The 55,151-nt window shown below is 67.5% G+C and carries 52 protein-coding genes (2 of these 52 cut by a window edge); 23 read left to right on the top strand and 29 right to left on the bottom strand.

Features of this window, described 5'->3' with window-relative positions:
• Positions 1–490, bottom strand: partial view of an ABC transporter permease gene (locus tag ACZ5V4_RS10695; protein ID WP_464314845.1) — the 5' portion only. It extends 314 nt beyond the left edge of the window; 490 of the gene's 804 nt are visible here — the first part of the coding sequence; the start codon lies at positions 488–490; its stop codon lies off the left edge, out of view.
• 531 nt (positions 491–1,021) lie between these two features.
• On the opposite strand from ACZ5V4_RS10695, the gene ACZ5V4_RS10690 reads away from it, so the two are divergent.
• Entirely contained in the window at positions 1,022–1,510 is a 489-nt protein-coding gene (locus ACZ5V4_RS10690; protein ID WP_464314844.1) for a hypothetical protein, read from the top strand.
• A 99-nt stretch (positions 1,511–1,609) separates the two neighbouring features.
• Here the strand turns inward: ACZ5V4_RS10690 and ACZ5V4_RS10685 are convergent, their stop codons facing one another.
• From ACZ5V4_RS10685 to ileS, 3 genes are all read right to left on the bottom strand, one after another.
• Positions 1,610–2,149 (bottom strand): hypothetical protein, encoded by a 540-nt coding sequence (locus ACZ5V4_RS10685; RefSeq protein ID WP_464314843.1) that lies wholly within the window; start codon positions 2,147–2,149, stop codon positions 1,610–1,612.
• Between the two features lie 249 nt (positions 2,150–2,398).
• Positions 2,399–2,929 (bottom strand): glycoside hydrolase family 73 protein, encoded by a 531-nt coding sequence (locus ACZ5V4_RS10680; protein ID WP_464314842.1) that lies wholly within the window; start codon positions 2,927–2,929, stop codon positions 2,399–2,401.
• A 236-nt stretch (positions 2,930–3,165) separates the two neighbouring features.
• The gene (ileS, locus tag ACZ5V4_RS10675; RefSeq protein ID WP_464314841.1) at positions 3,166–6,321 is read right to left on the bottom strand and encodes an isoleucine--tRNA ligase; all 3,156 of its coding nucleotides are present in this window, start codon (positions 6,319–6,321) and stop codon (positions 3,166–3,168) included.
• 193 nt (positions 6,322–6,514) lie between these two features.
• On the opposite strand from ileS, the gene ACZ5V4_RS10670 reads away from it, so the two are divergent.
• Both ACZ5V4_RS10670 and ACZ5V4_RS10665 read left to right on the top strand, forming a co-directional pair.
• Positions 6,515–6,895 carry a flagellar protein FlaG gene (locus ACZ5V4_RS10670; RefSeq protein WP_464314840.1) on the top strand — a complete coding sequence of 127 codons (381 nt, stop codon included), beginning with the start codon at positions 6,515–6,517 and terminating at the stop codon, positions 6,893–6,895.
• A gap of 92 nt (positions 6,896–6,987) precedes the next feature.
• Positions 6,988–7,638: a hypothetical protein gene (locus ACZ5V4_RS10665; RefSeq protein ID WP_464314839.1), complete on the top strand. Its 651-nt coding sequence runs from the start codon at positions 6,988–6,990 to the stop codon at positions 7,636–7,638.
• 103 nt (positions 7,639–7,741) lie between these two features.
• Here ACZ5V4_RS10665 and ACZ5V4_RS10660 read toward each other — a convergent pair whose 3' ends face one another.
• Positions 7,742–8,584, bottom strand: a complete 843-nt coding sequence (locus ACZ5V4_RS10660) for a zinc dependent phospholipase C family protein (RefSeq protein ID WP_464314838.1) — start codon at positions 8,582–8,584, stop codon at positions 7,742–7,744.
• A gap of 80 nt (positions 8,585–8,664) precedes the next feature.
• Positions 8,665–10,389, bottom strand: coding sequence for an AMP-binding protein (locus ACZ5V4_RS10655; protein ID WP_464314837.1), 1,725 nt, complete (start codon positions 10,387–10,389; stop codon positions 8,665–8,667).
• Between the two features lie 118 nt (positions 10,390–10,507).
• Here ACZ5V4_RS10655 and ACZ5V4_RS10650 point away from each other — a divergent pair, with 118 nt between their 5' ends.
• Complete coding sequence (locus tag ACZ5V4_RS10650) at positions 10,508–13,195, top strand: bifunctional acetate--CoA ligase family protein/GNAT family N-acetyltransferase (protein WP_464314836.1); 2,688 nt, start codon at positions 10,508–10,510, stop codon at positions 13,193–13,195.
• A 116-nt stretch (positions 13,196–13,311) separates the two neighbouring features.
• Here the strand turns inward: ACZ5V4_RS10650 and ACZ5V4_RS10645 are convergent, their stop codons facing one another.
• Both ACZ5V4_RS10645 and ACZ5V4_RS10640 read right to left on the bottom strand, forming a co-directional pair.
• Complete coding sequence (locus ACZ5V4_RS10645; RefSeq protein WP_464314835.1) at positions 13,312–13,761, bottom strand: RpiB/LacA/LacB family sugar-phosphate isomerase; 450 nt, start codon at positions 13,759–13,761, stop codon at positions 13,312–13,314.
• Positions 13,762–13,904: 143 nt separating this feature from the next.
• Complete coding sequence (locus tag ACZ5V4_RS10640; protein ID WP_464314834.1) at positions 13,905–14,372, bottom strand: N-acetyltransferase family protein; 468 nt, start codon at positions 14,370–14,372, stop codon at positions 13,905–13,907.
• 267 nt (positions 14,373–14,639) lie between these two features.
• Between ACZ5V4_RS10640 and ACZ5V4_RS10635 the strand changes: the two genes are divergently transcribed.
• Positions 14,640–16,382 (top strand): cation:proton antiporter, encoded by a 1,743-nt coding sequence (locus ACZ5V4_RS10635; RefSeq protein ID WP_464314833.1) that lies wholly within the window; start codon positions 14,640–14,642, stop codon positions 16,380–16,382.
• A 5-nt stretch (positions 16,383–16,387) separates the two neighbouring features.
• Here the strand turns inward: ACZ5V4_RS10635 and ACZ5V4_RS10630 are convergent, their stop codons facing one another.
• Genes ACZ5V4_RS10630 through ACZ5V4_RS10615 form a run of 4 tightly spaced genes read right to left on the bottom strand, consistent with a single transcriptional unit; the run spans position 16,388 to position 20,594 of the window.
• Positions 16,388–17,551 (bottom strand): ABC transporter permease, encoded by a 1,164-nt coding sequence (locus ACZ5V4_RS10630; RefSeq protein WP_464314832.1) that lies wholly within the window; start codon positions 17,549–17,551, stop codon positions 16,388–16,390.
• A gap of 4 nt (positions 17,552–17,555) precedes the next feature.
• Complete coding sequence (locus tag ACZ5V4_RS10625) at positions 17,556–18,716, bottom strand: ABC transporter permease (RefSeq protein ID WP_464314831.1); 1,161 nt, start codon at positions 18,714–18,716, stop codon at positions 17,556–17,558.
• The gene (locus tag ACZ5V4_RS10620; RefSeq protein ID WP_464314830.1) at positions 18,691–19,392 is read right to left on the bottom strand and encodes an ABC transporter ATP-binding protein; all 702 of its coding nucleotides are present in this window, start codon (positions 19,390–19,392) and stop codon (positions 18,691–18,693) included. Before ACZ5V4_RS10620 ends, ACZ5V4_RS10625 begins: the two co-directional genes overlap by 26 nt.
• Positions 19,389–20,594: an efflux RND transporter periplasmic adaptor subunit gene (locus tag ACZ5V4_RS10615; RefSeq protein ID WP_464314829.1), complete on the bottom strand. Its 1,206-nt coding sequence runs from the start codon at positions 20,592–20,594 to the stop codon at positions 19,389–19,391. Before ACZ5V4_RS10615 ends, ACZ5V4_RS10620 begins: the two co-directional genes overlap by 4 nt.
• A 101-nt stretch (positions 20,595–20,695) precedes the next feature.
• On the opposite strand from ACZ5V4_RS10615, the gene ACZ5V4_RS10610 reads away from it, so the two are divergent.
• The 7 genes from ACZ5V4_RS10610 (at position 20,696) to ACZ5V4_RS10580 (ending at position 26,234) form a co-directional block, all read left to right on the top strand.
• On the top strand, positions 20,696–21,514 hold the full coding sequence (locus ACZ5V4_RS10610; protein WP_464314828.1) for a tetratricopeptide repeat protein: 819 nt from the start codon (positions 20,696–20,698) through the stop codon (positions 21,512–21,514).
• Positions 21,511–22,335 carry a hypothetical protein gene (locus ACZ5V4_RS10605; protein WP_464314827.1) on the top strand — a complete coding sequence of 275 codons (825 nt, stop codon included), beginning with the start codon at positions 21,511–21,513 and terminating at the stop codon, positions 22,333–22,335. The genes ACZ5V4_RS10610 and ACZ5V4_RS10605 overlap by 4 nt, the downstream gene beginning before the upstream one ends.
• A gap of 13 nt (positions 22,336–22,348) precedes the next feature.
• Entirely contained in the window at positions 22,349–22,759 is a 411-nt protein-coding gene (locus tag ACZ5V4_RS10600) for a hypothetical protein (protein ID WP_464314826.1), read from the top strand.
• Positions 22,760–22,866: 107 nt separating this feature from the next.
• Complete coding sequence (locus tag ACZ5V4_RS10595; protein ID WP_464314825.1) at positions 22,867–23,595, top strand: amino acid ABC transporter ATP-binding protein; 729 nt, start codon at positions 22,867–22,869, stop codon at positions 23,593–23,595.
• 128 nt (positions 23,596–23,723) lie between these two features.
• The gene (locus ACZ5V4_RS10590) at positions 23,724–24,536 is read left to right on the top strand and encodes an ABC transporter substrate-binding protein (RefSeq protein ID WP_464314824.1); all 813 of its coding nucleotides are present in this window, start codon (positions 23,724–23,726) and stop codon (positions 24,534–24,536) included.
• A 296-nt stretch (positions 24,537–24,832) separates the two neighbouring features.
• Positions 24,833–25,531: an amino acid ABC transporter permease gene (locus ACZ5V4_RS10585; protein WP_464314823.1), complete on the top strand. Its 699-nt coding sequence runs from the start codon at positions 24,833–24,835 to the stop codon at positions 25,529–25,531.
• A 7-nt stretch (positions 25,532–25,538) separates the two neighbouring features.
• A complete protein-coding gene (locus ACZ5V4_RS10580) occupies positions 25,539–26,234 on the top strand; it encodes an amino acid ABC transporter permease (RefSeq protein ID WP_464314822.1) in 696 nt (231 codons plus the stop codon).
• 125 nt (positions 26,235–26,359) lie between these two features.
• Here the strand turns inward: ACZ5V4_RS10580 and ACZ5V4_RS10575 are convergent, their stop codons facing one another.
• The gene (locus ACZ5V4_RS10575; RefSeq protein WP_464314821.1) at positions 26,360–26,608 is read right to left on the bottom strand and encodes a hypothetical protein; all 249 of its coding nucleotides are present in this window, start codon (positions 26,606–26,608) and stop codon (positions 26,360–26,362) included.
• A gap of 174 nt (positions 26,609–26,782) precedes the next feature.
• Here ACZ5V4_RS10575 and ACZ5V4_RS10570 point away from each other — a divergent pair, with 174 nt between their 5' ends.
• From ACZ5V4_RS10570 to cobA, 3 genes are read left to right on the top strand one after another with little or no spacing between them, the layout of a single operon-like run.
• Positions 26,783–27,277: a peptidylprolyl isomerase gene (locus ACZ5V4_RS10570; protein WP_464314820.1), complete on the top strand. Its 495-nt coding sequence runs from the start codon at positions 26,783–26,785 to the stop codon at positions 27,275–27,277.
• Positions 27,278–27,283: 6 nt separating this feature from the next.
• Complete coding sequence (locus tag ACZ5V4_RS10565; protein ID WP_464314819.1) at positions 27,284–27,661, top strand: carboxymuconolactone decarboxylase family protein; 378 nt, start codon at positions 27,284–27,286, stop codon at positions 27,659–27,661.
• 22 nt (positions 27,662–27,683) lie between these two features.
• Positions 27,684–29,189 carry a uroporphyrinogen-III C-methyltransferase gene (gene cobA, locus ACZ5V4_RS10560; RefSeq protein WP_464314818.1) on the top strand — a complete coding sequence of 502 codons (1,506 nt, stop codon included), beginning with the start codon at positions 27,684–27,686 and terminating at the stop codon, positions 29,187–29,189.
• On the opposite strand, the gene ACZ5V4_RS10555 is transcribed toward cobA, so the two are convergent.
• Positions 29,186–29,947 carry a DUF1828 domain-containing protein gene (locus tag ACZ5V4_RS10555; RefSeq protein WP_464314817.1) on the bottom strand — a complete coding sequence of 254 codons (762 nt, stop codon included), beginning with the start codon at positions 29,945–29,947 and terminating at the stop codon, positions 29,186–29,188. The two genes, cobA and ACZ5V4_RS10555, sit on opposite strands and share 4 nt — an antisense overlap.
• The gene (locus ACZ5V4_RS10550) at positions 29,944–30,381 is read right to left on the bottom strand and encodes a DUF6978 family protein (RefSeq protein ID WP_464314816.1); all 438 of its coding nucleotides are present in this window, start codon (positions 30,379–30,381) and stop codon (positions 29,944–29,946) included. Before ACZ5V4_RS10550 ends, ACZ5V4_RS10555 begins: the two co-directional genes overlap by 4 nt.
• A gap of 60 nt (positions 30,382–30,441) precedes the next feature.
• Between ACZ5V4_RS10550 and purN the strand changes: the two genes are divergently transcribed.
• The 5 genes from purN to ACZ5V4_RS10525 all read left to right on the top strand — a co-directional run bounded on the left by purN (position 30,442) and on the right by ACZ5V4_RS10525 (position 35,531).
• Positions 30,442–31,119, top strand: a complete 678-nt coding sequence (purN, locus tag ACZ5V4_RS10545) for a phosphoribosylglycinamide formyltransferase (protein ID WP_464314815.1) — start codon at positions 30,442–30,444, stop codon at positions 31,117–31,119.
• A 192-nt stretch (positions 31,120–31,311) separates the two neighbouring features.
• Positions 31,312–31,824: a MarR family winged helix-turn-helix transcriptional regulator gene (locus ACZ5V4_RS10540; RefSeq protein ID WP_464314814.1), complete on the top strand. Its 513-nt coding sequence runs from the start codon at positions 31,312–31,314 to the stop codon at positions 31,822–31,824.
• Positions 31,821–32,897: an HlyD family secretion protein gene (locus ACZ5V4_RS10535; protein ID WP_464314813.1), complete on the top strand. Its 1,077-nt coding sequence runs from the start codon at positions 31,821–31,823 to the stop codon at positions 32,895–32,897. Before ACZ5V4_RS10540 ends, ACZ5V4_RS10535 begins: the two co-directional genes overlap by 4 nt.
• A 3-nt stretch (positions 32,898–32,900) precedes the next feature.
• Positions 32,901–34,472, top strand: coding sequence for a DHA2 family efflux MFS transporter permease subunit (locus tag ACZ5V4_RS10530; RefSeq protein WP_464314812.1), 1,572 nt, complete (start codon positions 32,901–32,903; stop codon positions 34,470–34,472).
• Between the two features lie 36 nt (positions 34,473–34,508).
• Positions 34,509–35,531, top strand: a complete 1,023-nt coding sequence (locus tag ACZ5V4_RS10525) for an alpha-hydroxy-acid oxidizing protein (protein WP_464314811.1) — start codon at positions 34,509–34,511, stop codon at positions 35,529–35,531.
• A gap of 241 nt (positions 35,532–35,772) precedes the next feature.
• Here the strand turns inward: ACZ5V4_RS10525 and metW are convergent, their stop codons facing one another.
• The 3 genes from metW to ACZ5V4_RS10510 are packed head-to-tail and all read right to left on the bottom strand — an operon-like array spanning position 35,773 to position 40,061.
• Positions 35,773–36,378: a methionine biosynthesis protein MetW gene (gene metW / locus ACZ5V4_RS10520; RefSeq protein ID WP_464314810.1), complete on the bottom strand. Its 606-nt coding sequence runs from the start codon at positions 36,376–36,378 to the stop codon at positions 35,773–35,775.
• Complete coding sequence (gene metX / locus ACZ5V4_RS10515) at positions 36,375–37,553, bottom strand: homoserine O-acetyltransferase MetX (protein WP_464314809.1); 1,179 nt, start codon at positions 37,551–37,553, stop codon at positions 36,375–36,377. The genes metW and metX overlap by 4 nt, the downstream gene beginning before the upstream one ends.
• Positions 37,554–37,568: 15 nt before the next feature.
• Entirely contained in the window at positions 37,569–40,061 is a 2,493-nt protein-coding gene (locus ACZ5V4_RS10510) for a hybrid sensor histidine kinase/response regulator (RefSeq protein WP_464314808.1), read from the bottom strand.
• Between the two features lie 220 nt (positions 40,062–40,281).
• On the opposite strand from ACZ5V4_RS10510, the gene ilvD reads away from it, so the two are divergent.
• Positions 40,282–41,946, top strand: coding sequence for a dihydroxy-acid dehydratase (gene ilvD / locus ACZ5V4_RS10505; RefSeq protein ID WP_464314807.1), 1,665 nt, complete (start codon positions 40,282–40,284; stop codon positions 41,944–41,946).
• Positions 41,947–42,052: 106 nt separating this feature from the next.
• Here the strand turns inward: ilvD and ACZ5V4_RS10500 are convergent, their stop codons facing one another.
• The gene (locus tag ACZ5V4_RS10500; protein WP_464314806.1) at positions 42,053–42,766 is read right to left on the bottom strand and encodes a superoxide dismutase; all 714 of its coding nucleotides are present in this window, start codon (positions 42,764–42,766) and stop codon (positions 42,053–42,055) included.
• Between the two features lie 290 nt (positions 42,767–43,056).
• Here ACZ5V4_RS10500 and ACZ5V4_RS10495 point away from each other — a divergent pair, with 290 nt between their 5' ends.
• Entirely contained in the window at positions 43,057–43,311 is a 255-nt protein-coding gene (locus tag ACZ5V4_RS10495) for a hypothetical protein (RefSeq protein WP_464314805.1), read from the top strand.
• 33 nt (positions 43,312–43,344) lie between these two features.
• On the opposite strand, the gene ACZ5V4_RS10490 is transcribed toward ACZ5V4_RS10495, so the two are convergent.
• Complete coding sequence (locus ACZ5V4_RS10490; RefSeq protein ID WP_464314804.1) at positions 43,345–44,070, bottom strand: Mut7-C RNAse domain-containing protein; 726 nt, start codon at positions 44,068–44,070, stop codon at positions 43,345–43,347.
• Between ACZ5V4_RS10490 and ACZ5V4_RS10485 the strand changes: the two genes are divergently transcribed.
• Complete coding sequence (locus ACZ5V4_RS10485) at positions 44,069–45,307, top strand: M48 family metallopeptidase (RefSeq protein WP_464314803.1); 1,239 nt, start codon at positions 44,069–44,071, stop codon at positions 45,305–45,307. The genes ACZ5V4_RS10490 and ACZ5V4_RS10485 overlap by 2 nt on opposite strands.
• On the opposite strand, the gene ACZ5V4_RS10480 is transcribed toward ACZ5V4_RS10485, so the two are convergent.
• From ACZ5V4_RS10480 to ACZ5V4_RS10440, 9 genes are all read right to left on the bottom strand, one after another.
• Positions 45,288–46,526 (bottom strand): EAL and HDOD domain-containing protein, encoded by a 1,239-nt coding sequence (locus tag ACZ5V4_RS10480; protein ID WP_464314802.1) that lies wholly within the window; start codon positions 46,524–46,526, stop codon positions 45,288–45,290. The genes ACZ5V4_RS10485 and ACZ5V4_RS10480 overlap by 20 nt on opposite strands.
• 62 nt (positions 46,527–46,588) lie before the next feature.
• Positions 46,589–48,376, bottom strand: coding sequence for a SulP family inorganic anion transporter (locus ACZ5V4_RS10475; RefSeq protein ID WP_464314801.1), 1,788 nt, complete (start codon positions 48,374–48,376; stop codon positions 46,589–46,591).
• A 65-nt stretch (positions 48,377–48,441) separates the two neighbouring features.
• Positions 48,442–49,137 (bottom strand): flagellar brake protein, encoded by a 696-nt coding sequence (locus ACZ5V4_RS10470; protein WP_464314800.1) that lies wholly within the window; start codon positions 49,135–49,137, stop codon positions 48,442–48,444.
• Positions 49,138–49,159: 22 nt separating this feature from the next.
• Positions 49,160–50,398, bottom strand: coding sequence for an HD-GYP domain-containing protein (locus ACZ5V4_RS10465; RefSeq protein WP_464314799.1), 1,239 nt, complete (start codon positions 50,396–50,398; stop codon positions 49,160–49,162).
• Between the two features lie 14 nt (positions 50,399–50,412).
• Positions 50,413–51,627, bottom strand: coding sequence for an HD-GYP domain-containing protein (locus tag ACZ5V4_RS10460; protein WP_464314798.1), 1,215 nt, complete (start codon positions 51,625–51,627; stop codon positions 50,413–50,415).
• A gap of 126 nt (positions 51,628–51,753) precedes the next feature.
• Entirely contained in the window at positions 51,754–52,854 is a 1,101-nt protein-coding gene (locus tag ACZ5V4_RS10455; protein WP_464314797.1) for a lytic murein transglycosylase, read from the bottom strand.
• A 17-nt stretch (positions 52,855–52,871) separates the two neighbouring features.
• On the bottom strand, positions 52,872–53,903 hold the full coding sequence (locus ACZ5V4_RS10450; RefSeq protein ID WP_464314796.1) for a WD40 repeat domain-containing protein: 1,032 nt from the start codon (positions 53,901–53,903) through the stop codon (positions 52,872–52,874).
• Positions 53,900–54,865, bottom strand: coding sequence for a CobW family GTP-binding protein (locus ACZ5V4_RS10445; RefSeq protein ID WP_464314795.1), 966 nt, complete (start codon positions 54,863–54,865; stop codon positions 53,900–53,902). The genes ACZ5V4_RS10450 and ACZ5V4_RS10445 overlap by 4 nt, the downstream gene beginning before the upstream one ends.
• A gap of 92 nt (positions 54,866–54,957) precedes the next feature.
• On the bottom strand, positions 54,958–55,151 hold the end of the coding sequence (locus ACZ5V4_RS10440) for a molybdopterin-dependent oxidoreductase (RefSeq protein WP_464314794.1). Its footprint extends 1,765 nt past the window's final position; only the last 194 of its 1,959 coding nucleotides appear in the window; its start codon lies beyond the right edge, outside the window; it ends in the stop codon at positions 54,958–54,960.

Below are 55,151 nucleotides of genomic sequence, written 5' to 3'. Positions count from 1 at the left end.
AAAGCCCCAGGAGGAGCGCGATCATGGCCAGGGTGTAGTAGGGTATCTGCAGGTAGGCCAGGTGCGGCGGGTGCCCGCGCAACCAGAAGAACGCCACGGTCACCAGCACGAGGAAGGCGTGCACGGCCAGGGCCGAGGCGATCTTGACCATGGGCAGCAGGCTCACCCGGAACACCACCTTGGAGACGAGGTACCTGCTCTCGAGAATGGAGCCGTTGGCCGAGGACCAGGAATCGTGGAAGAAGAACCACGGCACGATGCCGCTGACGAGCCAGAGCACGAAGGGCACCCCGGCCATGGGCTGGGCCTTGAAGCCCATGTCGAAGACGAACCAGAAGACGCAGATGACCGCCAGGGGATTGACGAAGGCCCAGACGATGCCGAGGTAGGACCCCAGGTACCGGGACCTGAAGTCCTCGCGCGCCAGCTCGAGGACGATGCGCCTGCTCCGGAGGGTCTCCCGCAGGAAATTGATGACGTTGTGCACCATTGGGGCGGCGATTCTCACAAAGCTCCGGCCGGAATTCTCCATGCCCGGGCCAGACGCGCCAGGACGTCCGGGTCCCGTGAAAACGCCCCCTTCCGCGGTCGCAAGCTCCCGGCGGAAGGAGGCGGCATCAATCCATGACCATCGACGGCTTGTAGGCCAGCGGACGGCAAAGCGCAACACCGGGCGGCTGGGCTGGCAACGCGGCCGCGCCTAAGCCCCAGGCACGGTCCGCAAAGACGCCTCCCGCTTGCCTCTCCCTCCAGGCAGCGGCCGGATGCCTGGGGGCCAGCCTCGCTGCCTCTTCTCGAATCGGCTGGATTCTCCCGCTGTTGGCGCGCAAGCATCTCCTTTTCCCCTCCCTTGTTTTCGTGTTCCTCCCCTTTCAACATCCGCGATTTGAAGTCAATCATGGCGCCCTGCCTATGTTCATGAACGCTGAATCCAGCCAAGCAAGAAGAACATTGGAAGACGCGATCTCCATAGCAAACAAATCTGATAGAAACACCGAACACAACGGAGACAAAACCGACAATGCACAAGATCATTTCCGCCACTTTCCTCGTTGCCTGCTTACTGTTTACGTCCACGGCATTCTCCGCCGACATGACCCTGGACAAGAACACGGCGTTTGAACTGACTTGGACGGACACCAAGAAGCTCCAGGCAGTGGCGACCTTCAAGCAGAAGCTGGACGAACAGATCGACTGCTACAAGTCCAACAATCTACCCGGGGTCCTCTATTATATCGACAGGAAATCGGGGATGGTGGACACCCTCTCCATCTCTCCCGACAACCCCGCGTACCCGTCCTTCGCGAACAAGCTCAATCATCTCGAAAAGATTGTGCTCACATACAAAAGCGGCAAGAAATGGGACGGCTACTACGACCCGGCAAACAAACTCAAGATCGTGCCCATCGCCAACCCGAAGAATCCGGTGATCCTGATTTCCAGTGACGTGAGCGATCAGATCATCTCCCAATCGCGAGGGGAAGAATTGCCCGTGATGACGAAGCGCTGACCCCGGGCGGCGGGGCACCGCGTGCCCGCGAATCCCGCGGCCGCCCTCCCTGCTCCCAGGCGGACGGCGCGCTTGCAGCCCGCGCCTGCCGGTGCACTCCTAGTTTGCCCAACCGGCGGGATCGAGCGAGTTGTAGCGGCGGATGGTCTTCTCCTCGGGCCTGCCTTCGCAGTCCCCGGTGAGGAACTTGATCAGGTGGTAGTCGTCGGCGAAGATGCTCATCCGGCACAGGTCGATGGGCGTGACCTCGCTCGAGTTGACGTTCACCCCCGCGAACACCTTGGCGGCCTCCAGCGCGGCCGTGGCGAGCTCCGAGCAGAAGAAGCGGCTGAAGTCCTCGTGGTTGTAGCCGGGGCCGTGCACGAAGTCGAAGATGTCCAGGGCGGACTTGATGGCCTGGATGGTGTCGTAGAGCCTGCCCTCCTGCTCGCGCAGAAACGAGTAGAACGCGCTCAGCATGTCCTTGTCCCCGCTGAAATCCTTGCGCAGGGGCAGGTGCCACATGTCCCCGCTGTAGCTGTCCACGCGCTTGCTCAGCCTGCTGCGCACCACGCCGCTGAACCCGTCCATGGATGTCGACTCGATTATCAGGTTGTCGAAATCGTCGTCTTTCCCCTCCAGGGGGCTGTTCGTCTGCATGATCACGCCGACATGGGAGACATTGGACCTGGTGAAATTCTTGATCAGATCCGAAAAACCACCTTTGCCGCTGAATGCGATCACATCGCCGGGCTTCATGATTGAACGGACTTCATTGTAGCTGCGGATCAACATACCCATAAAGTCCTCCTGGTCTTGTTGACACTCCTTGTTCAGTGTCATGGCTGTCGAACGCCCAAAACAGCCCGCCGGAAACGCGAACGGATGGGCAACCCTCACCGCATGTGCTCAGATCAAGGCCATGGCCCGGTGGTCGATTCTCCTGGCCTCCTCTTCCAGGGCGTCGTTTCGGGCGAACACCTTTTCCATGGTCGGCCCCGTTGCGACCCCCGCGAGGAGGTCGGCATACCTGGGATCGGTGGCGTAGCCCGCCTTGGCCACCAACTCGGCTATGCGCCTCACGTCGTCCCTGACCTCCGGGGCGAAAATCGCTTTGTACCTCGAGGTCTGCATGAGCTCGAGCCAGTCGTCGAAGCTCTCGGCCACGGTGGGGTAGGCCCGGAACGGCTCGTAGCTGTAGACGCGTTTGCCGCCCACGTATTCGGGCACGTAGAAAACCAGCCGCCTGCCTTGCCAGCCCTCCGTCGCCTTGATGTTGAAGAGGTTGTTGGTATCCTTGAGGATGCGCTGCCCCCAGCCTGTTTCCAGGGCCACCTGGGCCATGGGGAAACGCGCGGTAAGCCCCGTTGTTTGCTCGATGAGTTTTGCGAAAGGCAATACAGACACCATGAACGCGATCTTTGCTTCAAGTTCGTCCATTGCCAGCCTCCACTCGGATTCCTGTTCCTTCCATTTGAAACTTTGCGGGAGCAGTACCATGATGATTCGAAATGTCCAGGGCCAAACACCAGCAGAACATGTTTTAACTTGCACCAGCGGATACTTGCTGTCGCAACTTCGTTGATATGAATAGAGAAGCCCGCCCGGGCATCCCCGGGCGGGCTTCATTACATTCCAGTCATCGTGCGGTTGGGATCAGATCCCCCGGAGTTTTCTTATAGTTTCTGCACAATCACCTGTTGTTGCTCCTCAACTTCATCCTGATTTGACCAATATTGCTCTTCCCACGAAATCCCAACCACCTCCACCTTGAGCGAACCGTTCTCGTCGTCCACCTCGACCTGCGGGGCAACGGCCTTCCACTCCACCCGCTCGGCCAGGCACTGCTCGGTCAGCCAGCCCAGGTGGGCGTCCAGGGCCTCCTTCCAGATCCCGCCGGCCTCGATGCCCAGGCGGATGCGCTGGTCGTAAGCCAGGTTCAGCTTCTTGCGCTGGTCCTGGATCAGGCGGTTCAAGGTGCGCGCCGCGCCCTCGCGCTTGAGCTCCGGGGTGACGGCGAGCGCGAGCCCGGCCACCACGCCCTTGTCGGCGGCAACGCCCACGTCCTCGCTCAGGCCCTCCCAGGCCACGGCGTAGTCGCCCGGCTCCACGCGGGTCCCGGCTGCGGTGAGGGCCCCGTCCGCGCCGATCTCGTAGTTCCCGGCCTTCACGGCGGCCAGGGTCGGGCCGAAAGCCCCCTTGAGCAGGGGCCCGAGCTTCTTGGCGTCCAGCTGCACGGTGCGCCTGGCGAACTGGCCCGGGTTCTCGGGGTAGGTGACGGCCTTGACGTTCACCTGCTCCTCGATGAGCGCCCGGTAGGGCTCCACGCGGTCCTTGTCCACGCCCGCCACCAGGATGGCCGAGAGGGGCTGGCGCAGGTTGATGCGCACCTTCTCGCGCACGCTGCGGCCGCACTCGATGATCCGGCGCACGATGGCGATCTCCTCGGTGAGCTTCGCGTCCTCGCGCCCGGGCACGGCTTCGGGCCAGTCGGACAGGTGCACGGAGACGCCGGTCAGGTGCCTGTGGATGTGGTCCATGGCGAAGGGGATGAAGGGCGCGAAGATGCGCGAGGCCTCCACCAGCACCGTGTAGAGGGTGTCGAAGGCCTGGCGGGCGTCCTCGGTGACGGTGTCGGTCCAGAACCGGGGGCGGTTCAGGCGCACGTACCAGCCGGACAGGGTGTCCACGAACTCCAGGATGGCCTGGTAGCAGCGCGGCAGGTCGTAAGCCTCGATGGAGCCCTCCACGGACTTGCGCAGCTCCTCGAGCTCGGCCAGCACGTGCCTGTCCGCCAGAACCTCGGCCGTTTCCACGCGCCTGGGTTCGTAGCCCTTGGCAAGGGCCGCGTAGGACGTGAAGAAGTGGAACACGTTCCAGAACGGGATGAGGTAGCGCCGCACGGCGTCCTCCACGTCGCGCTCCGCGAAGCGGATGTCCAGGCCGCGCACCACGGGGGAGGACAGGAGATAGATGCGCAGGGCGTCCGAGCCGTACTTGTTCACCACCTCCATGGGGTCGGGGAAGTTCTTCAGGCGCTTGGACATCTTGCGCCCATCTTCCGCCAGCACCACGCCGTGGCAGATGCAGTTGGTGAACGGAGCCTGGTTCTTCAAAAGCGCGCCTTCCACCAGCAGGGTGTAGAACCAGCCGCGCGTCTGGGCGATGTACTCCACGATGAAGCTGGCCGGGTAGTTGGCGTCGAACCACTCCTTGTTCTCGAAGGGGTAGTGCGCCTGGCCGTAGGGCATGGCCCCGGACTCGAACCAGCAATCGAACACCTCGGGCACGCGCTGCATGGTCCCCTGGCAGCCCTCGCGGGAGCAGGCCCAGGCCAGCTCGTCGCAGAAGGGGCGGTGCAGGTCCTCGACCTTGGCCCCCGTCTTGGCTTCGAGTTCGGCGAGCGACCCCGGCACCTCGTGCGCGCCGCAGGAGGAGCACTTCCAGACCGGGATGGGCGTGCCCCAGAAGCGGTTGCGCGACACGGACCAGTCGCGCGCGTCCGCGATCCAGTTCTTGAAGCGGCCCGTGCCGATGTGCGCGGGCACCCAGTTGATGGCCTCGTTGCTTGAGAGCAGCTTGTCGCGGTTGTCGGCCACCTTCACGTACCAGCTGGAGATGGCCCTGTAGATCAGCGGCTGGTCGCAGCGCCAGCAGTGCGGGTACTTGTGGCGGTAGTTCTCCTGGGCGAAGAGCGCGCCCTCGTCGCGCAGCCTGCGGGCGATGTGCTTGTTGGCCTCGAAGACAGTCATGCCCTTCCAGTCGGGGGCGGCGTCGGTAAAGCGGCCCTGGTGGTCCACCGGGTCGAAGAGCTCGATGCCCTTGGAGGTGCAGAGGTTGTAGTCGTCCTCGCCGAAGGCCGGGGCCATGTGCACGACGCCCGTGCCCATGGAGGTGTCCACGAAGGAGCCTTCCAGCACCACGTGGCTGGCGTCCGTGCGGGCGTAGTCGAAGAGCGGCAGGTACTTGCGCCCGACGAGTTCGGAGCCCTTGACCACCTCCAGCACCTGGGGGTCCTCGGGCAGGAATTTCTTGAAGGCCTCCATGCGCTCCCTGGCGATCCAGACGAAGTCGCCCTCGGCCACGCGCACCAGGGCGTAGTCGATGTCCGGGCCCACGGCCAGGGCCAGGTTGGAGGGCAGGGTCCAGGGAGTGGTGGTCCAGGCCAAAAACGACCGGGAGGGGTCGGCCGCCTCGCGCAGGCGCACGGTGATGGCCATGTCGTCGCGCTCGCGGAAGGAGTCGTCCAGGCCGGTCTCGAAGTTGGAGAGCGGGGTCATGCAGCGGTTGCAGTAGGCCACCACGCGCGGGCTCTCGTAGACCAGGCCCTTTTTGTAGAACTCGGAGAACACCCAGAGCACGCTCTCCATGAAGGTCAGGTCCATTGTCTTGTACTGGCGGGAGAAATCCACCCAGCGGCCGATGCGGCCCACGGCCTTCTCCCACTCCCCGGCGTAGCCCAGCACGATGTCGCGGCACTTCTGGTTGAACTTGCCGATGCCGTACTCCTGGATCTCGGCCTTGCCCGAGATGGCCAGCTTCTTCTCCACCTCGTACTCGATGGGCAGGCCGTGGCAGTCCCAGCCCCAGGTGCGGTCCACGAAGCGGCCGCGCATGGTGAAATAGCGCGGCACGGTGTCCTTCACGTAGGAGGTGAGGATGTGGCCGTAATGGGGCAGGCCCGTGGCGAAGGGCGGGCCGTCGTAGAAGACGTAGGGCTTGCCGTTCTTGGTTTTTTCCAGGGACTTCCAGAAGGTGCGGTCTTCGGTCCAGAAAGCGAGGACCTCTTCCTCCAGTTTGGGGAAGGATACGGACGACGGGGCTGGTTTCACGTGTGACTCCGCGCTGGCGAAATAGTGGGCCAGGACTGTTTATGAAAACTCCGGCCAAGTCAAGAATGGGGCGCGCCGGGCGATTGCCGGGAAATTTCCGCGCGCCCTAAAGTCCTAGCCCCTGAAGGCCGATATGACCAGTGACGTATCAGGCCAGCTTTCATTGGTGGCTTCATCCAGGGAGGGGTGGACCATGAACATACAGACCGCCGAACTGCCCAAGGAGGCGATGGCTCAGACCGTGGACGCGGAGCGCGCCGTGAAGGCCGCCCCGCCCCGGGACGACCAGCCGCGGGTTGTGCCCGAGACCCAGGAACGCCCTTCGTCCGGCCAGGAACAGAAGGGGCTGGACCGCGAGAAGGCCGGGAAGATCCTCGGCCAGGCCCAGGAATACTTCAAGGACAAGGGAGTGGACCTCAACTTCAAGCTCGTGGACGGCGACGGCACCTTCCAGGTGGAGGTGGTGGACGCCCAGAGCCGCAAGGTGATCCGCAAGATCCCCGAGGACGAAATCGTGGAGCTCGCGGACAACCTCAAGCGCATGGCCAAGGGCGTGCTGGACAAGGCCGTCTAGCGGGCCGCGCTTTCCGCCCCGTCCGCCAGCATGACGAGAATTTCATGCCCGGAGCGCTTGCCGCGCGTCCGGGCTTTCTTTATCGCACACCCATGACAACGCTCATCCGCATCCTCTGTCTGGCCCTGTGCCTGGGCCTGGCGGGCAACGCCGCCGTGGCCATGGCCGAAACCGCCCCGGGTCAGGACACCCAGCCCAAGGCCAAATCGTCCAAGTCCAAGAAGGATTCCTCAAAGAAGGACGCCCCCTCGAAGAAATCAAAGGGAAAGGACAAGGCCGCGGGCCAGGAGAAGAAATCCTCCGGCAAGAAATCCTCCCGCAAGGCTGCCCTGCCCTCGGGCCCGGGCTTCCGCTCCCTGGCCTGGGGCGCGCCCCTCTCGGCGCTCCAGGACCCGGACCTGCGCGAGGAGTCCGGCGGGCTCAAGTATTACACCGTGCCCGGGGACGACATGATGGTGGACGGCGTGCACATGCGCGAGATCGCCTACGTGTTCTGCCGGGACAAGCTGGCCGGGGTACTCACGCGCTACGACGGGGCCATCAACCACCTGACCCTGCTGGCCAAGCTGCGCGAGGAGCACGGCACGCCCCTGGAGAGCCCGCCCAACGTGCAGGGCGACCGTTCCTGGCGCTTCGACGCGGGCGACTCCACCATCATGATGGAGTACTCCGAGAAGGCCAGCACCGGCGCCATGGCCTGGATGGCCCGGGAACGCGTGGCAATCTGCCAGCCTGCCGAATAGGCCGCTTCCCTTCTCAAATGCAAAAGGCCTTCGCGCGTTTCGACCGCGCGAAGGCCTTCCTCTTTCCATGAGCCTCCCGGAGGAGGCGAAATCCGTCCCGGCCCTAGGCCACGTCCTGAAGCGACGGGGACGCCAGCCCGGGCAGGCCCTTCAGCCTCTCGTCCAGGCGCACCCCGTGCCTGTCCCCGGCCTTGGCCAGGTTGGCGCTGCCGATGGGGTCGAAATCCAGAAGCACCGACGCTTCGGGGGCGCGCAGCACGTCCAGCACCGCGCGCAGCGACAGCTCGAACATGGAGTCCAGCCTGCCGTTGCCGTCGGGCAGGGGCATGAGCCTCTGGGCGAAGCGCAGCGAACGGTTCCAGCCGCGCAGGCCGGCCAGGGTCACGCTGCCCTTGAACATGCGCTTGCGGAAGAGAAAGCCCATGCGGTTCTTGTGCAGGGCCGAGACGATGCCCTTGTCCACCAGGCGCTGCGAGCCCCTGGAGATGCGCCCCTCGAGGCCATGGCCGCCCGTGAGGCGCGAGTCCGCCTGGGCCTCCACGTAGGCGTGGGCCAGCTTGGCGGGCAGGGCCGTGCGGGCCATGACCCAGGGCACGTAGACGTTGTGCGCCACCACGTCCGCAGCCAGGTGCGACATGTAGCCCAGGGCGTGGACCTTGAGCTGCGGGCAGTCCGCGGCCACGGCCAGCTTGGCGGCCGAGTCCCAGTTGTGGCTGTGGCCCGGGCGGACCTTGCTGCCCTTGCCCACGAAAAAGTCGGCCGAGAGGCAGCCGTAGAGGTACGTGTTGGGGAACTGGGTCAGGAGCGCGGCCACGGCCTGGGGCACGAGGTCCAGGTTGGCCAGCACGAAGCGCGCGGCGGCGGTGTGCGCGCCCGGCCCCCACGCGAGGGCCTCGCCCGGGGTCAGGAGCACCAGAAGCAACGTGAACAAGGTGAGAAGCAGCAACGCCCCGCCTCCGCCGCATGTTGCGGACGGCGATGTATCTATGCCCTGCGCCGGCGAAGTCAAGTTACATCGAGATTAAATCAGAACAGCGAGTCCTTGCCTTCCATGAGCGAGGCCATCACCGAGGGGTCTGCCAGCCCCGAAACGTCGCACTCGCGGCCTTCGGCGGCCCCGCGCAGGGCGTGCCGGGCGATCTTGCCGGAGCGGGTCTTGGGGAGCTCCTCCACGACCCGTACGGAGAGCTCGAACCCCGGCCCCTCCACGGAGCGTTTCACGGCTTCGGCCAGGGCTTCCTCCAGGCCGTAGGGCTCGGCGGCCTCGGCGCGCAGCGTGGCGTAGACCACCACGGCCTCGCCCGAGGCCACGGCCGCGGCCTCGGCCACGTCCGGGTGGGCGGCCACGGCGGCCTCCACGGCGGCCAGGGGCAGGTCGCAGGAGGCCAGCTCCGAGCGGCCCTGGATCACGAACTTGCCGTCCGCCGTGGTGCTCGCGAGGTCCCCGGTGTCGTAGGCCCCGTCGAATTCCAGCGCCCCCTCCACCAGGGCCGTGGCCATGCCGGGCCAGGGCTCGGTGAGCCTGAGCCTGCCGTCCACGCCCGTGGCCGCCTCCACCCCGGGCAGGGGCGCGAGCCCGCCCTGGGTGCCGGAGATCATGAGCACGCCGCCGGTTTCGGTCTGGCCCCAGGCGTCCACCACCGGGGCGCGGCCCTTGCCCACGGCGCGCGCCAGCCACTGGCGGTTCTCGGGGGTGAGCTTCTCGCCCACGCTGACCAGGAGCCTGAGCGCGGGCAGGTCGCGCGCGGCGGGCCAGGCCTCGCCCTCGCGCATGAGCTGGCCCGTGAGCGCGGGCGTGGTGACGAGCGTGGCTACCTGGTGCTTCTGGGCGATGCGCCAGATGCGGTCCGGCTGCGGGTAGCCGGGCGAGCCCTCGTAGAGGAGCGTGGTCGCGCCCAGGCAGAGCGGGGCGTACACGGCGTAGGCGTGGCCCATGATCCAGCCCGGCTCGGCCTGGCACCAGACGGTGGCGCCAGGGCCCGTGCCGAAGGCGTGGCGCGCCGAGTGGGCGCAGGCGGCCAGAAAGCCGCCGGCCGCGTGGACCACGCCCTTGGGGCGGCCCGAGGAGCCCGAGGTGTAGAGGATGAAGAGCGGGTCGGACGCGCCGTGCACGGCCGCCGGGAGCGCCAACGGCGCTGCGTGGGAGTCCACGGCGTCGTGCCACCAGAGGTCGTCCGGGCGGGGGGCCTCCAGGGGCTGGCCGGTGCGGCGCACCACCAGGCGGCGCGGTCCCGCCGAAGGCTGGCTCAGGGCCACGGGCCTGCCGGACTTGTAGAAACCGTCGGCTGTGATGAAGAGCACTGCCTTGCAGGCCTCGAGGCGCTCGGAAACCAGCTGGGAGGAGAGCCCGGCGGGAAACACCAGGTGCACCGCGCCCAGCCTGGCCAGGGCCAGCATGGCGACCACGAGCTCGGGCAGCGCCGGAAGCGAAATCCCCACCACGTCGCCCTTGCTCACGCCGAGCCCGGCCAGGACCACGCTGGCCCGGCGCACGTCGGCCTTGAGCTGGGCGTAGGTGCGCACGACGGCCTCGTCCTCGGGCTCGCCCTGCCAGACCAGGGCGGGCACGTCGCCGCGCCCGGCGTCCACGTGGCGGTCCAGGCAGTTGCCGCACACGTCCAGGCTCGCGCCAGCGAACCATCCCGAGGGATCGCCGAAGCCCTCGGGGCTGGCCTTGGCCCAAGGCGCGCTCCAGTCGATGAGTTCCTTGGCGCGCTCGTCCCAGAATCGTTCGCGGTCGCGGGCGTTCATGATTCTCCTTCAGGGTTGTGGCGATGAAAAATGAGGCTTGCCGGAATCTTCCCGGCCTACTATCCTCCAAAGGCAAAGAACGATAGCGCATGCACCGGATATCAACAAGCGGCTAACAATGAGCGTCGCCAACCTCGACGGGCTGTTCAAGCCCAACTCCGTGGCCGTGATCGGGGCCACCAGCGAACCCGGGCACGTGGGCCGCGTGGTCATGGAGAACCTGCTCGCGGGCAAGTTCCTGGGCCCCGTGATGCCCCTCTCCACCACCGAGGACGAGGTCCTGGGCGTGCAAGCCTACAAGGGCGTGGACACCCTGCCCTTGACGCCCGACCTGGCCATCCTTTGCATCCCCCCGCACGAGGCCCCCGAATACATCTTCAAGCTGGGCAGGCGCGGCGTCAAGGCGGCGGTGGCGCTCTGCCCCGGCTACGCCAGGCTCACCCCGGCCGAGAAGTGGGAGGTGCAGGAGAAGCTCCTGGCCGCGGCCGAGGACGAGGACATCCGCATCCTCGGGCCGTCCGGGCTTGGGCTCATCATCCCGCCCATCGGCCTGAACGCGAGCCTTGTCCCGGCGGACCCGCCCAAGGGGCGCATCGCGTTCGTCTCGCAGTCCGCGTCGCTCTTCACGGGCGTGCTGGATTGGGCCAGGGGCCACGGCATCGGGTTCTCCTACGTGATTTCCCTGGGCGACCGGCTGGACCTCAAATACCACGACCTTTTCGACTACCTCTCCTCCGACCCCAACACGCGCTCGATCCTCCTGTATCTTGAAAGCGTGTCCGACGCGCGCAAGTTCATGAGCGCGGCCCGGGCCGCCGCGCGCAACAAGCCCGTGCTGGTGATCAAGCCCGGGCGCAGGCGCGGCCCCGGGGGCGAATCCCTGGCCAAGCCCGGCCAGGGCCTGGACGAGGTCTACCACGAAGCCTTCCGGCGCGCGGGCATGCTGCGCGTGTTCGAGATCGACGCGCTCTTCGACGCGGCCCAGACCCTGGCCCGCTCCCAGCAGTTGCGCGGGGACAAGCTGTGCGTGGTCACCAACGGCGGCTCCATCGGCGTGATGTGCGCCGACACCCTGGTGGAGCGCGGCGGCAAGCTGGCCGGGCTCTCGCCCGAGACGGCCAAGGCCCTGGGCGACGTGCTCGGCCCCAACTGGCTGCGCGACGGCATCGTGGACATGGGCCTCACGGCCACCCCGGAGCAGTACCAGGAAGTGCTCACGGCCATCCTCAAGGACAAGGAGCCCAACGCCGTGCTGGCCATGCACGTGCCCTTCGCGGCCGTGCAGGGCGAGGAGGCCGCCAAGGCCGTGGTCAAGGCCTGCTCCAAGAGCCAGCGCCCGGTGTTCACCTGCTGGCTGGGCCACGGCGTGGCCGAACCGGCCAGGGCGCTCTTCAACCAGGCGGGCATCCCCACCTACCACACGCCCGACACCGCCGTGCGCGCCTTCCTGGACATGGCCAACCACCGCCGCACCCAGGAACTGCTCATGGAGATGCCCGCGAGCATCCCGGCGGGCTTCACCCCGGACAACGACGCGGCCATGGGCGTGGTCCAGGCCGTGCTTGAGGAAGGCCGGGCCGAGCTCAACGAGCCCGAGGCCAAGGTGGTGCTCGCGGCCTACGGCATCCCGGTCATCCATTCGCGCCTGGCCGCCACCACGCAGGAGGCCTTGGACGCGGCCGACGAGCTGGGCTACCCCGTGGCCATCAAGGTGGTCTCCCCGGAGATTCCCCAGCCCTTCGACGTGGGCGGCGTGGTTCTGGACGTGGAGGACCGCGAGGAGCTCAGGCAGGCGGCCCAGGCCATCAAGGCGCGGGCGAAGAAGCTTGAACTGGGCGCGAGCGTGAAGGGCTTCATCGTGCAGAAGATGGGCCGCCGGGGCGCCCAGGAGCTCCTGCTCCAGGCCCAGGTGGACCCGGTGTTCGGCCCGTACCTGCGCTTCGGCCAGGGGGGCCTGGCCGCCAAGCTCTCCCAGGACAAGGCCATCGCCCTGCCCCCTCTGAACATGAGCCTGGCGCGCGACCTGATCAACCGCACCCGCGTCTCGGCCTTCCTGCGCGGGCTCGGCGGCAGGCGCGCGGCTGACGTGGACGCCATCTGCCTGACCATCATCCAGGTGGCCCAGCTGGTCACGGACATTCCGCAGATACAGGAGATCGACATCAACCCCCTGTTCGCGGACAGTCAGGGGGTGGCGGTACTGGGCGCGCGCATCCGCGTGGCCGAGGTGATGCTCAACGGCTACGACAGGCTGGCCATCAGGCCCTACCCCAAGGAACTGGAAGAACGCGCGGTGCTGAAAAACGGCCGCGTCGTGCTGATCAGGCCCATCAGGCCCGAGGACGAGCCCGCGCACTACGAGTTCTTCAAGCGCCTCTCGCCCGAGGACCTGCGCTACCGCTTCTTCGGCGTGGTGCGCGAGCTCTCGCACATGGAGATGACGCGGCTCACCCAGATCGACTACGAGCGCGAGATGGCCTTCATCGCCACCGCGCCGGACGATGAGGGCGTCTTCGAGACGCTCGGCGTGGTGCGCGCGGCCACCAAGCCCGACAACAGCGTGGCCGAGTTCGCCATCATCGTGCGCTCGGACCAGAAAGGCGCGGGGCTCGGGCGGCTGCTCATGGAGAAGATGATCGGCTACTGCCGCGAACGCGGCACCGGGGCCATCGCGGGCCAGGCGCTCCTGGACAACAAGGGCATGCAGGGCCTGGCCGAGAAGCTCGGGTTCGACGTGTGGCGCAACACCGACGACGAGATCGCGGAGATGCGCCTTGAGCTGAAGCCGGGCCAGGGCAACCGCTAACCCGCCGTCAACTTACCCGTCGCGGGCCCTGCCAGGCCTGACCTCCACGACATCTTCGACAGAGCTCCCCCCGCCGGGGAGCCTTTCCACGGCGGTGCCCCATTGCGGCGGGCGTGTCAGGCCCCGCGCTCCAGGGCGGCCACCTTGCCCAGGCGGCGGCGGTGCCTTTCGGCTCCGCTGAAGCGCGCGGCCAGAAACGTCCGGACCAGCGAAAGCGCCTGGGGATAATCGAGCACCCGCCCGCCCAGGCAGATCAGGTTCATGTCGTCGTCCTCCACGCCCTGCCCGGCGGAAAAACCCTCGTGGATGAGCGCCGCGCGCACGCCCGGCACCTTGTTGGCCGCGATGGACGCGCCGACCCCGCTGCCGCACAGGGCCACGCCGCGCTCCACCCGGCCCGAGGCCACTGCCTGGGCCAGGGGGACCACGAAGTCCGGGTAGTCGTCGCCCTCGTCCAGGGCGAACGCCCCGAAGTCCTCGAGCTCGTGCCCTTCCGCCTTCAGATCCTCAGCCAGCCGCTCTTTCCAGGCGAACCCGCCGTGGTCCGCAGCGATGCCAAGGCGCATGGCGCACCTCCCTTTTGACGGCCCCTCACCCGCGACGGCTTCGCGACCCTTTCGCGAAACCGTTGCCGGGACCCGGGGCAGAGCCCTTACGGGTCGAGGGCAGCGCCCTCGCGGGGTGTGGGGCAGCGCCCCGTCCTCGAACACTACCCCGCCGGAGCCTCCTGCTTCAAGCGCATGGTCAGCTTGAAGGGCCTGAACCCGAGCTTCTCGTAGAACCCCTTGGCGTGGTCGTTGCCAACGGTGACCTCCAGGTCCACGCTCTTGGCCCCGCGCTCCCTGAACCAGTCCAGGGCGTCGCGGCTCAAGGCCAGGCCCACGCCCTGGCCGCGCAGGGAGTCGTCCACGAAGAGCGACTCCAGCACCCCGTCCATCTTGGCCCCGATGAAGGACAGGCAGTAGCCCAGGTCCTTGCCGTCCTGCACGGCCATGCGGATGCGCAGCCCGTTGACGCCCGAGGCCACCCAGCGCGCGCGGCGGCTGTCCATGGTCCGGCCCTTGAAGGTGTCGGGGAAATCGGGGCTGACCTCGGCCTGGTAGGCGTTGAGCCGCTCCCACATGCCCTGGATGCGGTCCAGAAACTCGGCCCCGCCCGTCTCGTAGATCACCGGCATCGTCGTCCTCCTGGATTGGTTCTCGGGTGCTTTCCGTAGACGGCCACATGGTATCACGCGCCGTGACCGCGCGTACAGCGCAACTGTTTCGGCCCGCCAGGTAACGGTTCGCACATGACCCGGCCCCGGGTCCGGGCCCGGAAACGATCATTTCCCGCGCCCGGCTTGCCGTTTCGCGCCCGGGCGTGCTAGCCTCAGGGCGAGTCTCGACGCGATAGCCGTTGCAACCGCCAATCCGCGGGCCCCTCGGGGCCTCGACATACGCCAATGCCCCACGACATATCCCTTATCCTGACCCTCGCGGGCGGACTGACCGCCGCACTGGTTCTGGGCCTCGTCACCCAGAAGCTGAAGCTCTCGCCCATCGTGGGCTACCTCCTGGCGGGCGTGGCCGTGAGCCCGCACTCGCCGGGCTTCGTGGCCGACGCCGCCATCGCGGCCCAGTGCGCCGAGATCGGCGTTATCCTGCTGATGTTCGGCGTGGGCCTGCACTTTCACCTGAAGGACCTGCTGGCCGTGCGCGCCGTGGCCCTGCCGGGCGCGCTGGTGCAGATCGCGGCGGCCACGGGCCTGGGCGCGGTGATCGCCGTGTTCGCGGGCTGGACGTGGATCTCCGGCCTGGTGCTCGGCACGGCCATCTCCGTGGCCAGCACGGTTGTGCTCACGCGCGTGCTGGCGGACAACCGCGACCTGCACACCCCCACGGGCCACGTGGCCGTGGGCTGGCTTATCGTGGAGGACCTGTTCACCATCCTGGCCCTGGTGCTCCTGCCCACCCTCTTCGGCCCTCAGGCCACGGCGGGCGGGGGGGGGGTGGCCCAGGCCCTGGGCCTGGCCGTGGTCAAGCTGGGCGCGCTGGTGGGCTTCACCTTCCTAGCGGGCCGCAAGGCGATCCCATGGTTTTTGGGGCTCGTGGCCCGCACGGGCTCGCGCGAACTCTTCACCCTGGCCGTGCTCGCGCTGGCCCTGGGCATCGCAGTGGGCTCGGCGGAGTTCTTCGGGGCCTCCATGGCCCTGGGCGCGTTCCTGGCGGGAATGGTGGTGGGCCAGTCCGAGTTCGGCGCGCGAGCGGCCACGGACGCCCTGCCCATGCGCGACGCCTTCGCCGTGCTCTTCTTCGTCTCGGTGGGCATGCTCTTCGACCCGGCCAAGGCCTTCGCGGACTGGCCCTTCCTGCTCTCCGTGCTGGGCGTGGTGATCGTGGGCAAGCCCATCGCGGCCCTGGCCGTGGTGCTGGCCCTGGGCCGGTCCATGCGCTCGGCCCTGGTGATCGCCGTGGCCCTGGCCCAGATCGGCGAATTCTCCTTCATGCTGGCCTCCCTGGCCGGGGCGCTCGGGCTCATGCCGGCCGAGGCCACGGGCATGCTGGTGGTGGTGGCCGTGATCTCCATCACCCTGAACCCGCTGCTCTACCGGTGTATCGACCCCCTGGCCGCATGGCTCGAGCGCAAGGGCCTGGGCCGCGAGCCCAAGGCCCAGGCCAGCCAGCCCGTGCCGCCGCCCGGCGCCGACGCCCACCGCATCGTGGTGGTCGGCTACGGGCCGGTTGGGCGCACGCTCACGCGCATCCTGGCGGACATGGGCATCGACGTGGTGGTGGTGGAGCTCAACCTGGACACCGTGCACCGCCTGCGCGACGAGGGCGTCCCCGTGGTCTACGGCGACGCCACGCAGGAGGAGGTGCTCACGCACGCGGGGGTGGACAAGGCGGAAGGGCTCATCGTCGCCGCCTTCTCGGAGCACACCCTGGAGATCGTCTCGACGGCCCTCAGGCTACGCCCGGACCTGCGCGTGCTGACGCGGGCCAACTACCTGGCGGAGGTGGCGGCGCTGCGCAAGGCCGGTGCCCACGACGTGTTCGCCGGGGAGGGCGAGGTGGCCCTTTCCATGATGGCCGCGCTCATGCGCGGACTCGGGGCCACGGACGAGCAGATCGACCGCGAACGCAGGCGCGTGCGCGAGGAGTTCTTCCAGCCGGAGCCTGAGGCTGGCGCGGCATCCGCGAAATAGCGGCGCTAGCCCGACCTGAGCGCCTCCACGATCCCCAGGCGCGAGGCCCGCAGCGCGGGCAGAAAGCCCCCGGCCACGCCCATGAACACGGCGAAGCCCATGGCCCAGGCCGCTATGTCCGCCGTGAGGGTGAAGCGGAAGGCCAGCTCCGCGAAGGTCTGGAAGTTGGTGGTGGAGAAGCTCATGAAGCTGAGGAAGGCCGAGAAGAAGATACCGGCCGCGCCGCCAAGCAGGCCCAGAAACAGGGCCTCGGCCAGAAACGCCGCCAGGATGGCCCTGCGCTTGAAGCCCAGGGCCCGAAGCGTGCCGATTTCGCCCACGCGGTTGGCCACGGCCGAGTACATGGTGATCATGGCCCCGAGCATGGCCCCGATGGAGAATATGGCTGTCAGCGACACGCCGAGCACCCTGAGGAAGCGCGCCAGGGCCTTGGACTGGTCCTCGTAGTACTGCCGCTCGCGCTTGACCTCGGCCTGGAGCCTGGGGTCGGCCTCGACGGCCGCCCTGTACGAATCGAAATCCCCCACGGTCTTGAGCCTGACCACCACCACGGAGTAGGCTTGGCGCCTGAAGGCCTGCATGAGCTGCTCGGCGTCTCCCCAGATCTCGGAGGCGAACCCCGTGTTGCCCGCGTCGAACACGCCCACCACGCTCCACTCGCGCTGGCCGAAAACGAGCGACTGCCCGAGCCCCACGCCCGCGAACTTGGCTGCCACGCTCTGACCGACCATGATCTCCGTGGAGCCCGGCTCCGGAAGCCTCCCCTGAATGAGCTTCACCTGGGGGCGAAGCTCCAGGGAGGCCGGGCCGATTCCCCTGATGACCACGTTGGCCGCGCTGCCGCTGCGCCTGGGCAGGGCGATGAGCACCACGAGCTCCCTGGCCGCGAGCAGCGCGCCCGCGCGGTCCGTGGCCACCTCGGGCATGGTCGCGCAGACGTTGGCGGCGGAGCGCTCCAGCGCGGACTGCACCTCGGTCTCGGAGCTCTTGCGCAGCACCACTGCGTTGTCCGGGCTGCCCGTGGCCACCAGGGTCTGGCGCAGGCCTTCGGCCAGCATGAGCGTGGCCGTGAACACGAAGACCACCAGGGCCATGCCCCCGGCGGTAAGGAGCGTGGTGGCCCGCCTGGTGAGTAGGTTGCGCCAGGAATAGCTCAGGGGGATGGCCACTGCCTCACCCCACCTTCCGAAGCGCCGAGGCGATGCTCACGCGCGCCGCGTACCACGCGGGGTAGGCCCCGGAGAGCACGCCCACGCCCAGCCCGGCCAGCACCCCCAGGACCACGGTCTCGCGCGAGACCGCGAACACGGGCAGGAAATCCTCCATGAAGCGCCCGAAGGCCTTGGCGCAGGGGCCAATGAGCGCGAGCCCCAGCCCGGCCCCGGCGAGGCTTATCACCAGCGCCTCCCCGGCGATGAGCGCGGCCACGGTGCCCGGCCCGAAGCCCAGGGTCTTCAGCACCGCGTACTCGCCCGTGCGCTCCCTGGCGGACATGGCCATGGTGTTGGCGGCCACGGCCAGGATGATCAGCACCACGACGAAGCTCACGATGCGAATCGCCAGCAGGATGGCCTCGGACATGGACACGAAGCCCATCTGGAAGGCCTTCTCGGTCTCGGTGAGGGTTTCGGCCAGGGAGTTGGCGAACTGGGCGTCTATGGCCTTGGAGATCTCGGCCGCGCGGCCCGCGTCGTCGATGCCCACCAGGTAGAAGCCCACCTGTCCGGCGCGGTTGGGCGAGGTGGCGCGCATGGTCTCGTCCAGGTAGTCCCAGTGGAAGAAGAACTGGCTCTCGTCCGTGGTGGAGCGCGCGCCCCGGTAGATGGCCCGGATGGTCATGGTCCAGTCCCCGGGGAAGATGGTGCCGCGCAGGGTCACGTCGTCGCCCACCTTCCAGCCGAAGCGCCGGGCCAGCTTGGCCCCCACCAGGCAGCCCTTGCGGTCGCGCAGGAACTGGGCCTTCTGGTCCGGGTCGTCGATGACGAACTCGGGGTAGAGCTCGAGAAGGGTCTTTGGCTCGTAGGCCAGGTTGGAGAAGAAGTTCTTCTCGTCGATGTAGATGCCCCCGAACCAGGACCCGGGGCAGACCGTGGTGACGCCCGGAACGGCGCGGATCTTCTCCTTGTAGGCCAGGGGCAGCGAGAAGGTGAGCGAGATGGCGTTTCGCGTGACCAGCCTGTTGGCCGAGCTCGACTCCACGCCCACGTACCACGCGTCGATCACGGTGCGCAAAAGTCCGAAGGCCAGGATGGCCACCATGACGCCGAGGATCGTCAGGAAGGAGCGCAGCTTGTGGCGGAAGGCGTTCCTAATCGCCAGCTTGACGAGCAACACGCGAAAGCTCCCCCTTGTCCAGATGCAGCAGAACGTGCGCCTGCTGGGCCGCGCGCGGGTCGTGGGTGACCATGATCACGGTCTTGCCCAGTTCGGCGTTCAGGCGGTCGAGGAGCTTCAGTATCTCCTCGGCGCTGGCGCGGTCCAGGTCGCCCGTGGGCTCGTCCGCCACCAGGATCTCGGGATCGGTGACGATGGCCCTGGCGATGGCCACGCGCTGCTGCTGGCCGCCCGAGAGCTGGGCCGGGTAGTGGTCCATGCGCTCGGCCAGGCCCACGGCCGTGAGCGCCTCCACGGCGTGCTCGCGCCGCTCGCGCCTGGAGAGCTCCGTGAGCAGGAGCGGCAGCTCCACGTTCTCCAGGGCCGTGAGCACCGGGATCAGGTTGTAGAACTGGAAGATGAAGCCCACGCTGCGGCTTCGCCACTCGGCCAGCTCGGTCTCGTCCAGCAGCGTGATGTCGCTTCCGTCCACCACGATCTCGCCCGAGTCCGCCCGGTCGATGCCCGCCAGACAGTTGAGCAGGGTGGACTTGCCCGAGCCCGAGGGGCCCATGAGCGCCAGGAATTCGCCCCCCGCGATGTCGAAGGAGATGTCCGTGAGCACGGGGATCACCTGCCCGCCGCGCTCGTAGGACTTGCAGAGGTTGCGGATGGCTATCAGGGTGCGCGCGCTCATTTTCCCGCCGCCGCCACCTTGGAGCCGTCCTTGAGCCCTTCCGGCGGCGAGAGCGCCACGCGCTCGCCCGCCTTCACCCCGTCCAGGACCTCCACCATGTCGCCGAGCCTGGCCCCGGTCCTCACCTTGGCCAGCCGGGCCGCGCCCTCCTCCACCACGAACACCCGGGCGCCGTCCCCGGAACCGAGCACGGCCTTGGCGGGCACGGCCAGCCTGGGCGCGGACTCGTCCGGGGCCGGGGCGCGCTCCAGAAAGGCCACCTTGGCGCTCATCTGGGGCAGCACGCGGGGGTCCGGGCTGGTGAAGCGCACCTTGACCATCACCGTGGCCTTGGTCTTGTCGGCCGTGGGCACGATCATGTGCACGTAGCCCGGGAAGCGCTCCTCGCCGAAGGCGTCCAGCATGATCTCCACGGGCTGGCCCTGGCGCACCTTGGCCATGTTCGACTCGGACACGTCCGCCTCGATCTGCAGGGAGCCCATGTCGGCGATGGTCACCACCGAGGCCTTGGCCGTGCTGGAGGCGCCGATGGGCGTGACGATGTCGCCCACGTCCGCGCTCTTGGTGAGCACCACGGCCTCGAAGGGCGCGCGGATCACGGTGTACTCCAGGTTGGCCCGGGCCAGCTCCAGGGCGGCCTGGCGCGAGGCGAGCTGCCGCTGGGCGTTCTCGTGGGCGGCCTGGGCCTTGCGCAGCCTGGCCAGGGCCTGGTCGAACTCCGAACGGGCCACCACCTTGCCCCTTTCCAGGGCCTGGTAGCGGTCGTGGTTCAGCTTGGCGTCGTCGAGCTCCGCCCTGTCCTGGTCCACCCGGAAGCGCGCGGCCTCCAGGTCGGCCTGGGCCTGCTTGAGCGCGGCCGTGGTGTCCTCGCTCTCCAGGCGCGCGAGCACCTGGTCCTTGGCCACGCGGCTGCCCTCCTCCACGCCCAGCCACACGAGCCTGCCCGTGACCTTGGAGGCCAGGGCGGCCTTGCGGTCCGCCACCACGTAGCCCGTGGCGTTGACCAGCGTGAACGAACGCGAGGGGTAGACCATCACGGCCTGGGCCGTCTCCACTTCGTACTTCCGGGGCGCGAGCCACCAGCCCGCGGCCAGCAGCGCCGCCACGGCGGCCACCCACAGCCATCCGGGCACGCGCCGCCTGGCCTTGCCCTGGGCCTGGCCCTGGCGGCCGATGCGCAGTTTTCCGAGGTCCTGATTCATGGCCGCGGACTATAGCCGAGGACATGCGGCCGGTCACCAGCAAATTCGATCAACCGGAATGGACAGCCGCCCCGGCCTGGGCTATCCATGAAACCGTAGCCATGCCCGAGAAAGAAGTACCCGCAGCGCAGCCCATCAAGGGCGTTTTCGCCACTGAAGCCGTGGCCACCGTGGGCTTCGGCGCGACCAAGAGGCGAGTCAAGCAGGCCGTCTACGTCTACGCCGAGGAGACCGTGGACGGCATGGTCTCCTGCCGCCCGCTGAACACCGAGTTCATTCCGCAGCAGGGCGGGCGGCTCGTCAGCAAGGAAGAGTTGCTGAACAAGTTCGCCCCGGCTCCGCACATCTACTTCGGGAAGATGCTCCCGGCCATGCGCGCCCTGGAGAAGGCCGTGGACAACGCGGACCGCTGCCGCAGGGAGGGCCAGCTCTTCACGGCCGAATTCGAGTACAAGAGCGCCCTGCGCATGGACGAGGACCACATCCGGGCCTCCTTCGGCCTGGGGCTCACCTACCTCGAGCGCGGGGACGCGCCAAACGCCGACATCGTCTTCCGCAAGCTCTCCAGGCTGGAGGGCACCTTCGCCGAGGAGCACAAGCACCTCTTCAACGAGTTCGGCATCCAGCTGCGCAAGAACGGCATGCACTCCCAGGCCCTGGGCCACTACGCCAAGGCCCTGCGCCTGAGCGCCGCCGACGAGCACCTGCATTACAACCTGGCCCGCGCCCTCTACGAGAAAGGCCGCAGCCGGGCCGCGCTGCGCTTTTTGAACCGTGCCCTGGAGCTGCGCCCGGGCTTTCCCGAGGCCGTCCGGTTCAAGGAATACATCGGGGAGAGCAAGCCCTCCTTCGACATTATCCCCGAGTCCTTCCTCGAACTCTCCCCGACAACACCCAAGCCTTCGGACGGCGCGCAATGATCTACCAGTTCCTGGGAAGCTTCCTCCTGGAGCGCGGCCTGGCCACCAGGGCCCAGATCGACGAGGCCGCGGCCAGGCAGGCCGACACCAACCGCCGCCTGGGGGACCTGGCCGTGGAGGCCGGGCTGCTCACGCCCGCGCAGGTGGAGGAGATATTCACGCTCCAGCGCGACACGGACCAGAGCTTCGGGGCCATCGCCGTGGCCAGGGGCCTGGTCTCGCGCAAGGACATGGACGCGCTGGTCTTCCGGCAGAGCGTGCGCCGCACGCACCTGGGCGAGGCCCTGCTGGAGCTCGGGCACCTGACCCCGGAAGGCTTCTCCTCCGCCCTGACCGACTATTGCGAGCGGGAGCGCTCGCGCCGCGAGAGCGTGAACGCGCTCCTGGCCTCCTGGGGCGGGGACGCCCCGGCCGGGCTGGTCGCCGCCCTGGAGAGGTCCTTCCTGCGCTTCGCCCGCTGCCCGCTCAAGGCCATGGGGCCGCTTGGGCAGGAGGAGCTGGCGGCGCTGCCCTACGCGTTCGGCTCGTCCATCCCCCTGGAGGGCGGCACGCTCTTCGGCTTCACCCTGCACCTGGGCGCGGACATGCTCGCGCGGATCGGCCGCAACGCCTCGGGCGAGGACCTGCCCGAGGAGGACGCGGAGCGGTCCGTGCGAGAGATGCTCGGCGTCATCTGCCGCTACCTGCGCGACTCCGCCCTGCGCTGGACGGGTTTCGCCCCGGCCGGACCGGAAAAGCCCGGCCCGCTGCGCCTGAAACTCGCCTGCCCGGACGCGTCCCTGGGCCTGACCATGGAGAAACCCCGCCAAACGCAAACGTGAGGAGGCACACGCCATGACCCGAGCACTGCCGACGCTTCTGGCCGCCCTGCTCCTTTTCGCGGGCTGTTCCCCCCTGCCCATCACGGGCAAAGACATCGCGAGCGAGCCCACGGCCTGGTGCGTTGTGAACACCCCGCCGGACCCGGCGCTCATGGGCTACTGGCGGCGCATCCCGCCTTCGCAGTACAACCGGCCCCACGTGTTCAACTACTGGCTGGTGAAGAGGGGCGAACGCTACGCGGTGTTCTACCACTGGGACGACAAGCGCGGGAAGGTGGTCCGGGGCTGGTTCCCCTTCGTCATCGACGGGGACCGCATGACCTCGTCGGAGGACCCGAGCACGTATTTCATCAAGGAGGGCTCCGTGTTCCACAACTACTCGGGCCGCCCCTTCGACTCGCCGATGATGAAGCTCAAAGACTGAGGAAGCCCGCCCCCGCTGGGTTCCGGGCGTTCTTGACATGGCGGGATATCCAGGTAATCTCGCCACTTTGTCTGTTTTGCCAATTTTGCCAGGGAGGATAGCGCCCGATGCCCATGATCGAATTCAAGGACGTACACAAATGGTACGGTGATTTCCACGTACTCAAGGGCATCGAGGAATCGGTCGAGCAGGGCGAGGTGCTGGTCATCTGCGGGCCTTCCGGCTCGGGCAAGTCCACCCTGATCCGCTGCGTGAACCGCCTGGAGGAATACCAGCGCGGCACCATCCTCTTCGACGGCAAGGACATCCACGACCGCTCCATGGACGTCAACCAGCTGCGCTCCGAGATCGGCATAGTGTTCCAGCAGTTCAACCTGTACCCGCACCTCACGGTGCTGAAGAACGTGACGCTGGCCCCGGTGAAGGTGCGCAAGACCCCCAAGGCCGAGGCCGAGCGCATCGCGCTGGACCTCCTGGAGCGCGTGGGCATCCACGACCAGGCCCACAAGTACCCGGCGGAGCTCTCCGGCGGCCAGCAGCAGCGCGTGGCCATCGCCCGCGCCCTGGCCATGCGCCCCAAGGTCATGCTCTTCGACGAGCCCACCTCGGCGCTCGACCCGGAGATGATCAACGAGGTCCTGAACGTCATGAAGGACCTGGCCCGCGACGGCATGACCATGCTCTGCGTCACCCACGAGATGGGCTTCGCGCGCGAGGTGGCCGACCGGGTGATCTTCATGGACGGCGGCGAGATCATCGAATCCGGCCCCCCGCAGGAATTTTTCAGGAATCCCAGGCACGAACGCACCCGCGCGTTCCTCAAGGAAATCCTCTAACGCCGGGCCCGCGTCCGCGCCCATTCCCGGAAAGCCAAGGAGTCATCCCGGCACGAACGCCCGCGCGGACGAGGACCACCGTCCCCGGGCGGCAAAAAAGGCAACCCAAAACCCGACAGGAGGTTTCGATGAAGCGTTTCGCCGCGGCCCTCACGGCCATCCTTGCCCTGGCCCTGCTCGTATCGCCCGCGTTCGCCGGGAAGCTCGAGGACATCAAGAAGAAAGGCGTCTTCGTCGCCGGCGTGAAGGACTCCCAGGTCCCCTTCGGCTTCATTGACGAAAAGACCAACCAGATCGTCGGGTTCGAGATCGACCTGATGAAGGCCCTGGCCGACAAGCTGGGCGTGAAGTTCGACGTCAAGCCCGTGACCTCCGCCACCCGCATCCCCATGCTCACTCAGGGCGAAGTGGACATCGTGGCCGCCACCATGACCCACAAGAAAGACCGCGAGGGCCAGATCGACTTCTCCATCACCTACTTCATGACCGGGCAGCGCCTGCTGGTGAAGAAGGGCGCCGTGAAGTCCATCAAGGACCTGGCCGGCAAGAAGATCGGCTCCGTGAAGGGCTCCACCTCCGAGCAGAACGCCAAGAAGGCCGAACCCACCGCCACCGTCGTCTCCTTCGAGACCTACCCCGAGGCCTTCCTGGCCCTCAAGCAGGGCAAGGTCGAGGCCGTGACCACCGACGAAGCCATCCTCGTGGGACTCAGGTACTCCGACGACAAGCCCGACAACTGGGACATCGTGGGCGACTACATCTCCCCCGAGCCCTACGGCTTCGGCGTGATCGAGAACGACTCCAAGTTCCGCGACTTCGTGAACATCTCCCTGATGGAGCTGTGGGAGTCCGGCGAGTACAAGAAGATCTACGAGAAGTGGTTCGGCAAGGACACCAAGAACTACATCCCCCTGACCTGGACCATGGAACTCTGGCCGTAGGCCGCGATTTGCCCGGGCGGCCCGGTCCGCCCGGAAACCGGCCGGGGGCGTGCGCCCCCGGCCCCGCCCCCGGCTCCGGACCGCGCGTCCGGGCCCGGGGGCGGGGCCGCGAGGCCTTGTAATCCCAGACCCACTTCCTGTACGGGACGCAAACGGCCCGTCGAGCGCGGCGCGCGCCTCCGCCACGGAGGCGGACGCCCGCGCGGGCATTCAGGCGCAGGACATTTCCGGCCCGGGCGAGCCCGAGCCACACCCGGCCCGGGGCCCTTGCCCCGGTTAGAAACTGGAGCGGCACGTTGGCTTATCAGTTCGATTGGACCCTGGTGGTCACCGGCGAATACGGCGAGTGGTTCGTCCAGGGGCTCGTCACCACGCTCAAGATATCGGGCATCTCGATCTTCTTGTCGCTCATCCTGGGCACCATGGCCTGCGTGATGCGCCTGACCAAGATCAAGCCCCTGGAGTGGCTGTCCTGGCTGTACATCGAGTTCTTCAGGAACACGCCGCTACTGGTTCAGATATTCTTCTGGTATTTCGGCTCCTACGTGATCCTGCCCGAGTTCGTGAACGAGTGGTTCAAGGAGTGGGACTTCGAGTTCGCCTGCGGCGTGGTCGCCCTGACCTTCTACACCGGGGCCTTCATCGCCGAGGATCTGCGCTCGGGCATCTTCGCCATCCCCAAGACGCAGTTGGAGGCCTCGCGCGCCTGCGGGCTCTCCTTCATGCAGGCCATGGGCCACGTGATCCTGCCCCAGGCCTTCAGGATCATCGTGCCGCCGCTCATCTCGCAATTTTTGAACCTGATCAAGAACTCCTCGCTGGTCATGACCATCGGCGTCATGGACCTGACCTACATGGCCCGCCAGGTGGAGGCCCACACCTTCCACGGCCTGGAGGCCTTCACGGTTTCCACGGCCATGTACCTGGCCATCTCGCTGATAGTCTCCTTCAGCATCCAACAGTACAACACGCGCGTGCTGCGCACTGCGAGGTAGCGCAGCCATGCATTGGGACGTCGTCTGGAGGAACTTCGACTATTTCCTGTGGGGAGCCTTCCCCAGGGGGCCGCTGGGCGGCCTGTCCATGTCCATCCTCATGGCCCTGGGCGGCATCTTCGGGGCGTTCTGGCTGGGCCTGGGCGTGGGGCTTTGCAGGCTCTCCAAGCGGGCCTGGCTGCGCATCCCCTCCATGGTCTACATCGAGGTCATCAGGGGAACGCCCCTTCTGATGGTCATCTTCTGGTTCTACTTCCTGGCCCCGGTGATTCTGGGCAAGAGCCTGCCGGACTGGCAGTCGGCCATCGTGGCGCTCATCGTGTTCACCAGCGCCTACATCGCGGAGATCGTGCGCGCGGGCGTGCTCTCGCTGCCCAAGGGCCAGACCGAGGCCGCGCGGGGCTCGGGGCTTTCGCACTTCCAGACCATGGTGCACATCATCCTGCCCCAGGCGCTCTTCAACATGATCCCCTCGTTCGTGAACCAGTTCGTCTCCCTGACCAAGGACACGTCCCTGGCCTACATCATCGGCGTGACCGAGCTGACCAAGACCGCCACCCAGGTCAACAGCCGCACGCTCAAGGCCCCGTTCGAGATATTCATCACCGTGGCCGTGCTCTATTTCGTGGTCTGTTTCGTCCTGACCGAGCTCTCGCGCAGGCTGGAGGCCAGGATCAACCGCTACCAGGCCAGGGGGCGCTAGGCTTCGCGCGTCGCCGGCCAGGCCGGACGCTTCGCCAGGCACGAGGCCCTGGGCGCCTTGAAAGCGCCCAGGGCCTTTTTTCGTCTCCACGAAACGCGTTGATTTCGCGTTTTCGTCGTTTTCCGCTATTCGTCGCTCTCGCTCATGGTGCGCACGCAATAGAGCTTGTCCCAGGCGTAATAGGAGTTGATGGACTCCTTTCCGCTCTTCTCGGTCACGCGCAGGAACTCCTCGCCCAGAAACAGCGTGGCCAGTTCGTACACCTTGCCCTCGTTGATCTGAATCCTGAGCCCCTTGCGAAGCTTGCGCGAAAGCGTGCCGTGCACGGGCATGGATGCGTATTCAAACACTTTTTCCCAGGTGGCCTTGTTCATTACTCTCCCCCTTGAGGTGATCGATGAGTCCCTCCTACCACGACTCGGGTTACGGTTCACGCAATATTTGACATTTTTCGCAATTAATACCGGTTTTCGCCGGGGATGGACTCCAGGGCCGATGTGCGCTAGATGGCCCACACGCAATCAGAACTCTGCAAGGAGCGCACGAACATGGTACTGATGGAAACCTCCATGGGCCTGATCACCATCGAACTCTACCCGGACAAGGCCCCGGCCACGGTGGCCAACTTCCTCCAATACGTGGACGACGGCTTCTACGAGGGCACCATCTTCCACCGCGTCATCGACAACTTCATGATCCAGGGCGGCGGCATGAGCCCCACCATGAAGGAGAAGCCCACCAACGCCCCCGTGATCAACGAGGCCGACAACGGGCTCTCCAACCTCACCGGCACCCTGGCCATGGCCCGCACCATGGACCCCCACAGCGCCACCGCGCAGTTCTTCATCAACGTGAACGACAACCTCTTCCTCGACCACAAGGGCAAGACCCCCGAGGGCTGGGGCTACTGCGTGTTCGGCAAGGTGGTGGACGGCATGGACGTGGTGAACAAGATCAAGAAGGTGCGCACCAAGCGCGTGGGCTACCACGACGACGTGCCCGCCGACCCGGTGACCATCAACAGCGTCCTGCGCGAGGAATAACCCTCCGTGGGGGAAGACCGCATCGGGAAGGGCCGGGAGATCCTGGCCCGGCTCGAACCCGGCAACGAGGCGCGCCTGCGGGAGCTCTTCGCGGGCGTGGCCCCGGACATGACCGAGATCATCCTGGGCTTTTTCGGCGACGTGTACGCCCGGCCCGGGTTGTCCATGCGCGAGCGCATGCTCGTGACGCTCTCGGCCATCGCGGCCCTGGGCCATGCCCAGCCCCAGCTGGCGGCCCACGTGCGAAACGCCCTGAACGCCGGGCTCAGCCGCGAGGAAATCGCGGAAGTCTTCATGCAGATTGCCGGATACGCCGGTTTCCCGGCGTCGCTCAACGCCCTGTCCACGGCCAAGGCCGTGTTCGAGCAGGACGCAAACCGCTAAACCGCCCCAAGGCTTTTCCACCATGCCCAACGTCTACCTGATCGGCGCGGGACCCGGCGACCCGGGACTTCTCACCCTCAAGGCCAAACACGTGCTGGAGACCGCGGACGTGCTGGTCTACGACTACCTGGCCAACAAGGCCTTCCTGGACTTCAGGCGTCCCGACGCGGAAGTGATCTACGTGGGCAAGAAGGGCGGGGACCACACCCTGGCCCAGGGCGACATCAACAAGCTCCTGGTGGCCAAGGCCCGGGAGGGCAAGGTGGTGGCGCGCCTGAAGGGCGGCGACCCCTACGTGTTCGGGCGCGGGGCGGAAGAGGCCGAGGAGCTCCTGGACGCGGGCCTGACCTTCGAGGTCATCCCGGGCGTGACCAGCGCCGTGGCCGCCCCGGCCTACGCGGGCATCCCCATCACGCACCGCAAGTTCGCCTCCTCCGTGAGCTTCATCACCGGCCACGAGGACCCCACCAAGGACGAGTCCGCGCACAACTGGCCCGCCCTGGCCCAGGCCGCGTCCACCCTGGTGTTCTTCATGGGCGTAAAGAACCTGCCCGAGATCTCGAAAAGGCTCATCGCCGGAGGGCGCGACCCCAAGACCCCCGCCGCCCTGGTGCGCTGGGGCACCACCTGCCGCCACCGCTCCATGGTCTCCACCCTGGAGGACATCCCGGCCGAGGCCAAGCGCCAGGGCTTCAAGGCCCCGTCGCTCCTGGTTGTGGGCGAGGTGGTCGGGCTGCACGACAGGCTCAACTGGTTCGAGAAGCGCCCCCTGCTGGGCAAGGGCGTGGTGGTCACCCGCTCGCGCGAGCAGGCCAGCGACCTGGTGCGCACCCTCACGGACATGGGCGCGTGCGCCTGGGAGTTCCCCACCATCGAGGTGGAGCCCCTTCAGGACACCGCGCCCGTGCGCGAGGCCCTCGGGCGGCTCTCCTGCTTCGACTGGCTGGTGTTCACCTCGGTCAACGGGGTGAAGTACTTCTGGCACGAACTTGCCGCCATGGGCCTGGACGCGCGTGCCCTGGGCACGCTCAAGGTGGCGGCCATCGGCCCGGCCACGGCCCAGGCCCTGGCCGAGCGCGGCATCCGCGCAGACTTCGTGCCGGACAAGTACATCGCCGAGTCCGTGGTGGAGGGCCTGCTGGCCCTGCAGATCGGCGGGCGCAAGGTGCTCATCCCCCGCGCGGCCAAGGCCCGCGAGGTGCTGCCCGAGGAGCTGGCCAAGGCCGGGGCGCTCGTCGAAGTGCTCCCGGTCTACGAGACCAAGCTCGCCCAGCAGGACCCGGACGAGGTCGTCGCGGCCATCGAGGAGGGCGAGATCCACTATCTCACCTTCACCAGCTCCTCCACGGTGGACAACTTCTTCGCCATGATCCCGGCCGAGCGCATCGTGCCCCTGCGCGGCAAGCTCAAGATCGCCTGCATCGGCCCCATCACGGCGGCCACGCTCGGCAAGCACGGCTTCACGCCGGACATCCAGCCCGAGAAGTACACCATCCCGGCGCTGGCCAAGGCCCTGGCGGAGGGCTAATTGACTATTTCAGGCAGTAGTTCTGAACGGTTACCCCACAGAACCGGGATAACTTCGTAGGACTTGAGTGCATCCAACACCGCTGGAGAGATGGGCTTCTTGTCATTCAAGACAGCAAAAGCCCTAGTCCCAGGACGACGGACCTCTCTTGTATCTACCCAGGCCCAAGCAAACGACTCAACAGTTGCTCTGCTTGGATTGGTAACAACCTGAAGGACGCGCTCAGGATATTCTTTCGATCTTGGGATCACAAAATCAAAATAGTGATCATACCGAGATTTGCCAGTAATTTTTACACTAGGTGTATAACGAATATGATTTTCATCAAGCCATTTTTCCACATCCTCAAAAAACAAACTTACAACATTTGACTCCGCGAGACTAAATAAATCATTTATTGCAAGCATTGCTTGCAATAAATTATGCTTTTTAAGGGAAAAATTGTTTTTTCTTGCAATAACTGTAATGCTTTTCCCATCAAAGTCGACTCCAAATCCATTCAAAACCGTTTGCAGTAACGCTTTTCGCTTTGGCGTACTCAGGGAGCATCCAGAGTTGTTTAAGTCGGCGATGATATAGCCATCATCTGTCATAAGAAAATCATCGCCCTGTTGCCTTACATAGATTTGCAACAAATCGTTATGGCGATCAACAAATGGCGTCGTGACCTCAGTCCACTCGCCAGTCTGCTTGACGACGGTTTTCTCCTTAAGCCACTTGAGATATTCATCCACTAACCCTCTAACTTCATTATTCATTGCATTAATGTCCGATATATTGTTGGCCTGTCTACAATATTACAATATGCCATGAAATCATCCAGAGTCAAGTAAAGGTCATCAATGCTTGCAAAACGCGTAAGCTCGACGGGGTATGCCCATTTAACATCATACCCCTCGCGATAAATATGAATATGTGGGCAAGGCATCTCCTCGCCGTCGGGATTGCGATGTGGAGGACCCTCTAAATCTAACCTGACCAGCACGATGCTCTTCCTCACGCGATTCTGATACGTTGCTTTGTTGAGTACAATTCCACTATGCGTTATATCCAACATAAAGTTTTCCTGGCGATCTCTAGAGCTCAAAGGTATTCTTAATGACCTTCCAGGGAAAGGGAAATGATGAGGAGCTGTGTCTACCCTAATTTTCTCCATCTCCATCAATCGGTCAGCTTCGGCTTGAGTGAGCATCGTTGCCTCCTCGCCTTTCGATAGTCGATAACTTGGCTACATACAAGCGAAGGAATACGCATGAAGCCGATGAGAATCGCGGTCCTGGTCTCGGGCTCGGGGTCGAACCTCCAGGCCGTCATCGACCGCATCGAGGACGGGGCGCTGGACGCGCGCGTAAGCCTGGTGCTCTCCAACAAGGCGGACGCCTACGGCCTGGAGCGCGCCCGCAGCCACGGCCTGCCCGCCCTGTGCATGCCCCACACCGACTACCCCGGCCGCCTGGAGTTCGACCGGGCCATGGTCCGGGCCATCAAGGACTCCGGGGCCGAGGCCGTGGTCCTGGCCGGGTTCATGCGCCTGCTCTCGTCCGAATTCCTGGGGGCCTTCCCCGGCCGGGTGCTGAACATCCACCCGGCGCTCCTGCCGAGCTTCCCGGGCGTGAACGGCCAGCGCGACGCCGCGGACTACGGCGTGAAGATCGCCGGGTGCACCGTGCACTTCGTGGACGAGATCATGGACCACGGCCCCGTGGTCATCCAGGCCGCCGTGCCCGCCTACCCGGGAGACGACGCCCAGAGCCTGGGCGCGCGCATCCTCAAGTGCGAACACCGCGTGCTGCCCCAGGCCATCGCCTGGCTGGCCGCCGACCGCCTGCGCATCGAAGGCCGCAAGGTGCGCCTGTTGCACGCGGACGTGCCCAAGGCCGCACCGCCCGAGGGCGCGCTCGTGAGCCCGCCCCTGGAACAGGGCTTCTAGCCTCGAGGCCCCATCCGGTCCCGGCGCCCTTGTCGGGGCTTTTTTTCTTTTCAATACAACCCCTTGCATCCACGCGGCGACTTTTTTCCATACCCGGCGTAACCCGCTGCCTGTAAAAAACGACGAGAGATTGTTCGCTTTACAAACATTAGCAGGCTAACAGATAGTCAGCGAACATTGACGGAGGCGATCATGATTCTCAAGGAATTGCCCAGCTACCAGACCCTTGTCGAGCGCGCCAAGCGCTACCCCACGATGAACATCGCCGTGGCCGAGGCCTACCTGCACGTGTTGCGCACGGGAACCCTGCTGCACCACTGCGTGGAAAGAAGCCTCGCCAAGCGCGGCCTGTCCTACGGCCGGTTCATGATCCTCAACCTCTTGAGCCGCGAGCCCGAGCCCGTGCCGGTGTGCAAACTGGCCGAAATGGTCGGCGTGACCACGCCCACGGTGTCCGCCGTGCTCTCGGGCATGGTCCGCGACGGCCTGGCCGAGCGCATCGAGGACCCGGCTGACCGGCGCGTGGTGCGCATCGGGCTTTTGCCGCAGGGCCAGCGTATCCTGGACGAAATGCTGCCCGGAATCTTCACGCACCAGACCGAGGTCATGTCCGGCCTCGACGACGAGGAATTGAAGACCCTGGTCACGCTTCTCTCCAAGGTACGCCTGGACGCGACCAACTGCTCGGAGGTCCTCGCGAAGTGAGCCCGGACCAGCTGAAGAACGCCGCCGCCGTACGGGCGGCCATGGCTGAAGGTTCCAGGGGCAGGGCCGCGCTGGCCCTGGTGGCCGTGCTCGCCCTGGCGGCCGCGGGGGCCGCGGGCCTGTGGTGGTGGAACGCGCGCTCCGTGGAGCACACCGACGACGCCTTCATCGCCGGCCACGTGACCAGCGTTTCGGCCCAGGTGGCCGGGCGCGTGGTGGAGGTGGCCGTGCAGGACAACCAGCGGGTCAAGGCCGGGGACGTGCTCGCGCGCCTGGACACGGCCACGTTCCAGGCCAAGGCCAACCAGTCCCGGGCGGACCTGGCCGAGGCCGAGCAGAAGCTGCGCGAGGCCCGCTCGCAGCACCAGGCGTCCAGGGCCCTGGCCGAGCAGGCCCGGGCCGACGCGGGCGCGGCCGAGGCCCAGGCCTCCAACGCCTCCACGGACCTCACGCGCTACAACCGCCTGGTGGTCACGGGCGCGGTCTCCCAGCAGGCCCGTGACAACGCCGACACCCTGGCGCGCACCACCTCCTCCTCGCACCAGGCCGCGCGCAAGCGCGTGGCCGCCTCCGAGGCCCAGGCCGCGCTGGCCGAGGTGCAGATCGAGACGGCCGCCGCGGCCGTGGACAAATGCCGCGCGGCCCTGGAAAAGGACCTCCTGGACCTCTCCTACGCCACGGTGACCGCGTCCGTGGACGGCAAGGTCACCAGGAAGTCCGTGGAGCCCGGGGACTACGTGCAGGCGGGCCAGGCCATGCTCAGCCTCGTGGGCGACGGCGTGTGGGTGGTGGCCAACTTCAAGGAGACCCAGATCAAGGGCATGCAGCCCGGCCAGCACGTGGACATCGCCGTGGACGCCTACCCCGGCCGCTCCTTCGCGGGCCGCGTGGACAGCATCCAGGCCGGGACCGGGGCGGCCTTCAGCCTGCTGCCCCCGCAGAACGCCTCGGGCAACTACGTGAAGGTGGTGCAGCGCGTGCCCGTGAAGATCGTGTTCTCGCCCGCCCCCCCGGCGGAAGGGCTGCACCTGGCCCCGGGCATGTCCGTGGTGCCCACGGTGCGCGTGCACTAGGCCATGTCCCACCAAGCCGAACCCTGGAAACCCTCGGCCGGGCTCGGGGCCATCGCCATGGCCGTGATGCTGCCCACCATCATGGAGGTGCTGGACACCACCATGGCCAACGTGGCCCTGCCGCACATGGCGGGCACGCTCTCCGCCAGTCAGGAGGAGGCCACCTGGGTGCTCACCAGCTACCTGGTGGCCAACGCCGTGGTGCTGCCCATGACTGGCTGGCTCTCCGTGCGCATGGGGCGAAAGCGCTTCCTGCTCGCGTGCGTGGTGCTCTTCACCCTGGCCTCGGCCTGGTGCGGCGCGGCCACGACCATGCCCATGCTCATCCTCGCGCGCATCGTCCAGGGCGCGGCGGGCGGCGCGCTCCAGCCGCTCTCCCAGGCCATCCTCCTGGAGAGCGCCCCCCCGGCCAAGCGCGGCGTGGCCATGGCCATCTTCGGCATGGGCGTGGTGGTGGCCCCCATCGTGGGGCCGACGCTCGGCGGCTGGATGACGGACAACTACTCCTGGCGCTGGATGTTCTACATCAACCTCCCCGTGGGCGTACTGGCCTTCCTCTTGTGCAAGGCCGTCATCGAGGACCCGCCGTACCTGGCCACCGCGCGCAAGCGCCAGGGCTCCGTGGACTACGTGGGCTTCGGGCTCATGGCCGTGTGGCTGGCCACACTCCAGGTGGTGCTGGACAAGGGCCAGCAGGAGGACTGGTTCGCCGCGCCCTGGATCGTCTGGTTCTCCGTGCTCTCGGCGGCCTCCATGGCGGCGTTCGTGCTCTGGGAGCTCAAGGCCAAGCACCCCATCGTGAACCTCAGGGTGCTGAAAAACGCCAACCTCGCCACGGGCACGGTGATGATGACGCTTCTCGGCATGGTGCTCTACGCCACCATCACCCTCCAGCCGCTCTTCCTGCAAAGCCTCATGGGCTACTCGGCCATGGACAGCGGCCTGGCCCTGAGCCCGCGCGGCATCGGGGCCATCGTGGCCATGATGCTGGTGGGCAGGCTGATCGGCAAGGTGGACTCGAGGCTCCTCATCACCGCCGGGTTCGCCATCCTGGCCGGGGTGTCCTTCCACTTCGCGGGCATCAACCTGGAGATAGACAAGGCCCACATCGCCTGGCCCAACGTGATCATGGGCCTCTCGCTGGGGTTCATCTTCGTGCCCCTGACCACCACGGCCATGGGCGGGCTGCCCCAGGACCAGATGGGCAACGCCTCGGGCATCTTCAACCTGATGCGCAACATCGGGGGCGGCATCGGCATCTCCATCGTCACCACCATGGTGGCGCGCGGCGCGCAGACGCACCAGACGCACCTCTCGGCCAACCTGGCCCCCACGAGCCCCAGGCTCCAGGAGTTCCTGGGCGGCGCGCAGGCCTACCTGGCCCAGTTCATGGACCCGGTGCAGGCCAAGCAGGCTTCGCTCGCGCTCCTCCAATCCTTGCTCGGGCAACAGGCCAGCCTGCTTGCCTACCTCGACAGTTTCCGGCTCCTTGGGGTAGTGAGCCTGGCGTGCCTGCCGGGCATCCTGATCCTGCGCTCGCGCAAGGCGGGCGCGGGCAACGTGCCCCTGCACTGAGGACAAAGCGACAACAGCAAAAATACGGAGGCGTGTATGGACATGGCCGCGATGCGCAAGAAAGCGCGCGACGAAATGAAGGGATACTGCCGGGTCTGCCCGGTGTGCGACGGCCGCGTCTGCGCGGGAGAGGTTCCCGGCATGGGCGGCGCGGGCTCGGGCCAGGCCTTCATGGCCAACCTGGAGGCCTTGAAGGCCCTGCGGCTCAACCTGCGCACCATCCACGGCGTGAAGCAGGCCGACACATCCTTCACCTTCCTGGGCCTGGACCTCTCCATGCCCATCCTGGCCGCGCCCATGACCGGCGTGGCCTACAACATGGGCGGGAAGCTCGCCGAGGACGTGTTCATCCGCATGATCGTCGAGGGCTCCATGGCCGCCGGGACCATGGGCACCTGCGGCGACGGCGCGGACGCCGCCATGTACGAGAGCGGCCTCGCGGCCATCGCGGACAAGGGCGGGCACGGCGCGGCCTTCATCAAGCCCCGCCAGCAGGACCAGGTGCTCGCGCGCATCCGCCAGGCCGAGGAGGCCAAGGTTGCGGCCGTGGGCATGGACGTGGACGGCGCAGGGCTCATCACCATGGCCCTCAAGGGCCAGCCCGTGGGGCCCAAGACCTTCGTGGAGCTCAAGGAGCTGATCGACTCCACAACCCTGCCCTTCATCGTCAAGGGCGTCATGACCCCGGACGAGGCCCAGCTGGCCGTGGGCGCGGGCGCGGCGGCCATCGTGGTCTCCAACCACGGCGGGCGCGTGCTCGACCACACCCCGGGCGCGGCCGAGGTGCTGCCCGAGATCGCGGCCAAGGTGAAGGGGCGCGCGGTGATCCTGGCCGACGGTGGCGTGCGCACGGGCGCGGACGTCTTGAAGCTTCTGGCCCTGGGAGCCGACGCGGTGCTGGTGGGACGCCCCCTGGCCGTGGGAGCGTTCGGAGGCGGCGCGGAAGGTGTGGCCGCCGTGCTCAAGAAGATGCAGGCCGAGCTGGTCTCGGCCATGCTGCTCACCGGAACGGCCAACGTGCGCGAAGTGTCGGCCGACATTCTCTTCAGGAAAGACTGATGCCTCCGGCGGCCGGGGGGAGAAGCCTCCCCCCGGACCCCGGCGGTTGGCTTCGGCATTTTCCCGCCCTTTCCGGATTTATTTCTCTTCCCCTCTCACCGTCCGCACGTACGCGCGCGACCCGTCGCCCTGGGCCGGCGAGGCAGGAGGCGGGCGGCGACGGATCGTCTTCAAATCGGTCCTAGCCGCCTGACGCCTGGCTCGCCGGCCCAGGGCGACGGGTCGCGCACAACGAAGCCCTTCAGCTCCGGCCGAGCAGGAATATCCCGTACGTGGCCCGCACGTTGGCCATCCAGGAGAGCACCACGCCTCCTCCGGTGGCCGGGTCCGTCTTCACGGCCGCCGCCTCCAGGATCGGAAACCCGTACCGGTTGCAGAACGAGATGAAGTCCTTGAAGGCGATCACCCGGATGTTCGGCGTATCGTGCCACTCGTAGGGCAGCTCCGGGGTCACGGGCGCGCGCCCCAGGAAGAAATGCTGGCACCGGCAACGCCAGTGCGCGAAGTTCGGAAAGCTCACCACCGCCTTCCTGCCGACCCTGAGCATCTCCTGGATGAGCGGCATGGGCTCCGGCACCTGCTGCAGGGTCTGCGAGAGCACCACGAAGTCGAAGGACTGGTCCGGGTAGCCCTTGACCTCCTCCGCGATGTCGCCCTGAAGGATGGACACCCCTCTGGCGATGCCCGCCGCGGCGCGGTTCTCGTCGCGCTCCACGCCGAAGCCCCGCACCTGCTTGGCCGCGTAGAGCATCTCCAGAAGCTCCCCCTGGCCGCAGCCCAGGTCCAAGACGCGCGAGCCGGGCGCTATCCACGAGGCGATCAGGTCCAGGTCGTAGCGGCGGGTCACGAGAGGGCTCCTTGCAGGTCGCGCCGGGTGCGCTCCAGGTGGCCGGAGATGAGGCCGCTTAGACGCGGGTTGTCCAGCAGGAAGGCGTCGTGCCCCCATTGGGCCTCGATCTCGCAGAAGCTCACGTCGCGGCCCGCGCGCTTGAGCGCCTGCACCAGCTCGCGCGACTGGTAGGTGGGGTAGAGCCAGTCCGAGCTGAAGGAGACCACCAGGAAGCGCACGTCCCCGCGCGAGAAGGCCTTTGTCAGCGAGCCCGCGCCGTGGGTGGCGGCCAGGTCGAAGTAGTCGGCGGCGCGGGTGATGTAGAGGAAGGAGTTGGCGTCGAAGCGCTCTACGAACTTGCGCCCCTGGTAGCGCAGGTAGGACTCCACCTGGAAGTCCGCGTCGAAGCTGAAGGAGAAGTCTCCCCGGTCCTGGAGCCCCCGGCCGAACTTCTGGCGCATGGCCTCGTCCGAGAGGTAGGTGATGTGGCCGATCATGCGCGCCACGGCCAGGCCGTGGGCGGGCTTGCCGGCGGCGTAGTAGTCGCCGCCGTTGAAGCAGGGGTCGGCCACGATGGCCTGCCTGGCCACCTCGTGGAAGGCGATGTGCTGGGCCGTGTGCCTGGCCGCCGTGGCCAGGGGGATGGCCGAGACCACCATCTCCGGGAAGCGCGCGGCCCAGTCCAGCACCTGCATCCCGCCCATGGAACCGCCGATGACGGCCAGGAGCCTCTTGACGCCCAGATGCTCGAGGAGCGCCCGCTGGGCGCGGACCATGTCGCCGATGGTCAGCACCGGGAACGAGAGTCCCCAGGGGGCGCCCGTGGCCGGGTTGACGCTGGCCGGGCCGGTGGAGCCCATGCACCCGCCGAGCACGTTGGAGCAGACCACGAAATATTTGTCCGTGTCGATGCCCTTGCCCGGCCCGACCATCACCTCCCACCAGCCGGGTTTGGGGTCGGAAGGCGAGTAGACCCCGGCCGCGTGGGAGTCGCCCGTGAGCGCGTGGCAGACCAGCACGGCGTTGGAGCCGTCCGGGGAGAGCTCCCCGCAGGTTTCGTAGGCCAGGGTCACGGGGCCGATCTGGGCGCCGCTTTCCAGGGGGAAGGGGTCGTTCTGGGCGAAGGTGAAGAAGCGCTTCTCCACCTGCCCCACGCCCGCGCCGTCCAGGGAGTGCTGTACGTATTCGCTCATGGTGCGCCAGCTCCCTCAGGGGTTGTCCAGGCTGGCAAGGGCCGCGCCCACGCGGGCCTCCAACACTGTCAGGAGTTCGCGCGCCGCGCCCGGGCGGGCCTCCCTGGCGGCCTCCTCCAGTTGGGCCGAGGCCTTCTCCACCGCGGTGGCGCAGACCACGGAGGCCATGCCCTTGAGGGTGTGCGCGCCCTTGGAGGCCTCCCGCATGTCCTGCCCGGCCACGGCGCCCCGGATCTTCTCCAGGCAGGCCGGGGCGTTCTTGCGGAAGAGTTCCAGAAGCTCGGGCAGGAACTCCTGCATGCCCGCGAAGCGCTGGGCCTGGAGCTCCGTGTCGAAGGGCCGCGCGGATTCCAGGCGGGCCTGGCCGCTTCTCGTGCGGCACTGCTCCCCGCCCCGGTAGGAGCTTGTGATCTCGCGCACGGTGCGGTCGAAGGCCTCAAGGTCCAGGGGCTTGGAGAGGTAGGCGTTCATGCCCGCCTCCAGGAAGCGCTCCTGGTCGCCCTTCACGGCGTGGGCCGTGACCGCCACGATGGGAATGGTCGGGTCGAAGGCCGAGCCGTCGTGGGCGCGCACGGCCATGGTGGCCTCCAGGCCGTCCATCTCGGGCATGGACACGTCCATGAGCACCAGGTCGAAGCAGCCCTTGGCCAGGGCCTCCAGCGCCTGCCTGCCGTTGGACACGGCGCGCACCTCGTGGCCGCGCATGCGCAGGAACTTCACGGCGAAGCGCTGGTTGAGCTCGTTGTCCTCGGCCAGCAGGATGGAGAGGGCCTTGTGCCGGGGCTCCTCGGGCCGCGCCCGGGGGAGCTCTTCCCTGCCCGGCCCGTCCTCTGACATGAGTTCGGCCAGGATGGAGAAGCTGAAGCGCGAGCCTTTGCCGAGCGTGCTCTCCACCGCGATGGACCCGCCCAGCAGGTCCACCAGGCGCTTGCAGATGGCCAGGCCCAGGCCCGTGCCGCCGTAGGACTTGGTGGTGGTCAGGTCGGCCTGGGTGAAGGTGTCGAAGATCACCCCGAGCTTGTCCTCGGCGATGCCGATCCCCGTGTCCTCCACGCAGAAATTGATGGTGGCGAAGGTGCTGCCCGCGTCGTCGACCATCCTGCCGGGGCTCGGCCAGACCCTGAGCGTCACGGAGCCCTGGCGGGTGAACTTGATGGCGTTGCCCGTCAGGTTGACGAGCACCTGCCTGAGCCTGTCGGGGTCGGAGAAGATGCGCCTGGGCGTCGCCGGGTCGATCTCCAGGGAGAGCTTGAGCCCCTTGCGCTCCGCCGGGATGGCCATGGTGCGCACCGTGGCGTTGAGCGAGGGCCAGAGGTCGAAGGGGTCGATCTTCAGGTCCACCTTGCCCGCCTCGATCTTGGAGAGGTCCAGGATGTCGTTGATGATGGCCAGGAGCGCCTGGGAGGCCGTCTCCACGTCGCTCAAGAGCTCGCGCTGCTCGGGCCTGAGCGGGCTCTCCATGAGAAGCCTGGTCATGCCGACGATGGCGTTCATGGGCGTGCGGATCTCGTGGCTCATGTTGGCCAGGAACTCGCTCTTGGTGGTGCTGGCGCGCTCGGCAGCCTCCTTGGCGGAGCGCAGCTCCTCCTCCAGGCGGCTGTTTTCCGTGATGTCCTCGGCCAGCCCGACCAGGCGGTAGATGGCCCCGGACTCGTCGCGCACCGGGAAGGCCCTGGCCCAGGCCCAGCGGACCGAGCCGTCGGGCCGCACCACCCGGAAACGCTCCGAGAACTTCTCGCCCGTGACCCTGAGCCTGCGCATGGCATCGAGCATGCGGTCGCGGTCCTCGGGGTGGACGGTGCGCACGAAGAGCGAGGGGTCCTCGTACATTTCAGTGGCGGGCCTGCCCCAGATGTCGGGGAAGGCCGGGGAGACGTAGAGGATCTTCTCGGTGGCCACCTCGCGCACCCAGAACACCTCGCGGATGTTCTCCACCAGCTGCCTGAAGCGCGCCTCCGAGGACTTGAGCCGCTGCTCGGCCATGACGCGCTCGGTGATGTCCGTCACGGCCGAGAGCATCACCGCCCCCGTCTCGCGCTGGTCCACGGCCAGGGAGTGCACGGACGCGCACACGGCCTTCCCGTGCGGGCCACGCAAGGTGAGCTCGCAGGACTGGGGCGTCCTCTTCTCGAACACGTTCGTCACGTGCCGCTGGAACACCCCCCGGCTTCCCGGGGCCAGGCAGGCATGCAGGGACTTGAACGCCATGTTCTCCGGGGCCTCGCCGAACAGCCCCGCCGCAGCCAGGTTCGCCTCCAGGATGAGGCCCTCCCTGTCCAGGACGAAATAGCCAAGGGGAGCGAGCGAATGAAGCTGGCGGTACCACTCGAGGGAGCGCTCGAGTCCGGCGCCGCGCCGTTCGAGTTCCTCGTTGCGGGCCAGGGCTTGTTCCACCAGCCGCCGCAGGGCTTCCAGGCGTTCCCCGGCCGTGGCCGGATCGAGATCGTTCAGGAGCGCTTCGGCCCGCGCTCGCAGGGCCGTGTCCGAATCGTTGCTACTGCCGGTCATTTTGTACTCCGCATCGCCGACGCCGACGGCGCGGGGAGACGCCGCAAGGCCCGTATTCCGGGCCTGCGCCCCCCTGCGCATCAATTTTGCCTCATCACACTTTTTCGGCAAAAGCTCAACCGGGAGCGGAAGAAAAGCCGCTCCCTCCGCCGGTTTTCATGGATGACAACCGGCCCCCCTTGGGGCTATCCAGCCCTTTCATCCCACCCAAGGAGCCCACATGAGAAGCCACCTGATGACCGGAGGGATCGAGAAGGCCCCGCACCGTTCCCTGCTCCACGCCCTGGGGCTCACCCGCGAGGAGATGAAGCGGCCCCTGGTCGGGATCGTCAATTCCGCCAACGAGGTCGTGCCCGGACATATCCACCTGGACACCATCGCCACGGCCGTGAAGGCGGGCGTGCGCATGGCCGGGGGCACCCCCCTGGAATTTCCCGCCATCGGCGTGTGCGACGGCCTGGCCATGAACCACGCGGGCATGCGGTTCTCCCTGCCCAGCCGCGAGTTGATCGCCGACTCCATCGAGATCATGGCCACGGCGCACCCCTTCGACGCGCTCGTGCTCATCCCCAACTGCGACAAGACCGTCCCGGCCATGCTCATGGCCATGCTGCGCCTGAACATCCCGTCCGTGCTCGTGTCCGGCGGGCCCATGATGTCCGGCTCCTTCGGGGGCAAGCCCGTGGACCTGATCAGCGTGTTCGAGGCCGTGGGCCGCGTGAAGACCGGCGAGATGACCGAGGCCGAACTCGACGACCTGGAGACCCGCGCCTGCCCGGGCTGCGGCTCCTGCTCGGGCATGTTCACGGCCAACTCCATGAACTGCCTGGCCGAGTCCATCGGCCTGGCCCTGCCCGGCAACGGCACCATCCCGTCCGTTTCGGCCGAGCGCGTGCGCCTGGCCAAGAACGCGGGCATGAAGGTCATGGAGCTCCTGGAAAAGGACATCAAACCCCGCGACATCGTCACCGAGGCCGCCGTGTCCAACGCCGTGACCATGGACATGGCGCTCGGCTGCTCCACCAACACCGTGCTGCACCTGCCCGCCATCTTCGCCGAGGCCGGAATCGACCTGACCCTGGACATCTTCGACAAGGTCAGCGCACGCACCCCCAACCTCTGCAAGCTCTCCCCGGCCGGACACCACCGCATCGTGGAGGACCTGCACCGCGCGGGCGGCATCCCGGCCGTGATGAACGCCCTGGTGGCGCGCGGGCTCATCGACACGAGCCCCATGACCGTCACCGGGCTCACCGTGGGCGAAAACCTCGAGCGCATCAAACCCGTGATCACCGACCCCGACGTGATCCGCGACGCCGCCCCCTACTCGCCCCAGGGCGGCATCGCCGTGCTCAAGGGCTCGCTCGCCCCGGACGGCGCGGTGGTCAAGCAGTCCGCCGTGGCCCCGGAGATGATGAAGCGCACCCTCACCGCGCGCTGCTTCGACTCCGAGGAGGACGCCTACAAGGCCATCCTTGCGGGCGAGATCAAGAAGGGCCAGGCCCTGATCATCCGCTACGAAGGCCCCCAGGGCGGCCCGGGCATGCGCGAGATGCTCTCGCCCACGGCGGCCATCATGGGCATGGGCCTGGGCTCGGACGTGGCGCTCATCACCGACGGGCGCTTCTCCGGCGGCACGCGCGGCCCGGCCATCGGCCACGTCTCCCCCGAGGCGGCCGAGGGCGGGCCCATCGGGCTCGTCCGGGACGGGGACACCATCGAGGTGGACATCCCGGCCCGCAGGCTGGACCTGATGGTCGGCGAGGAAGAGTTGAGCAAGCGCCGCGCCGCCTTCAAGCCCGTGGAAAAGCCCCAACCCTCGGGGCTGCTCAGGCGCTACGCCCGGTCGGTGAAGTCCGCGGCCCACGGCGCGGCGTACAAATAGACAGCTTCGCGGGCATCACCGCCCACTTGAAATAATCGAAGGCCCCTTGATCCGCTTGAGCGGATCCAGGGGCCTTCGATTCGTTAGATAATTATCCTTGTCGCCGCTAGCCCAGATTCTTGGCCACGAAATCCCAGTTGGCCAGCTTCTCGATCACGTCCTTCACGTAGTCCGCGCGCCGGTTCTGGTAGTCCAGGTAGTAGGCGTGCTCCCACACGTCCACGGTCCAGAGCGGTTTCTGGCCGTTGACCATGGGGTTCATGGCGTTGGGGGTCTTGACCACCTTGAGCTGCGTTCCTTCGGCCACCAGCCAGGCCCAGCCGCTGGCGAACTGGGTCATGGCCGCGTCCAGGAAGGCCTCCTTGAACTTGTCGAAGGAGCCGAAGGAGGTGTTTATGGCGTCGGCCAGCTTGCCCGAGGGCGCGCCGCCTCCGCCTTTCTTCAGGCCCGAAAAGTAGAAGGTGTGGTTCCAGGACTGGGCCGAGTTGTTGAAGAGCCCCATGGCGGCCGCGTCCTTGGCCGCGTCCAGGAACACCTTCTCCAGGCTCATCCCGGCCGAGGGCTTGTCGGCCAGGGCCTTGTTCATGTTGTCGTAGTAGGCCTTGGTGTGCTTTCCGTAGTGGAACGAGAGGGTCTTGGCCGATATCACGGGTTCCAGGGCGTCCTCGGGATAGGGCAGGGCGGGGATGGGGAACACGGCTCCTCCTTGCGCTTGCGCGCCTTGCGGTGAAAATGCGCCCAGCGCGGCCATTGCGGCGGCCGACGCCGCCAGGGTGTTGAACTGCCTGCGGGTAAGGCCTTTCACGGTCTCAGGGTCCATCTGGGCCTCCGGTTGGCTCGGCCGCGCATGGGCGGCCGAAGATTTTGCATGGTCACTTTCATGCGCGACGCGGGCGAAGGTGTCAAGGCAGGCGGGAGGGAGCGGTTTCATGAAACCGATGCGGCGCGGGGCGTCATGCCCCGCCGGGTCCAGGGCTCAAGTCCTGGCGGCGGTCTCCGGGGGCAGCGCCTGCCGGGAAATCGGCGCGACTACCCGACCTTCGACCAAGGGGGCGCGCACATGCGGCGAGCCCCCGTTTTACCCGATGACAGAACACGGCCCCCCTGGCCGTGAAGACCGAGGTTATTTCAACGGACAACAGCAATCTGCGACAATACCGCGGGGTGCTGGAAGGGGACCAGCGCGTGGAGGCGCGCATCCCCGAAGGCCCTTTCAAGGGCCGCGCGGTCTGGGCGGATAACCTTTTCCCGGGCAAGCTGTTCAAGGCCGGGGACAAGGCCCTGGTGGCCCCGTTCACGGCCCTGACCGGAGCCTGGCTCACGAGCGCGGGAAAACCCGCCGCGCCAGCGGCCGGGAGGGGGTGAACGCCCGGCCCGGTTGCCCGCGAGCCGTTCGCCTCAGGGAGCGATGATCCTTTGGGCCATGGCCGCCATCTTGGCGTGGTGCGACCCCGCCCAGTAGACGCGCCCGCAGGACGGGCAGCGGGTGAACGCGTGGTAGTGCGCGCGGGTCAGGGGCAGAAGCAGGTGCAGCACGTCGGCCTTATGCGCGCGCCCCAGGGGGACGTTGCAGCGCACGCAAAGGCTCATGGGGTTTACAAGCGACGAAAGCCCGAAGAAGCGCACAACGTCCCGGGCCTGCTCCACGGGGTCGGCCAGCCGTACCAGCCTGCCCCACTGCACGGCCTTGCGCCGGAGCACGCCCCGGTCCATGGTCAGCACCACTCGCCCCTCGTCATGAGCGAGCCTTGCCAGGTCCGCGTCCTTTCTCGCGTTGTCGTAGGCCGTGTCGATGCCCAGAAGGCGCAGGTACGTGGCCAGCCTGCCAACGTTGACGTCGGCCAGGAACCTGAGCGCGCCCAGGGGTTCGCGCAGCGCGCCAGGCGCGGTCACGTCCACGGGCGGGGTCCCGGGCCGGACATGCACGGCCTGGCCCGGTTCAAGAAGCATGGAGAATCCCACGGGTTGCCCATCCGCCTCCAGGGAGTATACTTCCGTGTGCGGCACGCCCAGCGCCTCGACGACGTCCTTGACCGACGCCCGGCGCGTGACGGCGTAGGGCCTGCACCCGCCCCCGGCAAGCTCCTCGAGCTCACCGTGAAAATGGAGAATCGCCGTGTTCATGAACGGTTACGTTTTCGCTGTCCTTGGTTCGCTCTGCCTTGCCTGGGCCATAACAGGGCTTGCGCGCCACTACAACGTGCGCGCCCTTAAGGCCGGGCTTCCGCCCGAGTTCGCGGGCGTGTTCGACCCCGTGGAGTACGAAACCTCCCAGCGCTACCTGCGCGCCGGGGCCAGGCTCGAATGGGCGCGCGAGAGCTTCGACCTGGCCCTGGTGTGCGCCTTCGCCCTGGCGGGCGGGTTCGGCTGGCTGGACGCGCTTGTGCGGGATGCGGGCTTTGGCCCGGTGGCTTCCGGGCTCATGTTCCTGGGTGCGCTTTCCCTGGCCCAGTCCACCCTGGGGTTGCCCTTCGACGTCTACGGCACCTTCGTCCTGGAGGAGCGCTTCGGGTTCAACAAGACCACCTGGCGCGTCTTCGTCGCGGACCGGGTCAAGGGCCTGCTTCTCGGCGCGGTGCTGGGCGGGGCCCTCTTGGCTGCGGTGCTCTGGGCCTACGGCACGCTGGGCCCCCATGCCTGGCTCGCTGCCTGGGCCGTGATCGCTGCCTTCACCCTGGTGATGCTCGTGGTGGCCCCGGTGTGGATCCTGCCGCTCTTCAACCGCTTCTCCCCCCTGCCCGAGGGCGAGTTGCGCCGGGCCATCGAGGACTACGCCGCTCGCGCGGGCTTCAGCCTGGGGGGCATCTTCGTCATGGACGGCTCCAAGCGCTCGAGCAAGGCCAACGCCTTTTTCACGGGCATCGGCAAGCGCAAGCGCATAAGCCTCTACGATACGCTCATCGACAAGATGACGGTGGAACAGGTGGTGGCGGTGCTGGCCCACGAGATGGGGCACGCGAGGCTGGGGCACATCCGCAAGGGATTCGTGCTGGCCATGGCCAAGATGGGGCTCGTGCTCTGGGTGTTGCAGCTTTTCCTGGAGGGGGCGGCAGTGCAGCGGGCCTTCGGGGTGGCCGAGCCGTCGGCCTACGCGGGACTCGCGCTCTTCGGGCTGGCCTACCAGCCCCTGGCGCTTCTTCTGGGAGTGCTGGCCAACATGGCCTCCCGGCGCTTCGAATTCGAGGCGGACGCCTATGCGGCCCATGGCCCGGGAGGGGCCAAGGCCCTGGCTTCGGCGCTGGTCACGCTCTCCAAGGCCAACCTCTCGAACCTCACCCCGCACCCGCTCACGGTCTGGCTGCACTACAGCCATCCGCCCGTGGTGGAGCGCATCCGCGCGCTTACGACCCCATCCGCTTGACCGAGGCCGCGAACTCCATGGCCTGCCCGTAGCTCTCGGCGGCCAGCTCCGCCGGGATGCCGAGTTCGGCCAGGGCGCGCTCGAGCCCGGGCCAGTCGCCCTGCTCGAAGGAATGCGCCATCACGAGCCACGAGGCCATCGGCCCCTGGCCCGTTTCCAGGGCGCGCATCACGTCGTCGTCCAGGGGCAGCCCGGAGAGCACCTCGCTCATGGGCGCCTGGAGCAGCGCGTCCAGGAGCGAGAAGAGCCCCAACGTGAAGAGGTTCTCGGCGTCCGGGGCGGACCTGCCCAGGCCCTTGGCCGTGAGCTCGAAGAAGCGCGCGCGCTGGAGCGCCAGGAAGGACAACTCCTCGGACTTGCCCGAAGGCGAGAGGTCGGTCAGGGCGATGACCCGGAGCCAGTTCTTGAGCTGCTTCCAGCCGAGCACCATCACGGCCCTGGGCACGGAGAGCGTGGCCATCTTCTGCCCGTGCAGGGGGGAGTTGAGATAGCTGAGCAGCCGGTAGGTGATGGAGACGTCCGTGCGAATGGCCTCGCCCAGGGACTCCTCGTCGGGCTGGTCGGACTGGGTCAGGCGCAGAAGCTTGAGCCGCGCCAGCTCGTTGGAGGCGAGCCTGCGGCCGGGCACCACCTCGGGGCGCTTGAAGAAGTAGCCCTGGAACAGCGCGAACCCGAGCTTCTTGCAGAGCGCGAAGGCCTCGGCGTCCTCCACCTTCTTGGCCATGGCCGCGATCTTGCGCTCCTGCACGGGCTTGAGGAGTTCCGCCAGCTCCTCGGGCGAGGAGCCCAAGAAGTCGATCACCGCGATGTCGGCCACGTCCAGGAGCGCCTGGGCCTCGGGGCGCGCCCTGAAACCGTTCACGGCCACCATGCAGCCCTCGGCGCGAAGCGCGCGCAGGGCGTCCAGCAGGGCGTCGTCCAGAAGCACGGTCTCGTCCACCTGCACCACGGTGCGCGCGGCGGGCAGGGCGTAGGGGGCCTTGTCCAGGATGGTGCGCCGCCCGAAATTGACCATGATCTTCTGCCCGCCCGAGAGGTCCCCGGGCTGCCACTGGAAGGCCCCGGCCAGCACGGTCAGGGTGGCGGCGTCCATGTCCGCGAACACGGCCTGGGTCGAGCCCAAGGCCTGGCGGTAGAGCAGTTCGTGGCCGAACACGCTAAGCGAAGCAGTGAAAACAGGCTGGCGCGCGAACAGGGGCGGGGTGGGCATCGATTCCATGGTGCGGGCACACTATACGCACGAGCCCCAGGGCGCAACAGCGCCCTGGGGCGGCGGGAGGGCTATTCCAGCGGGCAGTATCCGTCGCTTATGGCCTGGCATTCCCTGAAGACCTTCACCGTGCAGCGGCAGCAGATTGAATAATCTATATGCTTGAGCACCTCTCGAAGCGCCTCTGCCTTGCTCTTGAACACCTGGTCGCGCCCCAGGCCCTGCATGCACCCGCCCCGGCGCAGGGTGTCCAGGACCTCCTGCTTGAGCGAGCAGAGGTAGAGCTTGCGGCCTTCCTTCTCCAGGCTGGACTCCTGGCGGAAGACCATCTCGCAGCCCGTGACGTCGATGAAGTTCACGCCGCTGGCCACCAGGATCACGTGCTTCTGCTGTCGCGACCCGGACAGGATCTGGTCCAGTTCCTCGGAGATGTGGCTCACGGCCCCGAAGAAGATGGAGCCGTCCAGGCGCAGGATCTTCACCTGGGGGCACTCGGGCAGGTCCCTGCCCGCCACGTTGGAGAGGTGGCGCTTGTTGCCCGCCACCTCCGGGGCCAGGGTGATGAAGTGCGGGTGCGAGGTGCGGTTCAGGTAGAAGAGCAGCGAGAGCATGACGCCAGCGAACAGGGCGAACTCCAGGTTGACGGCCAGGCACGACACGGCGGTGACGCCCATGACCAGGGACTCCTGGTTGCTGGTGCGCACCACGCGCTCGATGTCGCGCACGTGGATGAGCCCCCCCGCCACCACCAGGAGCGCCCCGGCCACGGCGGCCATGGGCAGGTGCGCCGTGAGCGGGGCCACCAGCAGCACGCACAGGGCCACGGCCACGGCCGAGAACACTGCTGCCATGGGCGTCTTGGCCCCGGCCTGCACGTTCACCCCGGTGCGCGTGAACGACCCGGACGAGGCGTAGGCCGAGAAGAAGCTGCCCGCCATGTTGGAGAGGCCCTGGCCGATGAACTCCTGGTTGTTGTCGAGCTTCTGGCCCGTGCGGGCGGCCACGGCGCGGGCAATGGCCACGGCCTCGGCCAGCCCCAGCATGGCAACCGCCAGCGCGCCCGGCACCAGGTCGCCCGCCGAACTGAGCCCGGCCAGCGGCCAGGAGAGCGGCGGCAGCCCGCCCGGCAACGCCCCGGCCATGGCCAGGCCCTCGGCCTCGCCGCCCAGGGCCCAGGCCAGGGCGCTGGCCGCCACCATGGCGAAGAGGAGCCCGGGCAGGCGCGGATGGCGCTTGCGGAAGTAGAGCGCCACGCCGAGCGCGGTCAGGCCCACGGCCAGCGAGGCCGGGTTGGCCCTGGCCGCCGCCCCGGGCAGCGCGCCTAAAAGCGCGCCCACGCCGCCCCGGGGCAAGGGCACGCCCAGGAGGTGGCTCATCTGCCCGAGCGCGATGAGCACGGCCGCGCCCGCCGTGAAGCCCGTCATCACTGCCTGGGACACGAAGTTGATCAGCCCGCCCATGCGGGCAACGCCGAGCATCAGCTGAAAGGCCCCGGCGAGCAGCGTGAGCGAGAGCGCGAGCCCCACGTAGGCCGGGCTGAACGGTTCGGCCATGACCGAGATGTTGGCGAAGACCACGATGGAGATGGCCGTGGTGGGCCCGGAGATCAGGTGGTGGCTGGAGCCGAAGAGCGCGGCCAGGATGGTCGGCACGATGGCCGTGTACAGGCCGTATTCCGGGGGCAGCCCGGCCACCAGGGCGAAGGCCACGCCCTGGGGCAGCACGATGACGGCCCCGGTGAGCCCGGCGATCAGGTCCGCCTTCAGGGAGGCCTTGTCCAGGCGCTCGCGCCAGACGCAGCACTCGGGGAGCTTCAGGCGGCCCTTGACGGCGTCGAGCACTGATCGCAACTGGGACATGGCGGCTCCGGGGAGGAAATTGAGCCTTCCCAGTTACCTCTCCCGAGCTTTTTTGGCAACGCCCGTCAGTCTGTGCCGGGCAACTCGTCGATGGCGGCCCAGGCCCCCTCGAGCCTGCCGATGAAGTGCGCCAGGCCCTTCTGCCTCTCCTCGCCGTCGAAGCGCAGTCCCAGGGTGTAGTGGCGCTTGAGCTCCTTGAAGTTCATGAGCGTGGCCGCCACCGTGGCCGCCTCGTCCATGTCCAGGAACATGCGCAGCGTGAGCTGGTCGCCGGTCATCATGTTGAAGACCTTGCCCTTGTCCTTCCAGTCCACGATGACCCTGCACCCGCCGAGGCTTATGTCCGTGACCATGCCGGGGGTGCGGAAGTAGCCGTTGGCCACCTCGGCGGGCAGCAGGCAGCGGGTGCGCTTGTGCTCGCGGTACTGCAGGCCCTCCACGTTGGGCGGGTAGGCGAAGACCAGGAGCGGCGCTGGTTTGAGCACGAAGGAGAGGATGACCGAGGTGAACGCGTAGACCGTGCCGCCGTCGCGGAGCCTGACCACCACCTCGCCGCCGGGGCGCAGGTGGTTCTGGATGCCGGGCACCAGGGGCAGCCGGGCGATGACGAAGGAGTACTGCTCCACGCCGATGACCACGGACTTGTACTTCTGCCCGTTCATGGAGAACTGGACCAGGCAGGGCTGCCCCGTCCTGAAATCCACCTGGTAGCCCGGGCCGCGCATCCTGCGCGGCTGCGCCCCTTCCGTCTGGTTGCCCATCAGCGCCGGCCCCCCCGCCGGTTCACAGCCAGATGCCCTCGTCCGGCGGGGGCATCTCCGCAGGCTCCACGTGCCTGACGATCTCGTACCCCGAACCCCGCCCTATGCCTTCCATACGCAGGATGGACACCCTACGCGGCTTCACCGGCATCTTGTCCGGCCCCCTGAACACCACCACGTCGGGCTGCAGGGGCTGCATCTCGTTGTGCCCCACCACCACGGCGTAGCAGCCGTTGCGCAATTGGACCACGCTCGAGGGCGGGTACACGCCCACGCAGGAGATGAACCGGTCCAGCACGCCCGCCGCGAAGGCGCCGCCCCTGCTCTCGTAGAGGGTCCGAAGCGCCCGGTGCGGGCTCAGGCGCACGCGGTAGACCCTGTCGCTGGTCAGCGCGTCGTAGACGTCCAGCACCGAGAGGATGCGCGAGATTCCGCCGATCTGTGCGCCCTTGAGATTGCCCGGATAGCCGCTGCCGTCAAGGCGTTCGTGGTGCTCGAGGATGCCCCTGGCCACGCACTCGGCGATGCCCGGGTGGTTCTTCACGTACTCCCAGCCGAGCACCGTGTGCCGCTTCATGGCCGCGTACTCGGCGTCGGTGAGCGCGCCGGGCTTGTTCACCAGCTCCTGCGGCAGCAGGCACTTGCCCACGTCGTGCAGCAGCCCGGCGAGCCCGAGCTCCTGGAGCTGGCCGTCGGGCAGGCCCAGATGCTTGCCGAAGAGCACGCCCATGGAGGCCACGTTGACGCAGTGGGTGTATGTGTATTCGTCATACGCCTTGAGCACGGAGAGCAGCCGCAGCACGCTGCCGTTGGCGTTCACGGTGGAGACGAGCCTGCCCACCAGCCGCCTGGCCTCCTCCAGCTCCAGCCCGCGCCCCTCCTCCGCCGAGCCCAGCACACGCCTGGCGCAGTGCACCGCGTGGCCGAAGAGCTTGCGAGCGAAGCGCAGGGTGTTCTTCTGGTCCGAGGGAGGGGGCACGGCCGTGGGGACGGGGTCCCTGGGAGGTTCGGGCTCTCGCGGCGCGGGGGGTTCCTCGGGCGGAAGCGGCGCGGCCGGTTCGGGCTCCACGTCCAGGCCCTTGGAGAGGTCGATCTCCACCGTGCCCACGCCATAGGCCTTGAGCCGCTCGATGGTCTGTTCGTCCTTGACCAGGCCGATGCGCGAGGAGAGGAAGGGGTGGTCGAACCAGGAGAGGTCGATGCGCGCGACGAACATCCCCGGGCGCAGCTTTCCCGCCGGAATCACTTTGGTGGCGGCCACGTCGCGCCCCGGCCTCAGAACAGCCCGGAAGCCGGATGGACGTCCACTTCGTCCGGCTCCACGGGCCGCTCTATCTCGAATTCCCTGCGCCCCAGCTCGCCGCAGAGCCGCCAGGTGTCCACGCGCCGCCTGGTCACGGGCCTGCGGTCGCGGTCGCAGAAGACCAGCACCTCGGGGTAGAGCGGCTTGCCCGGGGTCTGGCGCGTGACCCAGGCGTAGCAGCCGTTGCGCAGCTGCACCACGCTGAAGGCGGGATAGATGCCGAGGTTCTTGATGAAGACGTCCACCAACTGCTCCGGGAAGGCCTTGCCGCGCAGCCCGAAGAGCGTGCGCAGGGCCATGGGGGGCGATATCCTGGCCCGGTAGACGCGATCCGAGGTCAGGGCGTCGTAGATGTCCACCACGCTGACGATGGAGCTCAGGCAATGGATGTCCCCGCCCGAGAGCCCCGCGGGGTAGCCCGTGCCGTCCAGGCGCTCGTGGTGCTCGAGCACGGCCCGGAGCGCGGGCTCCGGCACGCCCCCGCCCCGGCGCAGGTGGTCGTGGCCCAGGCGAGGGTGGAGCTTCATGCTCTCGAACTCCTCGTCCGTGAGCGGGCCGGGCTTGGAGACGATCCCCCTGGGCAGCAGGCACTTGCCCACGTCGTGCAGGATGCCCGCCAGGCCCACCTGCTCCAGGTCCTCGTGTTCGAGTTCCAGGGAACTGCCGAGAAACACCGACAGGGCAGCCAGGTTCAGGCAGTGCGTGTATGTGTAATCGTCATACGATTTGAGTGACAAAAGCACGTGCAGCACGTTTTCGTTGCTCTTGGCCACGTCCACGAGCCTGGAGACCAGCGGAGTGATCTCGTCCAAGGGGACGCGCTCGCCCCTGGAGACGCTCTCGATGAGGCTCCTGGTGACGTCCATGGCCTGGGCGTGGAGCTTGCGCGCGAAGCGGGCGGTCCTCGCGAGGTCGGACGCGGGGGGGCAGGGAGGCATGCGCAAGGCGGCGTGGACAGGCGCGAGCCCGGCGTCCCCGGCCATGGGCGGGGCTTCCTCGCCGGCCCCGTGGTGGGAGGTGTCCACTTCCACGTGGCTCACCCCGAGGCGCTTGAGCTCCTCGATGAGGCCCTGGTCGCGCACCACCCCGAGCCGCGTGCTCAGGAAAGGATGCCTGAACCACGACAGGTCGAAGGAACTGACGAACATGCCGGGCTTGAGGCTTTCCAGGGGGATGCGCTTGATCATCGAAGCTTCCCGCGAGTACGGATTGCAGCCTGGAGAGGGCTTCACCCCGACATTATCCGCTACCGCATCCCCACCGCAATGCGTGTTTCCCGCAAATGCCCGGCGGGGCTCAGGAACTCCCCCCTGTCAGGGCAGGGCGGGGCCTCCCTTGAGGTAGTGCGAGACCGCCATGATGGTGTTCACGTAGGTCTGGGAGTGGTTGTAGCGGAAGAGCGCGTCGCGCAGGGTGGATTCGTCCTCCAGGTTGCCGGTGAACCCGTGCTGGCGGAGATAGTTGCCCATGGAGTTCACGGCGTCGCGCACGGCGAAGATGTCCACCCGGCCGTCGCCGTCGCCGTCTCGCCCGAAGTGCAGGATGCTCGTGGGCATGAACTGGCTCACGCCGATGGCCCCGTAGATGGACCCGGGCATGGCGGCCGGGTCCAGGCCGTTGTCGCGCGCGTACTTCATGAGCGCCCGGAGTTCCTTGTAGGCCCAGGAGGCCTTGTCCGCGGCCTGGGCGTCCAGCCAGGCCCGGCGGTCCGGGGTGACGTTCTCGCCCGCGAGCGAGGCCATGACCTTGGCCGCGCTGGTGCAGGCGGCCATGCTGGCCAGGTTGTTCAAGGCCAGGTTGTCGCCCAGGAACTTGCCCACGCGCGTCTCCACCGTGAGAAGCCCAACCGTGACCGTGGGCGGCACGCCGTAGCGCTGGCGGACCTCCTCCAGCACGGCCTGGTTGGCCTGGAAGAACTCCTTGGCCTCGGCCAGGCGCTCGGGCTTGAGGATCACCTCGTACATGTCCGGCGGGCCCTTGTCGGCCAGGGCCTTGAGCGTGGCGGACGTCTCGGCCGGGGCCTTGGCGCGCTCCTGGCGGGCCAGGGCGAGGAGGTCCGGGCTCGGACGGCCGTCCTCGGGCAGGTTGTGGTCGCGCTGGAAGGCCCGCACGCCGTTGCGGAACACGAAATCCGGCCGCCCCGTCACCTGGCCGAAGTAGTAGCCCAGGGCCGAAAGCCGGGTCTGGAGCTCGCGGACCACGTCCGAGCCGTACTTCTTGGTGTACATCTCCAGGAGCTTGGTGCCCATGGGCGTGGGCGTGAAGGCCACGCCGGGCTTGGCGAACGCGGCCGAGACGTCGGCCTGGGGCACGCCGTCGGCGACGAGCCGGGCCTTCACCGCGTCGAAGTCCCCGGCCAGGGCCGGGGCCGCGGACAGGGCAAGGGCGAGCGTGAGCAGGGCGAGCAGGCGCATGAGGGGTCCTCCGTTGGTCATCCGGCCGAGAGCATCTCGCCGAGGTCCAGGACGAACGCGCGGCCGTCCTCCATGGCGCAGGCCAGGTGCAGGCCCTGGCCGCTCCAGCGCACGGCGGTGACCGGGCTGCCCGGCTCCGCGTCCAGGTGGTAGGCGGCGAAGCGCTTGAGCTCGGCCAGGAGCAGGGTCCCGTCGTCGAAGCCGCAGGCCGCGAAGGGGATGCGCGGGTTGGCCGAGAGCGCGGTCATGCGCGTGTCCTCGCGCACGGCGAAGGCCACGGGCAGCGGGTTCTCCTGGAAGCACCCGGGCACGGGCCAGCAGACCACGGCCTTGGTGCCGCTGTGCAGCAGGTGCGAGCCGTCGTGGGCCCAGGCCAGGCTGCCCGGCTTGGCCGGAAGCCCGGAGAGCCCGAAGACCTTGCGGGTCTCGAGTTCGATGATGTTCACGGCCTTTTCCTGGTGCCCCAGCGCCAGGTAGGAGGCGTCCGGCGAGAACGCGGGCGCGAGGCTAAGCCCCGGCAGGTCGAGCTCCACTGGCCTGGACGAGTCCTCCAGGTCCCAAAGCGACACCCCGCCCGGGCGCGTCACCGCGAGCACGCCGCCCGCCGGGCTCACGGCCAATCCCGAGACGGTCGCCGAATGCGGGCCGAGCACGGCCATGGACCCGGCGGCCAGGTCCAGCACGGCCACCTCGCGCCCGAGCGACGCGGCCAGGATGGTCCCGTCGGCGCTCGTTGCCATGTGCTCCACCCAGGCCCCCTTGGCCCGGGTGACCTCGGCCGTCTCGCCCGAGGGCGACACGTAAGCCACGAGCCCGTCGTCGCCCCCGGTGATCCAGCCCCCGGACGGGTGCGCGGCCACGCTCAGGCACGAGCCCTGGTGCACGGTAAAGAACTCGGCCCCGCCGCCGGGCAGCGAGACCACGGCCAGGCGGCCGTCCGAGAGCGCGAAGGCGGCGCTGCCCGCGTCGGCCGAGAAGGCGGCCTGCTCGATGTAGGCGTCCAGCCGCCACTGCCTGAGGCCCGGGGAGACGATCTCGGGGACGTTCATACGCGCACCTGGCAGTCGCGGAAGGCGATCTGGAGGGCCAGGGTGTCCAGGCCCTTGCCGATGAACACGGCCTTGCTCACGCGCTTCTCCCCTTCCTTCCAGGGCTGGCCGAAGCCCATCTCCAGGAGCATGTGCACGCCCTGGAACACCAGGCGCTGGTTCTCGCCGGGCACGTCCAGGATGCCCTTGCAGCGCAGCACGCTCTGGCCGTGGGTGTTCAGGTAGCCGCCGATCCAGGCCTTGAATTTCTCGAAGTCGATGGGACGCTCGGCCGTTATGGACACCGAGCCCACGTGGTCGTGGGAGTGCTCGTGGGCGTCCTCGTCCAGGAGGTCCGGCTCAACGTCCAGGAGCTTGGCCAAGTCGAAGGAGCCCCGGCCGAGCACCTTGTCCAGGGGCACGGCGCAGCGCTCGGCGGTCATGACCTCGGCCCTGGGGTTCAGCTTGCGCACGGCCTCGAGGGCCCGCGAAAGCCCCTCCTCGTCCACCAGGTCGGCCTTGTTCACGATCACGGCGTCCGCGAAGACCACCTGCTCCCTGGCCTGCTCGCTCGCGGCCAGCTGGGACTCGAAGTGCCTCGCGTCCACCAGGGTGATCACCGCGTCCAGGGCGGCGCGCTCCCGGGTCTCCTGGTCCAGGAAGAAGGTCTGGATCACGGGGGCCGGGTCGGCCAGGCCCGTGGTCTCGATGAGCATGCCGTCCAGGCGGCCCTTGCGCCGGATGAGCCCGCCCACCACGCGGATCAGGTCCCCGCGCACGGTGCAGCAGACGCAGCCGTTGTTCATCTCGAAGACTTCCTCGTCGGTGTGGGCCACGAGCTCGTTGTCGATGCCCACCTCGCCGAATTCGTTGACGATCACCGCGTACCGCTTGCCGTGGTTTTCGGTGAGCACGCGGTTGAGAAGGGTCGTTTTCCCGGCTCCGAGGTAGCCGGTGAGGACAGTGACGGGAATGGGGAGCATGAGGCCTCCGGGTAGTTTTGCGCGAAGGCCCTAGCTAGTGCCCGCGCCCTGCCCTGTCAACCTGGACGGACGGGGCGGGGCTCACGCCCGGCTCACTCTTCGGACGGAGCGAGCTTCACACGGGTTTCGTAGAAGGGCGTCCCGCGCCCGAGCGCGCTCTCGCGCGCGGGCACCACCCGGTTGACGCCGTGCCCGGCCGCTATCCAGCCGCCCCTGCGGCACAGGCATACGTCGCGGCGCTGGCGCGGGTCGAACACGGCCAGCACCTTCACGCGCCCGAGCTCGC

This window comes from Fundidesulfovibrio sp. YSD1 (assembly GCF_055397115.1).
This window is presented reverse-complemented; position numbering and strand designations above follow the sequence as displayed.

Excerpts from the sequence above, each read along its gene's own strand:
- ACZ5V4_RS10650 (WP_464314836.1), top strand. The coding sequence starts at position 10,508 with ATGAGCGTCGCCAACCTCGACGGGCTGTTCAAGCCCAACTCCGTGGCC.
- metX (WP_464314809.1), bottom strand. The coding sequence starts at position 37,553 with ATGAGCGAATACGTACAGCACTCCCTGGACGGCGCGGGCGTGGGGCAG.
- ACZ5V4_RS10690 (WP_464314844.1), top strand. The coding sequence starts at position 1,022 with ATGCACAAGATCATTTCCGCCACTTTCCTCGTTGCCTGCTTACTGTTT.
- ACZ5V4_RS10570 (WP_464314820.1), top strand. The coding sequence starts at position 26,783 with ATGGTACTGATGGAAACCTCCATGGGCCTGATCACCATCGAACTCTAC.
- ACZ5V4_RS10620 (WP_464314830.1), bottom strand. The coding sequence starts at position 19,392 with ATGAGCGCGCGCACCCTGATAGCCATCCGCAACCTCTGCAAGTCCTAC.
- ACZ5V4_RS10580 (WP_464314822.1), top strand. The coding sequence starts at position 25,539 with ATGCATTGGGACGTCGTCTGGAGGAACTTCGACTATTTCCTGTGGGGA.
- ACZ5V4_RS10605 (WP_464314827.1), top strand. The coding sequence starts at position 21,511 with ATGATCTACCAGTTCCTGGGAAGCTTCCTCCTGGAGCGCGGCCTGGCC.
- ACZ5V4_RS10510 (WP_464314808.1), bottom strand. The coding sequence starts at position 40,061 with ATGACCGGCAGTAGCAACGATTCGGACACGGCCCTGCGAGCGCGGGCC.
- ACZ5V4_RS10665 (WP_464314839.1), top strand. The coding sequence starts at position 6,988 with ATGACAACGCTCATCCGCATCCTCTGTCTGGCCCTGTGCCTGGGCCTG.
- ACZ5V4_RS10460 (WP_464314798.1), bottom strand. The coding sequence starts at position 51,627 with ATGATCAAGCGCATCCCCCTGGAAAGCCTCAAGCCCGGCATGTTCGTC.
- ACZ5V4_RS10575 (WP_464314821.1), bottom strand. The coding sequence starts at position 26,608 with ATGAACAAGGCCACCTGGGAAAAAGTGTTTGAATACGCATCCATGCCC.
- ACZ5V4_RS10540 (WP_464314814.1), top strand. The coding sequence starts at position 31,312 with ATGATTCTCAAGGAATTGCCCAGCTACCAGACCCTTGTCGAGCGCGCC.
- ACZ5V4_RS10555 (WP_464314817.1), bottom strand. The coding sequence starts at position 29,947 with ATGAATAATGAAGTTAGAGGGTTAGTGGATGAATATCTCAAGTGGCTT.
- purN (WP_464314815.1), top strand. The coding sequence starts at position 30,442 with ATGAAGCCGATGAGAATCGCGGTCCTGGTCTCGGGCTCGGGGTCGAAC.
- ACZ5V4_RS10590 (WP_464314824.1), top strand. The coding sequence starts at position 23,724 with ATGAAGCGTTTCGCCGCGGCCCTCACGGCCATCCTTGCCCTGGCCCTG.
- ACZ5V4_RS10500 (WP_464314806.1), bottom strand. The coding sequence starts at position 42,766 with ATGGACCCTGAGACCGTGAAAGGCCTTACCCGCAGGCAGTTCAACACC.
- ACZ5V4_RS10475 (WP_464314801.1), bottom strand. The coding sequence starts at position 48,376 with ATGTCCCAGTTGCGATCAGTGCTCGACGCCGTCAAGGGCCGCCTGAAG.
- ACZ5V4_RS10450 (WP_464314796.1), bottom strand. The coding sequence starts at position 53,903 with ATGAACGTCCCCGAGATCGTCTCCCCGGGCCTCAGGCAGTGGCGGCTG.
- ACZ5V4_RS10615 (WP_464314829.1), bottom strand. The coding sequence starts at position 20,594 with ATGAATCAGGACCTCGGAAAACTGCGCATCGGCCGCCAGGGCCAGGCC.
- ACZ5V4_RS10470 (WP_464314800.1), bottom strand. The coding sequence starts at position 49,137 with ATGGGCAACCAGACGGAAGGGGCGCAGCCGCGCAGGATGCGCGGCCCG.
- ACZ5V4_RS10685 (WP_464314843.1), bottom strand. The coding sequence starts at position 2,149 with ATGCAGACGAACAGCCCCCTGGAGGGGAAAGACGACGATTTCGACAAC.
- ACZ5V4_RS10655 (WP_464314837.1), bottom strand. The coding sequence starts at position 10,389 with ATGAACGCCCGCGACCGCGAACGATTCTGGGACGAGCGCGCCAAGGAA.
- ACZ5V4_RS10670 (WP_464314840.1), top strand. The coding sequence starts at position 6,515 with ATGAACATACAGACCGCCGAACTGCCCAAGGAGGCGATGGCTCAGACC.
- ACZ5V4_RS10610 (WP_464314828.1), top strand. The coding sequence starts at position 20,696 with ATGCCCGAGAAAGAAGTACCCGCAGCGCAGCCCATCAAGGGCGTTTTC.
- ACZ5V4_RS10680 (WP_464314842.1), bottom strand. The coding sequence starts at position 2,929 with ATGGACGAACTTGAAGCAAAGATCGCGTTCATGGTGTCTGTATTGCCT.
- ACZ5V4_RS10445 (WP_464314795.1), bottom strand. The coding sequence starts at position 54,865 with ATGCTCCCCATTCCCGTCACTGTCCTCACCGGCTACCTCGGAGCCGGG.
- ACZ5V4_RS10490 (WP_464314804.1), bottom strand. The coding sequence starts at position 44,070 with ATGAACACGGCGATTCTCCATTTTCACGGTGAGCTCGAGGAGCTTGCC.
- ACZ5V4_RS10640 (WP_464314834.1), bottom strand. The coding sequence starts at position 14,372 with ATGCCGGTGATCTACGAGACGGGCGGGGCCGAGTTTCTGGACCGCATC.
- ACZ5V4_RS10530 (WP_464314812.1), top strand. The coding sequence starts at position 32,901 with ATGTCCCACCAAGCCGAACCCTGGAAACCCTCGGCCGGGCTCGGGGCC.
- ACZ5V4_RS10480 (WP_464314802.1), bottom strand. The coding sequence starts at position 46,526 with ATGGAATCGATGCCCACCCCGCCCCTGTTCGCGCGCCAGCCTGTTTTC.
- ACZ5V4_RS10485 (WP_464314803.1), top strand. The coding sequence starts at position 44,069 with ATGAACGGTTACGTTTTCGCTGTCCTTGGTTCGCTCTGCCTTGCCTGG.
- ACZ5V4_RS10455 (WP_464314797.1), bottom strand. The coding sequence starts at position 52,854 with ATGCGCCTGCTCGCCCTGCTCACGCTCGCCCTTGCCCTGTCCGCGGCC.
- ACZ5V4_RS10525 (WP_464314811.1), top strand. The coding sequence starts at position 34,509 with ATGGACATGGCCGCGATGCGCAAGAAAGCGCGCGACGAAATGAAGGGA.
- ACZ5V4_RS10595 (WP_464314825.1), top strand. The coding sequence starts at position 22,867 with ATGCCCATGATCGAATTCAAGGACGTACACAAATGGTACGGTGATTTC.
- cobA (WP_464314818.1), top strand. The coding sequence starts at position 27,684 with ATGCCCAACGTCTACCTGATCGGCGCGGGACCCGGCGACCCGGGACTT.
- ACZ5V4_RS10635 (WP_464314833.1), top strand. The coding sequence starts at position 14,640 with ATGCCCCACGACATATCCCTTATCCTGACCCTCGCGGGCGGACTGACC.
- ilvD (WP_464314807.1), top strand. The coding sequence starts at position 40,282 with ATGAGAAGCCACCTGATGACCGGAGGGATCGAGAAGGCCCCGCACCGT.
- ACZ5V4_RS10600 (WP_464314826.1), top strand. The coding sequence starts at position 22,349 with ATGACCCGAGCACTGCCGACGCTTCTGGCCGCCCTGCTCCTTTTCGCG.
- ACZ5V4_RS10550 (WP_464314816.1), bottom strand. The coding sequence starts at position 30,381 with ATGCTCACTCAAGCCGAAGCTGACCGATTGATGGAGATGGAGAAAATT.
- ACZ5V4_RS10645 (WP_464314835.1), bottom strand. The coding sequence starts at position 13,761 with ATGCGCCTTGGCATCGCTGCGGACCACGGCGGGTTCGCCTGGAAAGAG.